This is a genomic window from Flavobacterium beibuense (genome assembly GCF_004151245.1).
In the GTDB taxonomy this organism is placed as follows: Bacteria; Bacteroidota; Bacteroidia; order Flavobacteriales; family Flavobacteriaceae; genus Flavobacterium; species Flavobacterium beibuense_A.
Map to the genome: position 1 here is coordinate 1 of NZ_JUIW01000002.1, position 57,671 is coordinate 57,671.

The window sequence follows — 57,671 nt, forward strand, 5'->3', positions numbered from 1 at the left end:
CACTTGCCGTACCGTTAGTTCCACCGTAACAGCTCACGTCTGTTTTTGATATTGTAGCCGTTAGTGCACTTGTAGGTTGTGTAATTGTAGCGCTGGCTGTAGCTGTACAACCGTTACCATCTGTAATTGTAACACTATATGTACCTGCAATAAGGCTATTTATAGTATTAGTGGCAGAAGATGTATTAGTTGTTGTTGAACCATTGCTCCATGCATAAGTATAATTAGGGGTTCCTCCTGAAGCAGTCACAGAAAGGCTGCCATTTGAACCACCATTACAAGCAATATTAGTTTGTGAGCTTATTGATGCGCTTAGAGCACAGGAAGGAGCAGCCTGCCATGTCATGGCATCTAAAGCTACATATGCTATATCACCTGTAGTAGTAATGGTAAATTTATCAATTAATATTGAGGAATTATTTGAACCTCCAAAATTAGCTATGTTAATAAAGGTAAAACCATTTGAAACTCCCAATGAAGTATTAAAACCTGAGCTGCTCGTGGCAGAAAATTGTGTTGAACCACCTAAAGACCCGGTAACTGTTACTGATCCCGAAACAGTTGTTATATTAGCTGCATTATCAGCCAGATATAGCCACATACTTTTTAAATAAAAGGATGTGCCTCCTGCAGCGGATATTGTAAACTCAACAGGAATTCCGGCATCTGCATTGCCATCATTATCTATGTATCTGTTGTCAATACTTGTTCCGTTCCAGCCTGTATCCGGATATCCGGTTTGTATATCAAAGGGACCTTGTGTTTGTGAAGTGATGTTAAAAACCTGGCCATTATCTGTAAAAGATGTCGAGCCAGAGGTTTCCGTTTCAAAAGTTTCTGTTGTTTGTGCCCGCATAAGCATACACAAAAACAAGAAAAATAAAAGATAAAGTTTTTTCATGGGCCAAAAAATTAGTTAGTCATTTTTTTAGTTTTTGCATCGCCTTAAATGCCGGGCAAAACCTACTTTTATAAGAAAGTGTCTAAATCAGTTAAATCAGACAACTAAAAAATTGCCTGATTTAAATATTTTTTAAGGTTGTTTAAAAGATTAGCTCCTTGAAGGGTATAGTCCATTTACACAAATAATATAATTAATGGCCTGATAAGGCTGCATATTATTTAAAGGGATTCCTGAACCTGTATTACCACAGATAGCTGTTTTACCATTTAATGGAGTATTAGGGTCTGCGTTAATATAACCGTAAGTAGGTGATGATCCTCTGCCGCTGGGCGTGCCCGGAGCAGCAATTGTAGAGCCAATAACGGGAGTTGATACATTTGCAGCGGTATTATTTACAGCTACCTGTACAGTATGGTTATGAGGAGGCATGTTGCTTGTTAATATTGTATTGGTTTCTGATCCTGCCGCTTGCCCTAAAACATAACTCGCGTGTCCTGGTTTTGCTCCTGCGCCAATAGGCACTGTTCCTCTTAAATCAGGTAAAGCAAAAGTAGTTCTGCCATCACCTCCGTAATATGAGCCTATTATTGAAAATAGAGCCTGATTTTCGGATATAGGCAGTAAATCGCCGTTACAATATTTAAAATTTGCAGGTAGGAAATTGCCTGCAAAAAGCAATATAGTTCCTAAATATTGATCTTCCATAATAATTTGTTTTTTGTGGTTAGTAATTGTTTTTTATGTATTGTAAAATTCTATATTAAAACCCGGTTGTTTGAGGTAGCAATTACCTGTTCTTTAGAACAGGTAATTTTACATACCTCTTAACTAAAAACTAAGTCTTACTGGTCTTTGTTTATATTACCCTGTATAGACCAGGCAAAATCTACCTGAGTTTCACCTCTAAAGATTGAAAGGTCGTTCATGCTTATGTACTGATCTGCAGTATAGCCTACATTACCCGAAACTGTAGCCAGCGCATGGCAACTCATACAGTTGGTTTGAACTCCGTATTCAAAGCCAAGTTTGTTAGGGTAAGTACCGTTCTTGTTTTGAAAAGTTGAAGGGTCAAAACCTGCTTCCAGATATGGGTTAAAGGCAATAATAGCTTCTACATTTGTATTAGTACCTCCGTTAATAGGCTGGTTAGGCCATACCATAGCATAAGCGGTAGCAACGGCATAATGTGCAGCAGCACCTTTTATTTGAGAAGGCCTTAAGTTAGCTTCGGCAGTAGAACTTGGTGCAAAAGGTGTATCGGGCTGGTAGCTCCAAAAGAAGGTTTGCCATGTCCAGTTACTTATTTCTTTAGTACCTACGTGCATTGCAACCAATAAGATAAGATCACCTTCCTTAAATACCTGAGGGTTATCTATATCTTCATTTTTGTTAAGAAAATCAGCGGCTTCTTTGTCAAGCTTATAGTTTATAAAGTCGCTAACATTACAGGTGGCATTTTTAATTTGTTCCGGCGACGGGTTTTCTGTAGTTACTGGAACCAGTTTTTTGTTTGCCGGCTGGCTGTTGGTTATATCTGCATATACATAGGTATTCCAAACAGTATCTTTAAATGCTTTTGGCGGAGTAGGAGTGCCAGGCCACGTAGGTATTCTTATTAATCCGTTTTTATCAGGGACACCTGTAAAATAGGTAGGTTTAAGCGTTATGGCATTGCTTGGGAAAGGTTTTATCCTGCCAATACCTGTTAGTGTATCTTTTGGCTTATAGCTGTTAAGTACAGAAAAGTTAAAGATTTTATTGTCTATAGCATATTGTGCCGCTCCCGGACTATATGATACAGTTTCAAACAACTGAAAGTTGGTTTGAACTACCTCTTTATTGGCTAAAAGTTGAGCATGGGTAAACTGTCTTGGTACACTAAGCTGTGTTCTAGCTGTTTTTACCTGTTTAATTTCCTGCCCTTTTAGAGCAACTGTACGGCAATGTGCGGCAACTTCTTTTACACCCATCCAGGTTTCAAATACACGAAGTGTATCTCCCTTATAGGTTTCGTTTGTTTTTTGAGTAAGTCCTGCCCAAATACCCCAGGCGTGTTTAGTGATATTATCAGTATCACGATTGTTAAGCCAGTTGTAGACAGCTGTTGAATCTTCAGGGAAATTAAATCCTGATATTCCAAGGTCTTGCGGGAACTCCTGAGGAACTATTTGTGCAATGTCCCCGTTTTCCGGTTTTGTTTCTTTAGTTTCCTTTTTACAGGATACTGTAGTAATAAGTAGTGAAGAAAACAGCAATAATCCGACCGTAGTCTTTTTATTTGTTTTCTTAACCGCGTTAGATAAAGAATACATAATGTAAAGTATTAATTGGTTAGCTTGTTTTTAACATCGCTAAAGTACTTTACATGTATATTTTACATAAGGAGGGTATTACCTGTTTTAAAGGGTAGGTATTTTTACCTATAACAAAGGTTTACAAATTAAGGTCGTGTATATTGATTATGTTGTGCTGTACCGCATAAATAACCAGACCTGCAATGTTTTTTGCTCCCGTTTTTGCAAACAGGTTGTTTTTGTGTCCTTCTACTGTTCTTGTAGTGATAAAAAGGGTCTCACCAATTTCTTTGGCTGTTTTTTGCATACAGATGAGCTTTAGTACATCTATTTCACGTTCAGACAGGTCATTTTCATCATTTAAGTCAGGTTTAGGTGATTTAGACGAAATCTGTTCGCGCATACTGTCTATTTGGTCTTCCATAAAATAAATACCTGTTTGATGGACTCTTGTAATTATCTCTTTAAGCAATACAGGAGATATACCTTTAGGCACAAAAGCCGAAGCTCCGGTTTTAAAAAGGAAGCCTAAAAAAGTGTTTTGGTAATGCGACGATATTACTATTATTTTTATTTCAGGATGGTTTGCTTTTATATATTGTGTAGTTTCCACACCATCCATACCTTCCATCTTAAGGTCTAATAGTAATATATCGGGTAATGCGGTGGCGGTTTTAAGTTTTTCAATTAAATCCAGCCCGTTATTAGCAGTAAATAAGACTTTAAAATTAGGACAAGTACTAAGATAGCTTTCCAGTAACTGTGCTATAAGGCTGTCATCATCGGTTATGGCAATCAGGATATCTTTCATTCAGATTCAATTTTTGAGTGATTTAAGGCTAAAATGGCAGTAGTCCCTTTGTTTCCTGTTTTTATTTTATGTTGGCCTTTTATAAAGAGCATTCGCAACTCAATGTTTTTTAAACCAATTCCTTTTTTTGCTTTTTCTACATCAAACCCTTTTCCATTATCTTTTATGGTTATAGAGAGCAGGGTAGGGCTCATTCTTAAATGTACAAAAACATTTGTAGCCTCAGCATGCTTATGTATATTTATTATAATCTCCTGTATAACCCTTACAATTTGTATTTTAAGATCGTTAGGAATATTTTTTTCACTGAAAATACTTTTCCTAAAAGTTAAACTAAATTGTTTTTTCCAGGGGGCAAGTATATTCTCAATTAGTTCATCAAGAGTAATGAATTTAGGCATTGGCGGTGTAAGATCGTGTGATATTCTTCGGGCCTCTGCTATACTTTCCCCTAATAAAGAGTCTATTTCTTCTGTGTTTTGTGCTGTTTGGTTTTTAAGCCTTAAAACAGTTAATTTTCCAATAAGGGAGTCGTGTAAGTCTGCCGCAATTCTGGTTCTTTCCTGTTCCTGTGCAATTATACCGGTTTCAAGGAGCTGCTTTTGGTGTTCTATTTGTGTACGCGACTCTTTAAGCCTCTCTTCTACGATACGCCTAAAGTTGATTCTTACCAGTCTTATAAATGAAAAAGCAAGAAGCGATATAATAAGCAGTACAATTACAATCCAGAGCGCAATTGTTTTTGGGTCGAGCCATTTTTCCATATTTCCTTTATTAAAAATGCGTAAAATATAAATGTTAGCAAAAGATTAGCAGTCCAGAAATAAAATTTAATTACAGAAGGAACATTAATAAGAAAATTAATTGGAAGGAAAAATATTAAGTGTAGCGAGTAAAAAATAATTATTGCTGAATTGAGCATTATAACACGGTTGTTTTTTTCCTTATGCTCTATTTTTTCAAGTAAATAATTAATGGCCATAAATATAATAAGGAAAGAACTCAGTGTTTTAGAATAGGTTTGAAACTCTGCCGGGGGTATGTTCCATAATGAAAATATTTCCCAAATAATATATATACCAAAAATGATGCTTCCAATTATTACAGGCCACACCTTTCTTTTAAAAAAACATATTTGATAGAAGACTGTAAAGAAAAAAAGTTCAAAAAAACTGAAGAAAACAATTAAAATAAGATTGTTTTTAGTTATTTCTCCTACAATACGGGTAGTAGCATCTGTTAACAAACAAATTACCAGGTAAAAAAAAATATATTTATATTCTTTCTTTAAATTTTTATAGTAATATAAACCTATACCTACTCCTGTAATAAGAAGTACAGGAGAGATAAAGGTCATATGCTTTAAAAATTCAGCTATAGTCATATTTAGCTATACTGTTGCTAACGACAATAAATAAAAAGAACTTTGCGGCAAGGCTGTATATGGAGGCATTGGAACCACAGTATCGTAGAAACTGGAGCTGCTGGCCGGATCGTTTGTCACTAAATCGGCATCAAAGCCGGTTGTTGCTTTTGGACTTGTTTTTAAAGCAAAAAATGTAACATACTCATGGTTTGGCTTCATGTATGTACTAGGCATATTGAAAACCTGAAAAATACCATCTGTTACAGCGGCTCTGCTTATTTGACTGTTTGCCCACTGCGAATAGTTCTTGCTCCATGCATTAATTCTATTTAGAGCCTCTGGTTCCGGGATAGTATGAGGGTCGCCTAAAACACGGCTAACCTGGCAAATTGTTATGGCATTAAATAAATCGGCCTCACTTTGATTAGTATCCTGATTTGCCGGAATAAGGAACATGTAAAACTCGTTACCATTACATACTCCAGGATAGGCATGTAAGTCAGAAGTAGTAGATTTAAGAGTGTAGGAAAACGCATTTCCTAAATTAAGGTAATTAACAACTTCAGTACCGTTGTTTCTAATATTATTCCATTGTTTAATGCAGGAAATAACATCGGATAAGCTTCGAAAAGTCATAATCTGGGTGGTTTTTTGTTAGACTCAAAAATAACTTTTTGTTACAAAAAAAACAAACTATATGTTAAAGAGTTTGTTTTCTTTATCAACAATTGCGGGAAAACCTGAATTTGGATTTCTGTAGTTTTTAAATTTTTGATTGTGAAATACTTAGTTATTGTTTGTTTTATTTACGGATGATTATAACGATTACTTTATCAGCAATTTTTACTTTTGCAGCCTAATCAAATAAGTTAAAATGAAAGCAGAAGATATAATAAAGCAGCGAAGCGGAAATAAATGTGAGTTAAGCGGAGAAGCAGATAACCTGAAAATTTATGAAGTTCCTTCTATAAGTAGGAATGGAGCAGATGCAGCTATACTGATTAACGAAAAATTTATTAATCAAATTGAAAAAAAGGAGGAGTTAGACAGTAAGTTATGGGAAAATATACTGTTAACTTCTATGTGGAGTGAGGTACCCGCTGTACAGGTTGTATCTTGGAGAATGCTTAACCGATTTAGAAACGAGAGCTGGGCTGCAGATGCTTTGGATATGATTTATCTTGAAGAAGATAATTTAGAGTGGGCTAAAGAAACAGGAGATCATTTAAGTGATGTTAATGCTTCTTTACATAAGGACAGTAACGGAAATATACTTCAAAACGGTGATACCGTTACATTGATTAAAGATCTGGATGTTAAAGGTTCTTCACTTAATGCAAAAATAGGTACGGCTGTAAGAAACATAAGGCTGGTGCATGATAACCCTGAACAAATTGAAGGTAAAATAGAAGGACAAATGATTGTGATACTAACTAAATATGTAAAAAAACAATAGTTATATAATAATAACAAAAAAGGGGAAGCTAATCAGCTTCCCCTTTTTTGTTATTATTATATAACGGATAAAGATAAATGTGAAATATTAAGAAATGACTATTTTAAGGTTTCAAACTAAAATTTCTTAACCATAAATTAACTATATTGCGCAGCCAGTTACTACAAATACCACATTTTATACCACATAAAAATGACTAATGTAAAATCGTTATTTACATTTCTGACTTTTATATTTCCGTGTTTTATTTTCTCGCAAAATATAAGCCCCAGGCATACGTCATATTTACCCCAAAATCGGTAATATAGCTTTGCTGTTCAATAAACAATGGAGTTGAGGGAGGGATATCTGAAGGTGATTTAACCGGATTGGCAGTTATTAAGGCGCAGTATTTAACTACATCAAGTTTTTCAAGTTTATTACCCAGTTCCAATAGTCGTTCATCTGAGATAGGTGCTTTAACCTCATAAGTATAAATCAGGTTTTTTACCGAATTGTCATTGCCTGTATTTTTAATAGCCAGCTGTGATAATTCTTCTGCTTTTTCAGGAAGCAAAGGATATGCTTTTTTTAAACGGGCAGTATATTCATCTAAAAGGTTTGTTATTTCTTCCGGATGACTGTTCTCGCCGGCAAAAGTTACATAAAGTCTGTGTGAGGAATTGTTAGGCACAAGTTTTAAATTTCCTTTGCGTGACTGGGCATTAGTTGGGATACCTGCCAATGCTGAAAGAAGAAGTAGAGGTAAGTACTTCTTTAACGGGGTTAAAGTAATGCGTTTCAATTGTATAAGTTTTAGTTAGTTTGTGCAATTTTAGCTATTTAACCTGAATGTAATTATATAGTACATTGGTAAAAAAGGCGACAAACAGATTTTTTTGTTCATATTTTGCTGTTTGAATCATAAAACTCCATTCCTTTTAAGAAACGGAGTTTTGTTTTACAAAAAGTTTATTAAATTTACCACATGCAACGCATCAGGCAAATATTAACTTCATTTCTTTCGGTATATCTTTTTGTACTGATGGTTTTGCCATGTACAGATGCTCATGCAAGTGTAAACAATAATAAGGCCGCACAAATTACTCAGGCTGATGAGGATGACCATCATCATACTGATATTGAAATATGCACACCTTTTTGTGTATGTGGCAGCTGTGTGGCAGCTGTAGTTTTACAACAGCTAACCGAGTTTACTTTTTTTATACCTAAACCTAAAAACAGGTTAATTTCTAACTTCTATCAATCGTTAAACCACGAGTTTTATGGCTCCATCTGGCAGCCACCCCAATTAGTATAATGATTTGCCGGTTAATAGCCGGCTGTAAATTCACGGCCTTATCCCAACCTTTAAGGCTGTTTAATAATCATTATAGTAATAAAACAAACAGATGTTAGATAAGATTATTCATTTTAGCATTAACAACAAATTTATTGTTGGACTTTTTACACTGGCGTTGATAGTTACAGGTATTTTTTCCCTAAAAAATCTTTCTATTGATGCTTTACCTGATATAACTAACAATCAGGTACAGGTAATAACAACTTCACCATCGCTGGCTACTCAGGATGTAGAACAGTTTATTACCTATCCTATAGAAATTTCTCTAAAATCAATCCCGAATGTGGTTGAGTTACGTTCCATAAGCCGTTTTGGGCTTAGTGTAGTAACCGTAGTGTTTGAAGAGGATGTAGACATATATTGGGCAAGGGCACAAATCTCGGAAAGAATCCGTGAAGCAGAAGATGTTATTCCTAAAAGTTTAGGTACGCCGGGAATGGCACCTATAAGTACGGGTTTAGGAGAAATATACCAATATGTTGTATTCCCCCAAAAAGGATATGAAGACAAGTATGATGCTACACAACTTCGCACCATACAGGACTGGATTATAAAACCGCAGTTAACCGGTACTCCCGGAGTGGCAGAGGTAAATACCCTAGGAGGTTTTTTAAAGCAGTATGAGATAGCCGTACAACCGGACAGGCTTAAGAGCATGGATGTTACCATTTCGGAAATATTTGATGCTCTTGAATCAAACAATGAAAATACAGGAGGCGCCTATATAGACAAGAAACCCTATGCTTATTTTATTAGAGGTATAGGTATGATTAACGGTATTGAGGACATTAAAAAAATCGTTATCAAGAATAAAAAGGGTATTCCGATATTAGTTCGTGATGTAGCCGAAGTTAATATAGGCAGCAGTATTAGATACGGAGCCGTAACAAAAGATGGTAATGGCGAAGAGGTAAGCGGAATGGTAATGATGCTTAAAGGTGAAAACAGCGGCGAGGTGGTAGACCGTGTTAAAGTCAAAATGGAACAGATAAGAAAGTCATTACCCGAAGGAGTCTCCATAGAACCTTTCATGGACAGGACCAAACTGGTAGATAAGGCTATAGGTACTGTGCGTACTAACCTTATTGAAGGAGCTTTAATTGTAATTTTTGTATTGGTCTTGCTGTTAGGAAACTGGCGTGCCGGTTTAGTTGTAGCTTCTGTAATACCATTAGCGCTGCTTTTTGCAATAACCATGATGCGAATTTTTGGGGTAAGCGGTAACCTGATGAGTCTTGGTGCTATTGATTTTGGTATTATAGTAGATGGTGCAGTAATTATAGTTGAGGCGATAATTCACAGGCTCGAGTCTGTCAAAAAGAGGGAACTTACTTCAGCTGAAATGAATGAAGAAGTTTACCAAGCCTCTTCTAAAATAAGAAGTAGTGCTGCATTTGGAGAGATTATAATACTAATAGTATACCTGCCTATATTGGCTCTTGTGGGTACAGAAGGTAAGATGTTCGGACCAATGGCTCAAACAGTATCCTTTGCCATATTAGGAGCCTTTCTGTTATCACTTACTTATGTCCCTATGATGAGTTCCCTTGTGCTTAAAAAGGTAACCGGACATACACCTAATTTTAGTGATAAGATAATTAACGCAATCTATAATTTTTATCGCCCGCTACTTAATAAGGCATTACAGATTAAAAAGATTATAATAGGTATGGCGGTTGCCCTGTTTATACTGACCCTATTTGTTTTTAAATCGCTTGGAGGGGAGTTTATCCCTACTTTAGACGAAGGCGATATAGCAACCCATCTTATTATAGCATCCGGAAGTTCTCTGTCGCAGGAGGTTGAGGCAACTACAAAAGCAGAGAAACTACTTAAAGCTAAATTTCCTGAAATTGATATGATCGTTACTAAAATAGGTAGTGCAGAAATTCCAACCGATCCAATGCCTATTGAGGCAGGGGATATGATTATAATTCTTAAGGATAAGAATGAATGGACTTCTGCCAAAACCAAAGAGGAACTTATGGAGAAAATGGAAGAGGCACTGGAAGAGATACCCGGGGCGATTACCGAGTTTTCACAACCTGTACAAATGCGTATGAATGAGCTTATGACAGGGGTGAGAAGCGATGTTGCCATTAAGATATTTGGTGAAGATATAGATATGCTGGTAAGCAAAGGTGATGAAGTACTGCAGTTGATAGAGGGTATTGATGGTGTTACCGATGCCAGGGCAGAAAGAGTAGCCGGATTACCTCAAATCACAGTAAGGTATAATAAAGACAGGCTTGCCCTTTACGGGTTGAATACCGGAGATTTAAACAGGGCTATCCGTATGGGGTTTGCAGGAGAATCGGCAGGGACTGTGTATGAAGGGGAGAAACGTTTTGATCTTGTGGTTCGCCTTTCAGAAGAAAGCCGTCAGGACATTACTAACATCAAGTCATTATATATTCCGTTGCCCTCAGGAAATCAAATTCCGTTAGAGCAGGTAGCTGAGATTAAATATGAAGACGGACCAATGCAGATAAGCCGTGAAGACGGTAGAAGGCGAATAGTAGTAGGGTTTAATGTGCGTGGTGCCGATGTGGAAACTGTAGTTAACCGAATTAAGGAAAAACTGGATGCCAACTTTAAACTTCCGGCAGGTTATTATCTTACTTATGGAGGTCAGTTTGAAAATCTGGTAGAGGCCAATAAACGCCTTATGGTTGCTGTGCCTGTGGCATTAGGCTTAATATTCATCCTACTGTTTTTTACTTTTAAGTCGGTTAAGCAGTCTGTATTAATTTTTACAGCTATTCCTTTATCCGCCATAGGAGGGGTGTTTGCACTTTGGCTGCGTGGTATGCCTTTCAGTATTTCGGCAGGAGTAGGATTTATAGCTTTATTTGGTGTGGCGGTGCTTAACGGTATTGTTTTGATAGCTTATTTTAATCAGTTAAAAGAACAGGGTATGGACGATATCTATGAACGAATAAAAGAAGGAACTAAAGTGAGGCTGCGCCCTGTAATATTAACGGCATCGGTGGCATCATTAGGATTTTTGCCTATGGCATTAAGTACTGGAGCAGGGGCAGAGGTACAAAAACCTTTAGCGACTGTAGTTATTGGAGGACTTATAACTGCTACTTTGCTTACGCTTGTGGTACTGCCTATTTTGTATTATTATTTTGAAAAAGGATTTACTGCCAGACCTAAAACAAAGGTTTTGACACTTCTTTTCATATTAATTTCGGTTACAGGAGCGAATGCACAGGAGCAGCCTATAGATTTAAATAAGGCTATTGGCATAGCTCTGGAAAGCAATAAGGGAATACAGGCTTCTGCAATGGATAGTGAAAGGCAGAAACAATTGAGAGGAACAGCATTCGATTTACCAAAAACAGAAATCACAGGGACTTTTGGTCAGGTGAATACGGCAGAAAAGGATAAGTATTTCAGTATTTCTCAAACCTTTAACCCCTTTCAGTATGAAGCAAAAAGAAAACTGCTAAACGAGAATGCAACTGCAGGAGAATTAAAGCTGGGAGTAACTAAGCAGGAAATCGTTTATAATATTCGTCAGTCCTGGAATGCCATGCTGTATTACAGCGAACTGAATAAAGTATTGCAAGACCATAATAAATACATGAAAAGGTTTGTAAAGGCATCCGATCTAAAATTCAGGGTTGGGGAAACAGGTTCTCTGGAAAGTACTACCGCACTGGCAAAGCAACAGGAACTGGAGCAACAGATAATGCAATATGAAGCATTAATTAAAGTAGAGAAGTCAAAACTTAAAGTACTGCTTGATCTTAAGGAAGGTTTTATGGTTTCTGATACTGTTTTTACTGCTTTACCCTCACTACAGGTAGCAGACTCTTCCTATGTTAAGGACAATGCCAATATAAAACTGGCTATGCAGAATGTAGAAATTGCCGAAGCCAATGTGAGAGTTGAGAAATCTGTATTATGGCCCGATATTACAGCGGGGTATTTTATACAGTCTATGCGTGGCATGCAGGATGTAAACGGTGTTACTGTTAATTACGATGGGGCCTTAAGGTTTCAGGGATTCTCTGTGGGAATAGGGATACCAATTTTTGCAGGAAATAATATTGCTAAAATAAAGGCTGCTAAAACCAATGCTCAAATACAGCAAATGAATGCAGACTACCTGAAAGAACAACTAAGCAGTCAGTATACGCAGCAATTAGATCAGTTAACCACATTCCAGTCGTTGGTTAATTACTATGTAACTACGGCATTGCCTAATGCCGAGGTTATATCAAACAACTCATCTAAGGCTTATCTAAACGGTGATATTTCTTATGTTGAGTATGTGCAGGGGCTTGAAACGGCACTTACTATCAGGATCAACTATATTAATGCCATAAATAACCACAATCAGGCCGTAATTAACCTTCAATACCTTTTAAACCAGTAAACAATGAAAAAGATAAAACTAAATATATCTCTTTATATTCTTACGGCGGCTTTTCTATTTGCAGGCTGTGATAAGAAAACTAATGACAGTAAAGAAGCTAACAATAAAGCGCAAGCCGAAGAGGCACATAATCATGAAGAAGAAGGTTCCGCTAATAAGGAAGTAGAGTTAAATGAAGCGCAGTTTAAAGCATCATCTATAGAGTTAGGTACCTATTCAATGAAGAACCTGAGTGAAGTTATAAACGCAAACGGATATACAAAACTACCTCCTCAAAATCAGGCAGATGTATCGGTACACATGACCGGTATAGTAACTTCCATTAAAATAGTTGAAGGACAGGAAGTGAAAAAGGGACAGGTATTGGCTACTTTGGAGAGTCCTGAGTTTGCACAGCTTCAGGAGGCCTACCTGACATCTAAGAACAATCTTGAGTTTCTTGAACTTGAATATGATAGACAAAAGATATTGAGTGAGGAGAATGTAAATTCTAAAAAGGTTTTTCAGCGTACAAAATCAGACTATGAGATTGAGAAGGCCAGATTTAATTCGTTAGATAAACAGCTTTCCATGCTACATTTAAGTAAGACTTCGGTTAATTCTGTTATGGCAATTACAGCGCCTATTTCAGGCCATGTTACCGAAATAAACATTACTCTTGGTGCTAATGCAGAAGTTGGTAAGCCATTACTTACTATTGTAGATAATTCAAAATTGCACGTAGATCTTTTAATTTATGAGAAAGACCTGTATAAGGTTAAGCCGGGGCAAACAGTTCGCTTTATACTTACTAATCAGGATAATACAGAGATTACGGGTAAGATATTCAATATCAGTAAGTCATTTGAGAACGATACCAAATCGGTAGCGGTTCATGCTGATATAGTTAATTCCGGTCAGTCATTAATTCCGGGCATGTATGTTAATGCACTTATAGATGTAGGTAAAAGAGAAGTACAGTCATTACCTAATGATGCTATAGTAAGGGCAGATGGCAGGGAATATATCTTTATACTTGAAGAAGAACACGAGCATGATAAAAAAGAAAGCCATTCTCATGATCACGATCATGACCATGATGCTACAGAGGGACACTCACACGACGACGGGCATGCTCATGAACATGATGAGGAAGAAGGTATGTACCATTTTCAGCGTATAGAGGTAAAAACAGGTACCTCACAATTGGGTTATACACAGGTTGCAGTACTTCAAAAAATAGATGATGATGCCAAAATAGTGCTTAAAGGGGCATATTACATTCAGAGCCATCTTATAAAAAATGAAGGTGGCGGAGAACACCATCATTAATAAAAAAGCTATTCATTTCTGAATAGCTTTTTTATTTGCCATAAATCTTATAGTATCTTTATCATCAAATAATAAACACCTCATGATTTATATTATACTGCTGGCAGTAATTCTTGTAGCCATTGGTTTTGTTTTAGTTAAAAAACCTAAACAGGCTGTAGTAAAAGCTTTTCCTGCCGAATGGCATACTTTGTTGTTAGAAAACGTACTGTTTTACAGAAATCTTTCAGCAGGAAAACAGGTAGAATTTCAAAAGCGTATTATGCTGTTTCTTAGCGAAGTGTATATAGAGGGGGTACAACTTGAAATTACTGATCTTGACAAACTGTTAGTGGCAAGTAGTGCTGTTATTCCTGTTTTTGGTTTCAACGAATGGCATTATTACAATCTTAGTGGTGTTTTACTCTACCCCGATTATTTTAATGAAGATATGGAGTTTGCCGATACTGCAAGTTCACGAAATATAGGTGGCTTGGTGGGTACAGGTAGGTTTGAAAACCAGATGATATTATCTCAAAAGGCTTTATATCATGGCTTTTCCAATACAACAGATAAAGGCAATACGGGTATTCATGAGTTTGTTCATCTTATTGATAAGATGGACGGTTTGGTAGACGGTATTCCTGAAAAATTACTGGGGCATAAGTATGCTATTCCATGGTTGGATTTGATACACAAGAAGATGGAAGCGATAAATGATGATAAGTCGGATATACGCAAATATGGCGGAACCAATCAGGCTGAATTTTTTGCCGTTGCTGCCGAATATTTTTTTGAACGCCCTGACCTGTTAAAACGTAAGCATCCGGAGTTGTATAAAATGATGGAGGTTTGTTTTAATACAAAGAAGAGTAAATAATTTACCTCTACATAATATGAAAAAAGCTCATGTTATCTAAGGGTATTTTAAAACCGTATACCTTTAGTAAATATTGGTTTATTTCTCAAATTATTCCCTCTGTTTTTCCTTTATTTATTAGTGATTACTTAAGAGTAAGTAAGAAATAAATTACTACCTTAGTAAGTAAGTTGCTTTAAATTTAAGTATGGTAAAATTAAATCTCTATCAGAAGTTTATCAGGTATATAGCGATTATACTTTGGGCTATCTCTCTATTCGCAATGTTAGGATGGCTCTTTCATATAGAGATTTTCACACAGGTTTATCTCGGGTTGCCTACCATGAAGTTTAATACTGCATTTTGCTTTTTTCTATTGGCATGCGTTATTTTCTGCACACAAGGGAGGCATTGTTTTAAGATTTCGGAAGTTTTAAATATTTTGCTTTTAATCCTTGCTACTGTAACCCTTGTACAATACATAGGGCATTTTGATTTAGGAATAGATCAGCTTGTTGTGCAGGACGAAAGAGGTATAGCCACAGGAAATCCTACTCCGGGGAGGATGTCTATGGCCACTTCGTTGTGTTTTATATTTATGAGCATTTCGCTTGTTTTGATAAGATCTAATAGTGATAAGGCAAAAAAGGTAGCAGCCTATTTTTCGGTATCTGTAATTCTCCTATCATTTTTTGCCATTACTGCTTTTATATATAATATTCCCACTTTTGATAAAATAAGGTTTATATCATCTATGGCAATTCACACAGCCATAAGCTTTTTTATGGCAGGGTTGGCAGTATCTCTAATTATTCCAAGATTTGGCATGACCGAACTTTTTACCAGCAAGAGAATAGGAAGTTTTATGATACGAAGATTATTTTTTCAGTTGCTGGTAGCAACTTTACTGTTATCATACATCATCCTTTATTGCTTTAGAAAAGGTTATTTTGCTGCCGATTTCTCAATTGCTATGGTAGCAGTTGTCTTAATTTTCGCAACCCTTATATTACTTCTTATAGTATCCCGCGGAATTAATCGTATTGATACGGAAAAAAGGGCTGCAGAGGAGGAATTACATGTAATCCACATGTATTTAAATGCAACCCCCAATCCTCTAATTGTAGTCAATAAGCAGGGTATTATAGAATTGTCTAATAGCCTGATGGTCGATATTTTCGGCTATAGCGAAGAAGAACTTAAAGGACGGGCAATTACATCTCTTATCCCCGAACGTTTTCATTCTGTTCACAAGCAACATTTGGAGCGTTATTTTGAACATATAAATTCAATAGAACAACAGGAAAAAAATACCAGGGTTCTTCGGTAATAGAAATCTATGTTAATAAAAATGATGGGGAGGAATTTCCTGTAGAGATGACCTTAAACTCAACATGGTCTCCCAAAGGTTTTATTACTGTGGCTGCCTTTAGGGATATTACCAGAAGGGTAAATGCAGAAAGCAGGCTTCAGGCAGCATTTGAAGCTTCTATTATAGGGATTTGGGATTATGATATCCTCCATAATAAAATTTACTGGGATGAAACAATGTATAAATTATACGGAAGTGATTCTAAGAATAATGAATCGCATTATGATTTATGGATAAGTAGGGTTCACCCGGAAGATGTAAACAAAATAGAATCGTTATTACAGGATTCCATTGCAGGGCATTCTGTTTATGATACTGATTTCAGAATAATATTACCGGGAGGTTCTTTACGTTATATAAGGGCTAAAGGCACGGTTTACAGGGACGAAAATAATAATCCTGTACGTATGCTGGGAACCAATTGGGATATTACGGGGCAAAAAACTTTGGAGGCATCCTTAACAGAGGCCAAACACAAAGCAGAGGCGGCAAGTAAGTCAAAATCTGAATTTCTGGCCAATATGAGCCATGAGATACGTACACCTCTTAACGGTATTATTGGTTTTACAGACCTGCTTATTAAAACTCCGCTTTCGGAAAGTCAGGCAGAATATCTTAAGAATGTCAACAACTCAGCCAATCTGTTATTAGATGTAATTAATGATATACTCGACTTTTCTAAAATTGAAGCAGGAAAACTGGAACTGCATTCTGAAGAGATAGATGTTTATGAGTTATGTGAACAGACTATTGATGTTATACGCCATCTGGCAGAACAAAAAAAGCTGGAAGTATTATTAAATATAGCTCCGGATATTCAGCGATATGTATATGCCGATCCGGTAAGGCTAAGACAGGTGTTGACTAATTTGTTGTCTAATGCAATTAAGTTTACATCTGAAGGAGAAGTAGAGTTACAGCTGAAATCCATGAAATCTGACGAAGAACAGAATGAAACAACCTTTGAGTTTTCAGTAAGGGATACCGGGGTAGGTATAGCTCCTGATAAGTTGCAGAAAATATTTGGTGCTTTTGATCAGGAAGACAGTTCTACAACACGAAAATATGGAGGTACAGGATTAGGTCTTACCATAAGCAACAAGCTGTTAGCCTTAATGAACAGTAAGTTGGATGTAAAGAGCGAATTAAATGTAGGTAGTGAGTTTTATTTTACAGTTAAATTTGTTGTTCCTGAACAAAAGCCTATATCAAAGAAAACCTCACCACGTAATATAAAGAAAATACTCATAGTAGACGATAATGACAGCAACAGGCGTATTTTAGAAGCCATGCTGGCAGGAATGAATATTCACACTGTTATGGCTACTAATGGTATAGAAGCTATGGAGCTGCTGGAAAAACATAAGGACTTTGATCTGGCTATAGTAGACTATAATATGCCTTATATGTCGGGAGTTGATCTTATAGCCCATATAAGGAATACCATGAAATTGTCTTCGGAAGAATTTCCTGTTATGCTTCTACATAGTTCTGCCAATGATGAACTTATTTTTAATGCTGCAAAAGAGCTGGAAATAAACTTTAATTACACAAAACCAATTCATTCGGGTAAATTAAAAGCTGTTTTAGATCAGTTAACTAATGATGACTCGTTATTTAAAGAAACTAAAAAAGAAGCTTTGCCTACTGCTAATGATACCTTATTCACAGGGAAGGACATTACCATTATGGTTGCAGAAGATAACCCTGTAAATCAATTGCTTGCAAGAGAGATTTTAATGAAAGTTGTTCCCGATGCCAAATTAGTAATAGTTGAAAACGGTAAAGAGGCAGTAGAAAAATACCAGACTGAAAATCCGAACCTTATATTTATGGATATTCAGATGCCGGAAATGAGTGGCTTGGATGCGACTAAAAAAATAAGGGAAATTGAAAAGTTAAATGGAGCTCATATACCTATTATTGCTTTAACAGCAAGAGTTTTAAACGGGGAGCGTGAAACCTGTCTTGAGCAGGGAATGGACGATTACCTTTCTAAACCCGTTGTGTTGGATAAAGTAAAGGGTATAGTAGATTCTTATCTTTTTTTTAATCAGGAAAATAAAAACGATGAAAAGTAAATAATCGTAATTTGTTTTTTGCTTTCTTCTAAAATGGTTTTTATTCCTTTTTTTCCGTTAGAGTAACTATCTTTAGGGCAATGGATAACAGCAGTTTCATATAATAATTTACAACCTTATGGAAAATAACGACCAGCCTTACCCTGATCCGCAATTTAACCCTTTTCAAAACATAGCCCTCGCTTTTTCAGGGGGAGGCTACAGAGCTGCGGCTTTTTCTTTGGGAGTACTTAGTTATTTAGAACATCTTGAACTTAACGGCTTACCACTTACTAAACATATAAGTTATGTAAGTTCTGCTTCCGGAGGTACAATTACCAATCTTTTATATACATCGGCCATACATAAAGGAATTCCTTTTAATGAGTTCTACGAACAAACCAAAACCAAACTTAACGGAGAGGATCTTTTGGAGAATGTTCTTACGGTACTTAATGATGATAAATGCTGGGAAAAGTATGGTGATGAAAAACGCAGAAACCTGATAAATGCCTTTGCCAAGGTTTATGATGAGATGTTATTTATGGGAGATACTATGGAAGTGTATTCCAATAAAAAGCATGTTAGTAAGTTTGAGGTATGCTGTAATTCCACTGAATTTTACAGAGGGCTTACATTTAGGTTTAAGGCAGACGGGACAAAGAAATGGTATCAAAGCATAGGTAACCGATACCTTAAGTTTGATAATGCCGGAATAGAAACATTTCAAAAGCTTAAACTGGCCGATGTACTGGCAGCTTCTTCCTGTTTTCCTATGGGGTTTGAACCGATAGTATATCCGGAAGACTTTACATATGATGATGGCGACAAAGGAAGGCTAACATCGCAGGAACTTCGGCAGGCAATTGTATATGAAGATTATAATGAGGAAAAGCGACATCTTTCCGATGCTTCTGTGACTAATGAGGAGGTGCATACCAGGCAGCCATTACAAATAAGGTCATTCGGACTGATGGATGGTGGCATAACCGATAATCAGGCATTAAAAAGTTTAATGCTGGCAGATGAAAACAGACGAAATAAAAAGAAGCCCAATCCTTTTGACCTGATGATTATTACCGATGTAAGCAGTTACTTTATGGATTATTATGAGGTGCCAAAGCAGTTTGAACCTAAAGGATGGAGAGGTAATAACATAGACCATTATGTAAAGGTTTTGCAAAAAGTAGTAAAATACCCGAAAAGAATCCAGTATTTCTCATTGATAATTGGTATTGTTTGTCTTTCAGGTGGTATTGTGTCGGAGAATTTATATGTTCGTATTCCCGGCCTGATAATCAGTGGAATTGCCATAGCATTCTTCACTATTATGCTGATTATAAGAAAATGGCCTGTTACCCGGGAAATTCTGCGTCAGCCACAATCTTTCGACCCGTTAAAGATAATACGTGAGGCATTGCCTGTAGAATCCTTTTCAGACCGTATAATAAATAAAATCATCAATTATCTCAAACTTACCAAACTTAATGTGTTGGAACAGATGCTAAAGGCACGCATAACATCGGTAATGAGTATGGTGATGGATGTTAACCTTAAGCAGGTTAGACGACTGATATATGAAATGTTTTTTGATGATAAACGTTGGGACAATAGGAGGCTGCCGAATTTTATTTATGAACTGAGTACCTATAATCATAAAAGCCGATATAATCGCTTGCATGATAAGGACCGTTTAGGATGGAAATTAACTCACGAGGACAAAAGATTACTTTGCGATGATTTAAATAAAATAGAAGTAATTGCCGAAAAAGCAAGAACTATGGGAACAACTTTATGGTTTGATAAAGAAGACCAGAAAAATGATCAGCTGGCTAATATTATCAAGACTGGGCAGTTTACTACCTGTATGAATCTTTTGGAATATGTTATAGCATTGGAAAGAAAAGAAGTAGATTTAAATGGGCAGAAAGATAACGTACAAAAGATTAAGGAACTTTTAATTAGTGATATTACTAATTTTAAGAAAGATCCCGGCTACCTATATAATTGATTTTTAAAAGTTATTGTTTTTTAACCTTTCGGTTAATTCCCTTTTATATGTTATTCCAATAGGAATAAGGGTCTGTTTTATAACTACATAATCCTTATTCATCTCATCCACTTTTTTAATAGCGATTATATATGATTTATGGGCTCTGATAAATAACTCCGAAGGCAAGTTTTTTTCCAGATCAGCAGTAGTTATGGTGGCTATATAGTTTCTCTTTTGGGTTACTATTTTTACATAGTTGCCATAGCTTTGTGTATATAGAATGGTGTCAATAGGTATGTCTATAGTATCACTGTCTACCTTAACGCTTATGTTATCCTGTAACACCTCGGTAGTTTGTTTTTGTTGTGATTCTCCTGTTTCAAAAAAGCGGTTTACGGCTTTTACAAAACGCGGATAGTATACAGGTTTTAGCAGGTAATCTAAAACGCCGTATTCATAACTTTCAAGCGCAAATTCGCTGTAAGCGGTGGTAAGTATTGTTTTTGGCGGATGTTGTAGTTTTTGCAGGAGTTCAATTCCGGTGATATCGGGCATGTCAATATCCAGAAACATCAAATCGGCATCATTTTCTTTGAGGTATTCCAGTGTGTCTTCACCATTATAAGCTTCAAACACCAGTTCCAGCAAAGGATTTTGTTTTATATAATTGCTAAGCACATAATGTGCAGCAGGCTCGTCGTCTACAATTATACATCTTACGGCCTTTGTCATAATCTTTTCAGTTTTACTTTAAGGGTAACCGTATAAGTACGGTTTTCTTCAATAGTAAGGTCATGGTCAGTACCGTAAAGCAGTTTAAGACGTTCCTTAGTATTTTTAAGTCCTATTTTGGTAGAAACAATATTCTTTTTCTTTTTAGGAATAGAGTTCTTAACCATAAACTCAAGTCTGTCGTCATTTACATTTATATCGATATCCACAAAACAGTTTTCAGATGTACAGGTTCCGTGCTTAAACGCATTCTCAATAAAGCATATAAGTAACATTGGCGGAATCTTATACGTGTTCTCCAAATCGATGGAGGTGTTAAGCGTAATGTTGCAACGATAACCCAAACGCTCTTTTTCAAGCTCTACATAACTGCTCACAAAGTTTATCTCATCTTCAAGTGGTACACATTGTGTTTCATGGCTTTCCAACTGGTAACGCATTAGCTGTGAAACGTGCATGATAAGGTCTGGTGTACGTTCAGGATACTGAAGGCTTATACCATATAGTGTATTAAAAGTATTGAAAAGGAAATGGGGGTTAAGCTGCTCTTTAAGTGAGTTAAGCTGAGCCCTGTTGTAAAGCAGTTTTTCGCTGTCCAGTTTCTTACTTTCACGGTAAAATTTAAGTATAAGTGTTACCGAGAGTATACAAATTAAGGTGGCTACCAGTGTAGCTGCCTGAAAGATATAGCTTTTCTGTTCGGAAGATTTATACAGGAAACAGTTTTTATAAATCCATAAAGTAGCAACCTCATATAAAAACAATGAGAATACTGATAGCAATGCCAGACTGGAAAGTATGTATAGCAAAGGCTTATGCTTTTTTAAAAGTATAGGAAGCAGGAAAAACCTGTTTAACTGTGCGTGAGAATATAATAACAGAAAATAAGCACAGCCCGACCATACACCACGCCATGACTTAATTAATATCCAGTCGTTAAGGGTAAAAAGCACAAAGGAGAAAACCAGAATAAACAGTTCCTGCCACCATTTTTTCTCCAAAATGCTTTTTATATACTTGTTCATCAATCTACATTTTACTGCAAAGTAAGCACTTATACTTTAATATATGCTTAAACGCATGACGAATTCAATTCGTCATTTAAAAAGGCAAATGCCCAAATTGGCATCATACATTTGTGCTGCATTAATCAAATGCATTTTAATAATCCTTACTAACTATTATTCTAAATGTACTTCAGGAAAATTATCTTGTTATTGCTTTTTTATTCCGTATGGGGGAATTCGCAAACCCTCACACTTAAGGATGCAATAGAGACAGGGATGTCTAACTATGGTATTATTCATGCCAAACAAAACTACAGCGATGCCGCACAGGAGTCGGTAAAGCAGGCCAAAAGAGATTATTTACCCAATCTTACCCTTGCTGCCCAGCAGGATTATGGTACGGTAAACGGTCAAAATGGTCCTTTATATGGTTTTGGAGGGCTTGGGGTCGCCTCATCGGGGCTTCCGCTTGCCGAACAGAACTGGAATGCTGCTTTTGGCGCGTTGTACCTTGTGAATGTTAATTGGGACTTTTTCACTTTCGGAAGGGCAAAACAACGCATCAAAATTGCCAAGGCTGATGCTGAACGATACCAGCAGGACTATGAACAGGAAAAGTTTAAGCATAAGGTTAAAATAGCCGCTGCTTACCTAAACCTACTGGCAAGCCACAGGCTTATGATTTCGCAGCAAAAAAACCTTGAGCGTGCCGAGGTTGTACATCATAATGCTGCGGTGCGTGTTAAAAACGGACTTTTGCCCGGTGTAGATTCAACCCTTGCGGCAGCCGAGGTTTCAAGGGCAAAAATTGCCTTAAACCAGATTAAGCAACAACTTAAGATTCAAAACAATGAGCTGGCAAATTATATGGGTATCGAAGCAAGGGATTTTGATATTGATACTTCTTTTGTTACTAAAGTACCGGCAGCTGTTTTAACTGCAGAGGTACAAAACGACAGCCTTAACCCAATACTGAAATTTTACAGGAGCAGGATTGAGATAAGCAAAAGTCAGCTGAGTTTATATAAAAAAGAATACTATCCTACTTTTTCATTATTTGGTGTTTTTCAGTCACGAGGTTCGGGCTTTAATGCTGACTATGCCACAAACCAAAACTCTTATACGCGTAATTATTTTGACGGAGTAGATCCGGTTAGGAGTAACTATCTGCTTGGAGTTGGGGTTACATGGAATATCACCACTATAGCCCGTTCTTCTAAAAAAGTAGCTGCCCAAAAGCTGATTGCTCAGGGCTTGCAGGAAGAATATAATGCCATAAGCAATGAACTTAAAACCCAGATTGATGCTGCCAATACACGTATGGATTATGCCTTACAGAATTATAATGAGGCTCCGCATCAGGTGGATGCGGCCCAACAGGCTTATAAACAACGTACAGCACTGTACAACAACGGTCTTACTAATCTTGTAGATGTTACTCAGGCATTATATACGCTAAACAGGGCTGAGACCGACAGGGATGTTATTTACACGAATGTATGGCAGGCCCTGCTGATGAAAGCAGCTGCTACGGGAGACTTTAACCTTTTTATTAACGAATTCTAACAGCATCAGATAATGAATTTAATCCGATTTGCACTTCGCAAACCCATATCCATACTCGTACTCGTTGCCGGATTGTTCTTTTTCGGTATTGGGGCAGTGAGGACGGTTAAGGTGGATATCCTGCCAAAAATGAATATGCCGGTACTTTACCTGGCACACCCGTTTGCAGGTTATACACCAGACCAGATGGAATCTTACTTTGCAAAAAACTATATAAACATAATGTTGTTTGCCAATGGCGTAAAATCCATTGAGACCAAAAACCTTCAGGGGCTTACATTAATGAAAGTAAGCTATTATGAAGATACTAATATGGCACAGGCTGCGGCCGAATTGAGTGCATTGGCAAACAGGATACAGGCTATTTTCCCTCCGGGATCTCAACCGCCGTTTGTTATCCGTTTCGACTCGTCTACACTTCCTATAGGGCAGTTGGTTTTGAGTAGTAAGGAACGTAGCAATAATGAACTTCAGGATTTGGCAAACGTATATGTACGTTCGTCGTTTACCTCCATTCCGGGACTATTATCTCCGGCACCCTTTGGAGGTAGCCCAAGAACTATAGAAATCAATGTTGATCCGGCACAGCTTCGAGCTCACAACCTAACGCCCGACCAGATTGTGGAAGCCATAAGGCTTAACAACCAAACGGCGCCTCCGGGTAATGTAAGGGTAGGCGATATAAATTATCTGACCCCAACCAACAATACTATAAAAGAAATTAAGGATTTTGAAAAAATACCTTTGTTTAAAGGTGCAGTTCAAAACCTGTATCTTGGAGATGTGGCTACCGTAAAAGACGGTGCCGATGTTACTACAGGTTATGCACTGGTAAACGGTAAAAGATCGGTTTACATAAATATTGCTAAAGCCGGTGATGCCTCTACATGGGAGGTGGTTAAAAATCTTAAAAAAGCTTTACCTAAAATACAAAGTACACTACCGGAAGATGTAAAGGTTAGTTATGAGTTTGACCAGTCGGTATATGTTATCAACTCCGTTAAGAGCCTTATTACAGAAGGGGTTATAGGTGCAGTACTTACCGGATTGATGGTTATACTCTTCCTTGGTGACAGGCGTGGGGCACTTATTGTAATTTTAACCATACCAATATCGGTTATATCGGGTGTATTCTTCCTGAAATTGTTTGGGCAAACCATTAATCTTATGTCCCTTAGCGGACTGGCACTTGCCATAGGTATTCTGGTAGATGAGAGTACCGTAACCATAGAGAATATTCACCAGCATCTCGATATGGGTAAACCAAAAGCCCTTGCTATTTGGGATGCGTGTAAAGAAATAGCCCTGCCAAAGTTATTGATATTACTTTGTATACTATCGGTATTTGCTCCTGCATTTACCATGATGGGTATACCGGGAGCTTTATTCTTACCATTGGCACTTGCAATTGGGTTCTCCATGATTACTTCGTTCCTTTTATCACAAACCTTTGTTCCTGTTATGGCAAACTGGTTAATGAAAGAGGGAGGACATGCAAAACATGACCATGCACATTCGCATAATGAGAAGGAAGCGGCTGCCGAAAAACAGGCTTACTCTGAACGTGAAGATTATGATAATAACGGAAAAATAAGCCGTTTTGAAAAGTTCAGGATGGGCTTTATGAGGCTTATTGACAGGCTTATGCCTAAAAGAAAAGTTATCGGAATCGGCTATCTGGTAGGGGTAACGGCTGTAGCAATTATGGTATTAGGCCTGATAGGACAGGATGTTTTTCCTAAAGTAAACTCAACACAGTTCCAGTTAAGGCTTCGCGCTCCGGATGGTACCCGTTTAGAACGTACCGAAGAAAAAGCCGTTACGGTATTACATGAGGTTGAAAATATGGTAGGAGAGGAGCATATAGGTATCTCATCTATGTATGTGGGTACACACCCTTCCTTATTCTCGGTAAACCCTATCTATCTTTTTATGGCGGGGCCACACGAGGCGGTACTACAGGTATCACTTAAAGATTATCATGCCGATATGGATGACTTTAAGGATGAACTAAGGGCAAGAATTAAAAAAGCGGTACCCGATATGAAAGTCTCTTTTGAGCCTATAGAACTTACCGATAAGGTATTGAGTCAGGGATCGCCTACGCCAATAGAAATAAGACTCGCAGGTAAAGACAAAAAACGCAATGAAGAGTATGCTGAAAAGATAATGACAAAAATGCGTGATGTGGACTATTTCAGGGATGTACAGATAGCACAGTCGATACACTATCCGGCACTGGATATTAATATAGACAGAGTTAAGGCGGCACAGCTTGGGGTAGATATGACCGATATTTCACGTTCTCTTATAGCCTCTACATCTTCATCACGTTATACCGAAAAGAATACCTGGATTGATGAAAAAGCAGGGCTTGCATACAGTGTGCAGGTACAGGTTCCGTTAGATAAGATGAACACAAAGCAGGATATATCGGAAATTCCAGTGTTGCGAAATTCGGCAAGGCCGGTACTTAGTGATGTGGCTACCATTACCGAAAGTGAAACACATGGAGAGAACGATAACGTGGGGGCTATGCCTTACATCTCTATTACTGCCAATATAGACCATACCAATTTAGGTACGGCATCTAATGAAGTGAACAATATTATCGCTTCTCTGGGCGAATTGCCAAGAGGACTCTTTATAGAACCGATAGGACTTAGTAAAGTATTAAGTGAAACCATGGATAGCCTTAGGGTAGGATTATTGGTAGCCATTGTGGTTATCTTTCTTATGCTTTCGGCAAACTTCCAGTCATTTAAAGTTTCGCTTGTAATACTTACAACAGTACCTGCGGTAGTGCTGGGAGCATTATTACTGCTATTGGCAACAGGATCTACTCTTAATCTTCAATCATACATGGGTATAATTATGTCGGTAGGTGTGTCTATTGCCAATGCAGTACTCCTGGTAACTAATGCCGAACAGCTGCGTAAGGTAAGTGGTAATGCACTACAGGCAGCAAGAGAGGCAGCATCCATACGTTTAAGGCCTATTATTATGACCAGTGTGGCTATGATAGCCGGTATGTTACCAATGGCCATAGGACACGGAGAAAGTGGTGAGCAGGTTTCACCATTGGGCAGGGCCGTAATTGGCGGACTAATGTTCTCTACATTTACGGTATTAGTAATCCTTCCGTTGATATTTGCCTGGGCACAAGGTAAAGCAAGTACTCAATCGGTATCATTAGATCCGGAGGATGAAGAAAGTAAGTTTTATGTATCACCATCAGAAAGATAATATGAAAAGATATTCAGTAAAAAACATCATACTATTAACGGGTTTGCTATTATTGATGGCAGGCTGCGGAAAAACAGATAAGGAAGCAACTACTGAAGCCAAAGCTCCGGTTTTAGAAACATTCAGCCTACAGAAGGAAATACTTTCTTCCAGTGTTTCCATTCCGGCAGAGCTAACGGGTTTCCAGTATGTAGACCTTTATGCTAAAGTAAGCAGTTATGTAAAAGAGCTTAAAGTAGATATAGGCAGCAAAGTGAAAAAAGGACAGCTTCTTATATTGCTGGAGGCACCTGAGATAAGCTCGCAACTTGCAGCAGCAGAATCACAACTACACAGTCAGGAAGCAGTATATACGGCAAGTAATAGTACTTATAATCGTTTTTTAGAGACCAGCAAAGTAGAAGGTACTATTTCTAAAAATGACCTTGAAGTAGCTCTGTCACGTAAAAACTCTGACTATGCCAAACTTCAGGCAGCAAAAGCGGCATATAAAGAAGTACAGATAATACAAAGCTATTTACAAATAAGAGCTCCTTTTGATGGTGTGGTGACCGCTCGTAACATTAATACGGGCGCCTATGTAGGTCCGGCCGGTAAAGGATCGGAACTACCATTACTAACTGTTCAGGATGATAAAAAACTACGTCTTTCGGTATCTGTCCCTGAGACTTATGCAGCCTACCTTAAGCACGGCGATAGTATAAGCTTTACAGTCAGGTCGCTGCCTAATCAAACCTTTAAGGCAAAGATTGCAAGAATGTCAGGAGCGCTTGATGCAAGGTTACGTTCTGAAAAGGTAGAGATGGACATTGAGAACAATACATTATTAATGCCGGGTATGGTTGCTGAGGTTACATTACCATTAAAATCTACAAACAGTACGTTTGTGGTTTCTAAGTCTGCTGTGGTAACCTATAGCGAAGGTACTTTTGTGGTAAAGTCGGTTAACGGAAAAGCACATAGAGTTGCTGTAAAAAAGGGTAGGACAGAAGGTGATAAAGTTGAGATTTACAGTGATAGCCTTAGTACAGATGATAAACTGGTTAAACTGGCCAGTGAAGAAATAAGAGAAGGAACAGCCTTAAATTAATTAGGCATCTTGGTTAATTGTTTTGGAAAAAAGGGAGCTTAGGCTCCCTTTTTTATATAGTTTTTATTTCTGTTTAAGTATTAATGGGTAATTTAAAGTAGATTCTTCCGCAATTTTTTCCTTTATTTTAAGTAGAAATTGATCAAAAAGGTTATGGTATACATTTTTTGTATCACTTTCTTTAAGCATCGTTATAACCTTATGCATTGCTTCCTGTATAAATTGATCATTCTGACCATACTTCCATATCGGTAGGATGCATTCCTGAAAAATTTCTTTAAAATCGGAAGAAGGGCAATATATACGGAGGGTGTTGTGATTATCTTTATATATTTCAGGTTGCTTACAATACAAACGGTTTGCTAAAACATTTGTTAGGGAATTGAGACTCAAAACAGCTGTTGCAGGGTCATTTATGCCGGGACTCAATGCTTTAATAGCTATCTCTGTAAGTTGTAAACAGCCATAGTCTGCGTTTTGCTCTATAGGTTGTCCGTTATATAAATCAACAGCGTTTATCACCTTACTGATCGTTTCCTTAGTCATGGGGTTTTTGGTGAAGACCTCTAATAATATAGTATCCCTTAACACAAAAGTACTCCGTTTATAGCGGAAGTGTACTACCAGATCGTTCTCGGTAGCTGTTTTAAGAAGGCTGTCTTTGTTGAATCCCTGAAAATAACCCGAATCAGGAACAGTTATTGGAATACCTTCGGAGTTTGGTCTATTATATTCTGCTTCTTCTGTTTCAAATGTCTCGTATATAGTGGTAAGTGTTTTTTTTTCTACTCTATCAATAACTGTCTCATATTTTACAGTTTTTGTGACATAGTCTAAAAAGTAAATAAACATGAAAATAGCTATTACTGTAAGAATAATAAGTAGATATATACTTAGTGATGGAATGGAAGTGTTGTTGCTTGTGTCGCGTATGGTGCTTAAAAGGGAGAGTGCATATACAATGGTGCCGATGTAACATCCAAGAACAATTTGCTGAAAACGGTTTTGAATCATACTGGTTAATACCCTATTACTCATTTGCGATGCGGCCTGATTAAGTACTATCATAACCATAGAAAAGCTAAATACTGTAAGGGAAAGAAGTGCAGCAGCTATTGTTGAAATTATTGACCGTGCCGTACTGGCATCTTTTAAGCGTAACCAATCTGTATTTGTCTTTAGGTTTGTACCTATGGAAGAGAAATCGATTTCAAGCATTATAATTGACAGTATTAAAAAACACAGAGCAATTACGCCAGGTAAAAAAGCAATACTACCAACTATCCTTTTATAGAGGATACGAAATTGATTTTTGATCTTCATAAGCTTAAAAAATCTGTTTAATTCCTAAAATTATTTAGACAGAATACTACAAGTTACAATAAATCCTATAAGAATACTACCTTTAATTTGTATTTAAGGATTAAATTAACTACAAAGGAATAACCGACAACGAACACAGATAACTTAACTTTTGAATTATATAGTACCTAATGTGACCAAATAAAGATAAGTGGCTAAAAATGAAAAACCAGCTAATTGCTTTTGTATAACAATTTAACTGGTTTTTTTGTGTTGCCTTGTGATATTTTGTTCCTGCTATTTATTGTGAGGAAGAAATTCTGTTTTCCGGCTTTAGCGTTAATTTTATTCGGTTATGTGTGCCTCACGTTCCCAGACACGGTGTTGCCCTAAAAGAGTTATAAACTCATCTGTAAATTGTTTTGATGTATTGTTATTGATTAGTACTCCGGGTATATCATTACTTTTCATATCCCGTTTTGTATTGATAGCGGTCTTTTTAATAAGGCTTTCCAAATCGCTATCAAAACCTATAACCTTACAGTGCCTGTAGGCATTATTTATAAACTCTATTATATTGTTATTTTCTGCTAATGCAGTATTGTTTTTTGAAGAGGGAACATATACAGCATCAAACAACACCGAAGAGGAAGAGAAGAAAGCAAAATCGGCCTTAATTTCTTTTCCGGTATCTGTTTTGACATTCCCGGCATTAGGCGCCACTATTTTTGCCGAGGCACCTTTTGATTCCAGTGCTTTTTTTAGTGCTGTAAGCGATTTCTCGTTTACACCATCTCCGCATAAAAAGGCTACCTGTCTGGTCTCAATTGTGTTGGTAACAGTAGGATTTTTTATCATGCTTAGTGCATCACTGGGTTCATAACTTTTATCCAGAGGTTTCGGCTCATGCTTTTTTTGGTCGGCATCCGCACCAACACCTTTATTCATTGGTTTTTCAGGGTTAGCAGGAACAGTTAGTCCTAATCCGTCTGCTACTTTTTTTGCCAAAGTCTTATCAACCTGGCTTAATAACCCAACCATACGTTCGCGTACGGCAACCGTTTCTACTTTGCTCAGCTCAAAACGCAGGGCATTGATGATATGGTTTTGCTCCACTGGTGTCTGGCTATTAAAGAAAAGTGCAGCCTGACTAAAATGATCGGAAAAACTTTCACTTCTTTCACGCACTTTATGTGCCTCAATACGCTCATAATAACTTACAAACCCTCCTTCTGATTCTTTAGCCTGTATAGGGTAGTTATCATTTAAGGAATTAGGACTATAATGAGTTTTGCCAACATTTATTTCCTGACGCATATGTCCGTCACGCTGATTATTATGCATAGGTGCAATGGGGCGGTTTATAGGTAATTCATGAAAGTTAGGACTACCTAGTCTTGACAACTGTGTGTCGGTATACGAAAAGAGTCTGCCCTGTAATAAGGGATCATTTGTAAAATCAATTCCGGGTACCACATGGCCGGGGTGAAAAGCGACCTGTTCGGTTTCGGCGAAGAAGTTATCAGGATTTCGGTTAAGTACCATCCTGCCTATAGGTGTTACGGGTACCATTTCTTCAGGAATAATCTTTGTGGGATCAAGCAGGTCAAAATTAAATTTATACTCATCCTCTTCCGGTACTAGTTGTACACCAAATTCCCACTCAGGGAAATTACCCATTTCTATATTTTCATATAGGTCGCGTCTGTGAAAATCAGGGTCATTACCTGATATTTTAAGGGCTTCATCCCAAACTACCGCGTGGGTGCCCAACTTTGGTTTCAGATGAAATTTTACAAAAGTGGATTTTCCTTCTTTGTTTATAAATCGGAATGTATGTATACCAAAGCCTTCCATCATTCTTAAGCTGCGGGGTATGGCACGATCGCTCATAGCCCACATAATCATGTGCATGGATTCTGGCATCAGTGATATAAAGTCCCAAAAGGTATCATGGGCAGATTGTGCCTGCGGTATCTCATTATGAGGTTCAGGTTTTACAGCATGAATAAGATCGGGGAATTTCATAGCATCCTGAATAAAGAATACAGGCATATTGTTACCTACCATATCAAAATTACCTTCCTGAGTGTAGAATTTAATTGCAAAACCCCGAACATCACGGGCAAGATCGGTTGAGCCCCTAAAACCCGCTACAGTAGAAAAGCGCACAAAAACAGGAGTCTTTTCAGTCGTATTAAGAAAGGCAGCTTTAGTATATTCGCTTACATTTCCGTAAGCCTCAAAGTAGCCATGAGCCCCTGAACCGCGAGCATGTACAATACGTTCTGGTATGCGTTCATGATCGAAATGAGTGATTTTTTCACGCATTATAAAATCTTCTAGCAGGGAAGGCCCTCTTTCTCCTGCCTTAACGGTATTATGATCATTATTTATCTTAACACCCTGATCAGTAGTAATAAACTGTCCTTCGCTATATTCTCTGTTGCGTTCAAGATCTTGTGATTTGGCATCCTTTTCAGGGTTAGTTTTTGAATTTTTAGTATTATCTTTTTTCATAGTTGGTTATTTATTTCTTTAGTTTATTTTAAAATTTCGGATTGTTTGGCAATGGCCAATAATTTTTCTGCCACACTGTGATTACCTTGCTGCAGGGCCAAATCAAGAGCGGTAAGTCCACGTATATCCTTAAGAGTATAGTCTGCTCCCTGTTCTAAGAGTAAATCTGCTATAATGTTACGGCCAAACATAACGGCAAACATTAAAGCTGTTCCACCATTACCGTGTTGTGCATCCAGGTTAGCTCCATTAGCTATTAGTATTTTAGCTACTTCTAAATACCCTTTAAAGCAGGCTCCCATTAATGCTGTATTTCCTCCATCATCGGTTGTGTCAGGGTCAGCACCATCTTTCAGGAGAAGGGCTACAGCTTCAGGTTGGTTATTATAAGCGGCAATAATGAGTGGTGTGAAACCACGGTCATCCCTGGTGTTCAAATTCACATTATGAGTAAAAATTTCCTGTAGTACAGGAAGATTTCCCTTTCTGGCAGCTGCAAAAAGCGCTTGGGTAACAGTATTCATAGTATCATATTTTTTAGTACAGCAAATTACAAAATGCTGATACAGAGTATCCTTAATACTATCTTTAAGTTATGCTAAATGTTTCCCAATGATAGGTGAAGCTTTTTGAGAAAAAACTAAAAAACTTAGTAAAAGCAGCTGAAAATAAAAAACCAGTTAAATTGTTCTTTATAACAATTTAACTGGTTTTGTTTGTATGGTCTTGTTTAAGAGCTACTGTTTCTTTATTATTTTATAGCTTGTTGTTAAACCTTCACTTTCTATTTTTATAAAATACATTGCAGGTGATAAGTTACTGATGTCAATAATGGTGCTATTGCTATCTGGTTTAATATATTTAACAATACGTCCATTAATATCTACAAGCGATATACTATCAATATAATTGCTTCCTGATACATTTATATAATAATCTGACGGGTTAGGGTAAACAGCAAATTTTAGCTGTACTGTTTCGGGGATTTCCAGTGAGGCATCTCCAAACTTAAGTATTACAAAGTCATCATTATAATTAGTTCCATAGCTTGAGTTTCCTAATACATATAGGTTACCCGGGGAGTCAGTAAGTAATTTGATCCCCATATCTCCTGTAGTGGAATAATCACCATAATTGAAATTATACAAACTAAGAAGCTCACCATTGTCAGAATATTTAAGTGTAACCATATCATAGCCAGCTCCCATTGGAGTATTATCTCTACTCACTCCTGTTATATAAATATTACTGTCATTATCAACAATCATGTCTTCCTGATGATTGGCCGACCCCATATCGTTACGGTTATAATTTGCCTGCCATAATAAAGTTCCGTTATTGGCAGAGAGGCATTGAAGTACAATTCCGTTTTCATTAGAAGTTGCAAAAGCAATACGATTATTAGGTAGTATTTTTATTGGCTGATCCCAATTATATCCTGAGCTTGATCCCTGGTATTGATAAGTCCAGGCAACATTACCTTCATGAGTTAGTTTTTGTATATAAACCCTACGCTGATTTATACCTAAAACTCTTAACTGTGAGGAAATATAAGAGTTTCCTTCCGAATCAATATCAACATTAATACCGTGGTCAACATTATTTGAAGTCCCGTTTAACCTATGTTCCCATACTAATATACCTTCTGCATCATACTTTACAATATTGGCATCGTAATCGGAATAGATACCTCCTTCCATCATGTAGCCACGACTGCGGCCTATAGCCCATACTTCTCCGTTATCAGCCACTTTAATTTGCCTGAAAACATCATCACTGTTATACTGACTGTTAAAAACCAACTTAGATATTAATTCACCACTGTTACCATTTATTTTTACAATAAGTCCGTCTAAGTTTGCAGATGGCTCAACATCGGTTGATATACCTGTAAAATACAGAATTCCGTTTTTATAAATAGCTGAGCGATGATTTATTTCTTCAATCGGGCCATTTTGTTGCTCTGTATAGTATTGAGACCATAATTGGGTTCCATCCGGAGAGAATTTAGCTACAACAATTCTGTTATTGGTCATTTCTGTGTATTTATAACTTTCATTATAAACCACAAAAACGTTTCCGTCCTCATCACCTACAACACTTCTTGCAAACAGTTGCCAGTCTGTTGTTACCGGATATAATATGTTTCGCCATACTTCTTCTCCTGTATTATCAGTTTTAACAAACATAACGGCATTAGGATGGCTACTACCTGCTACCTGCCCAATATTTCCTAAAGTATAACTATCTCCTAATGGGTTTACCCAAAAGTCTATGGCATAATCACCGTTTGTTTCATCAGCCATATAATTCCAGGCGGGCTCCATTGTATTTTGTGCTGTAAGTTTTACATGTATTAAAAATATTGCTAAAAAAAGCAGTTTTAGAGCGTTTTTCATTGATTCTTTTTGATTGATTTTTAATAACTGTTCGTTTGATGATTAATTTTTTTCGAAAGTAAGGTAGTCAGTCCCACCATTACCGCCACTTACATCTATAAGCTGAATTTTATTTGCAGAATAAGAAATAATATCCCAGTCGTCTGTTAACTCAGCAAAATTTGCAGGTGAAGAGAAACTGATATTAAAATCAAGATCATTGCTGTCGTCATGGTGCCCGCTGTCATCATCGCTACCTGAATGGTCGTTGGTAACCGACCAGGATCCTGTATAAGTGTTGGTTCCATTAGTGGCCGTTATAACATTATTTGCACTAAAAGTAAAAGTGTAACCATTAAAATGAGCGGTTTCATCGGTATCGTCAAAGTAATAGGTTACTACCCATTCTCCGGAAGTAGCTGTATTAATAACCGGTTGAGGATTTGCTGAAACTGTTGACGGACTATCGTCTGATGTACAGGAATTTAACGATAATAAAAATCCTGCCGTTAGTAAATAAAATGATAACTTTTTCATGATAAAAAATATTTAGTTAATAATAATTTGATTTAAATTAGGCATGAAAGCCCCCTGTACAATACTTTACTGTATTGCATAGTGTTTTTGTAATATGTCTTTTTAGATTAGTTCTTCGTAAAGTGCAGTTTTCTTATATCATCTCCGCCACCGCTTATATGTTCCATTTTCACGACATTTTGGGTGACTTCGGTTATTGTCCAGTCTTCCTGTAACTCTTCAAGATTAGAGCTGCTGAAGACAAATATTACTTTTAATTCTGAATCGTCGTTAAAGCTAACCCATGTCCCGCCGATAGGAGAGGATTCACCAGTAACGGACACTGTTCCGCCACCATCAAAAACAAAATCATATATTTCATAATCATCTGTTTGATCTGTATCCCTAAAGAAATAAGATACATACCAGCTTCCCTGTGTTATAATATCATTAAAATCAGGGTCTGGATCGACAACTGTATTACAGTCTGAGATGAAATTATTAATGGTAGTATCAAGTTCCTGATTATTAGTAAGGGTAACAGTAGCGTTGTTAGGAGTTGTAAATAATAAAGGATAATTAAAGGTTACGGCATCATAGTTATCTAACTCCTTTAATAGTTCAAATAAACCCTTTTTGCTTGCTATGCTGAATGTTTCGCCCAAAAGATTTTGACTGTCATAAGTTTTTATTCCTAAAGGATAATTAAACTGCATACACGCCAATTCCTGAGAAGAAACACAACCTGCAATAGCTGTGTTTAATTCCTGAATATTAGCAAAGGTTTGTACCGAATAATCATAATAAGTAACTGTAATTGGAAAACTAAAGCTTACAATATCACTGTCACTATCATCTTCATCAATAATGTTTTTAACTGTTTGATAATCGCTTTCATCCTGAAGCGTTAAAGTTTGATTATTTACTGTTATGGTGTAAGGGAAATTTACAGCAAAGCAGTTAGTATTATCTATAATATTATCTACAGATGTTTCATATTGTGTTATTCGTGATAATTTATTTCTTAAGGTCAAATTAGTTACAAGATTGTCTTCGGGAGGAGTTGAAACGGTCAACTCTTCCTTCTCGCAACTAAAGCTTATTAAACTTAATATCACAACAATCAATAAATTCTTCATGTTTTTGAGTGTTTTCATAGATAAGACAAAATTTTTTAACTTCACCCTACCATCAATGACAAATTTTATTAATTTCACCCCAAAATTAATTTTATTTTTTTATGAAAGAGCCTGAAAAACAAGGTATTTGCGATAAAATTTTTTTTACAGGTTTTTTCAAAACCCATGCCCGATCCTTAAGAAACTTTTTATATTATAAGTTTGGAGACGAAGATTTGGCTGATGATATTACTCAGGAGGCCTTTATAAAACTATGGCAAAACTGCGCAGATGTCCGTCATCCAAAATCATTTATTTACACGGTAGCAAAGAACAGTGCGCTAAATCATACGGCAAATAAGAAAGTGATAATGACTTATACTAAAAATAACCCTGCTAAAGAAACAGATTATCAGTCACCGGACTATATAATGGAGGAGGAAGAATTCAGGAAAAAATTTGAAAAGGCACTTTCTGAACTTACTGAAGCACAACGAACAGCACTACTGTTACACAGGGTAGAAGGTAAAAAATACAGAGAGATAGCTGAGATGCTTGAAATTAGTGTTAAGGCTGTAGAAAAAAGAATACACGGTGCCTTAGTGTCACTAAGTGAAAAAATAGAAAATTTCAGGTAGGGTTTTTATAATCACTTTTGTCTCAATTTATATAAAGCATATTTTATGAAAGAAGATACCCGATTGGCAAAATGGCTGTCAGGCGAACTTAATACAGAGGAACTGGAAGAACTTAAAAAGTTACCCAACTATATTACGCTGCTTCGCATCAAAGAAAATCTTGACAGCCTGCAGTCTCCTTATTTTAATGAAGAAGGAATACTGACTGAGGTTTTAAGCCAGCCAAAAACAATAACTAAAACAATACCATTATATAGAAGATACTGGTTTACTGCTGCTGCAGTTATATTAATTATGTTAGGAATAGGTTTTGTATTCACTGTTCAGGATACACATGAAGAAGCCTTTAGCGGTCAAACCTTTGCTTTAAACTTACCGGATGCTTCTGAGGTTATTTTAAATTCAGGTTCAGCCTTGAGCTATAATAAATGGTCATGGGATAATAACAGAAAAGTTGAACTAAATGGTGAAGCCTATTTTAAGGTAGCTAAAGGAGAAAAGTTTTCTGTAATTACCTCATTAGGTACAGTACAGGTACTTGGTACACAATTTAATGTTAAGGCAAGAGCGAACAGGCTTGAAGTTACTTGTTTTGAAGGGAGTGTAAAGGTTATTAAAGACGGGAAAGAGGTAGTTTTAAAACCTTCTCAGGGACTTTATTATGAAGATGATGTTTATAGCGGAGTACTTCGTATGGAAAAAACAGATCCGGCATGGCTACATGATGAGCTTATCTTTAATAAGGAGAGCTTAGGAGCAGTTATTGCCGAAATAGAAAGGCATTACAATATATCCATAGAGAACAAAGCAAATTCATCTCAGTTATTTTCGGGTACTTTACCGGGAGATGATATTGAGACTGTTATTAAGATATTAGAACTTAATTATCACCTTAAAGCAGAGAAAAAAGACAATGTTATTATCTTAAAGCCATAAATTTTGTTTAATAATCGGTTTCTGTTTTTCATTCTTTTTCTTTTTCCTATCCTATGTCTAGCACAGGATGACAGGAAGAAACCGCTTAGTGAAATACTGGATGCTATAGCTAGAGAATATAATATCAATTTTAACAAGATAGATGAGGAGCTTATAGTATATACAATTATTCCGCCAGAGAATAAATTATCTTTAAATGAAAAATTAAAATATATTGAAAAAAATACCCGACTCAGAATAGAAGCAATAAACGATAAATATTATTCTGTTTTTAATGATGTTGGGATGGACAAACCTTTATGTGGTTATTTATTGGATAGAGAAACAGGGCAGGGAATTGAAAATGCTCAAATAAGTATAGAAGGAAGTACAACTTCTTTAGCCTCAGGGATAAATGGCTTTTTTTCTATTCCGGAACTTACTCCTAATTTAATAAGTATTAACCATTTGGGATATGAGCCTAAAATAATTAATCCGCAAGATCTTTATGTTTCCGATTGTCCGAAAATATTTTTAACCCCGGTTATCTTACAACTCGATGAGGTTATTGCAGAGAGATATCTTACACTGGGTATTACTAAACAAGAATTTGGAGAGCTTGTTGTAAAACCCCGTAAATTCGGTTTGTTACCAGGCCTTACCGAGCCCGATGTGCTTCAAACTATGTTACAAATACCGGGAATAGCCAGTATTGATGAAACAGTTTCTAACATAAGCGTTAGAGGAGGGACACATGATCAAAATCTTTTTTTATGGAATGGTATAAGAATATACCAGACAGGACATTTTTTCGGTCTCATATCTCCTTTTAATGCTTTACCGTCAACAAGTATAACCATATATAAAAATGGTACTTCAGCTTTTTATGGTGAAAGTGTTTCCTCAACGGTTGATATAACTTCGTCCACACCTTTTGTTTCAGGTTTTTATACTGCGTTTAATGCCGATATGATAAGTGCTTCATTTTTTACAAAAGTGAATATTGATACAAAAAGTGATATACAGGTTTCAGGAAGAAGATCATATACTGATGTTTTAGAGACACCTACTTATAAAAGTTACAGGGAAAGAGTATTTCAAAATACAACAGTTACAGACGTAGCACAAAACTCTGACCTACCGGTTAAAAGCGATGATAATTTTTATTTTTATGACTTTTCGTTGCAATACAACAGACAAATAGATAGTCTTCATACACTAACAGTTAATGGAATAGGGATTCATAATTTTTTAGAAATCAATCAGAAAACAGCTATAGCAGAAAGGGAAGTACATTTAATACAACAAAACTTCGGAGCTTCTATTGCTTTTAATTCTGATTGGAGTTTAAAACATAAGAGTTTTGTAAAAGGAAATTTTTCATGGTATGATGTTGAGGCCGAAAATGAAGCTATAGAAAATTATCAGGAAACTTTTCAGCAAAACAGGATTTTTACAAAAGACCTTAGCGTGGGCTATACATTTTCGGGTTCACGACAATTAGGTGTAGCAATAGGTTATGAGCTAAACGAAACCAGTATACTAAATCTTGACAGGATAAATGATCCCGAGTTTTCAAAAAGAAGCAAAGAGGTTAATGTTACTAATAGTGGTATTGCAGAGGTACAACTTAAAAGTAAGGATAGTGATATTTATACAAAACTCGGTGTAAGGGTTAACAGCTATTCCAAAACAGGAAAAATAATTATTGAGCCAAGATTGTCTTTTGGGAAATTACTTAATGAAAAGTTCAGGATTGAAGTACTTGGCGAGCGCAAGAGCCAGTCAATGTCACAAATAATAGATCTACAACAGGACTTTTTAGGTATAGAAAAGCGTCGTTGGGTGTTGGCAAATAATGCAGACACTCCATTGCAAATAAGTTGGCAGAGTTCTGTTGCACTAACATATAATTATAAAGATTTACTTATAACTTTAGAGCCTTTTTATAAAAAGACAGAAGGTATCAGTAGTAATAGTCAGGGATTTCAAAACCAGTTTGAGTTCTTAGATACTACAGGGAGCTATACTGTTTTTGGGGGAGAACTTTTATTTCAAAAAAAGATTTGGCGTTTTTATAACTGGCTTTCTTATACTTACAACAATAATGAATATAATTTTATAGGATATATACCTCCTCAGTTCAGAAATAACTATTCTATCAGTAATGCTATATCTGCTGCTACAGTGTATGAATGGAGCAACTATAAAATTGGCCTAGGCTGTAAATGGCATACAGGTAAGGTAGTAACGGAGCCAGATGGTTATAGTATAGATACTGAAAATCCTGCTAATTCGTTTATAGAATATAAACAACCAAACAGTACCGAGCTTAATGATTATTTTCAGGTTAATTTATCATTCTCTAAAAACTGGAAAATAGGTAAATCTGATCTTTCTCTAAACGGTGCAATTACCAATTTATTTAACAGGCAAAATATCTTAAACAGGTATTATAGGATAAACAAACAAAATAATAATATAGAAAGTGTAAATATTTACTCTATCGGATTTACACCTAATGTAGGGGTAAAGCTAATATTGTGATAAGACTCTTTGATACTTCAAAAATAAGATGAATTTTGTAAATAACTGTATCAATTAAGATAGCGATATCGTGTTGGTTGTGATTTTTTTATTCCATAGGAGTATGCAATTTCTTGTATGAATTCCATTTAAGGCCTTTATAACTTAATAGAATATTTTTGCTAAACTTCTAGCATAGGTAGAGCTTAGTGTACATCTATATATAATAGCCTCTCTTGCTAACGCTCAAAATCCTGTACATATCTTTTACAAATTCAAATCCAGCCTTCTTTGCTTCCGATAAAAATATTTAACTAAAATATTAAAAAATGTGAAATTGTAATTAGTAGTATTGTATGTTATTAAAAATACTATATTTGTTTTAACAAAAAAAGTGATGAAAACACAAAACAACATTATCATTTCAATTATTAGCATTATTGTCATTCACAATAGTGCAGGAATGGTATTGTAGTAAAATATAAAGTTAAACTATGAAGCCGTTCCTGAAAAAGGAGCGGCTTTTGTTTTTTAGGTTATGCAGTACATAGTAGTCATTATCATTATTATTATCATTATTCCCTTACGCTTGTGAGAAGGAAGGCATAACCTGTACAATAAACCTTTCAGCCCTTCTCACAAAATGAGAAGGGCTTTTTTTTGCTCATTTTAAAACCATAATATGTACTACGACAATAACACAGTTATTTACTTTAACGGAAACTTCGTGAAAGCTACGGAAGCAAGAATCGATTTGTACGGACAGTCCTTACACTATGGATATGCTGTTTTTGAGGGTATTAAATCGTACAAAACCGAAAACGGTATCCAAATTTTTAAAGTTAAAGAGCATTATGACCGCCTGCGAAAATCGGCACAGGTAATGCACATGCCTTTTGATTACACTACTGAACAGTTAACGGAGCTCACTTATAAAGTGTTAGAGCTAAACGGGCTAAGTGATGCTTATATACGTCCGTTGCTTATCTGCTCTCCCAATATGGGACTTTCCAAAGGACAAAAAAGTTACCTTACCATTGAAGCCTGGGAATGGAATAATGGTTATCTGGCAAACAAGATGCGTATAAAAACATCACCTTACCAAAGGCCAAACCCAAGAGCTTTTCACGTTGAGGCAAAAGTAAGCGGACATTATGTAAACTCTATACTTGCCTGTCAGGATGCAAAAGATTCAGGGTATGATGAAGCTCTTGTACTCGATGCAAAAGGGTATGTGGCCGAAAGTTCGGGTGCCAATGTTTTCTATGAAAAAGAGGGTGTATTGTACACACCGGAAAAAGGAAGCATACTTCCGGGAATTACACGTGCCACGGTTTTTGAAATATGCAGGGAGCTTGGTATTCCGTATAAGGAAAAACTTTTCACACCAGATGAAATGCGCGGTGCCGACGCAGGTTTTTTTTGCGGCACAGCAGCCGAGATCGTAGCCTTAGAGTCTTTAGACGATGTACCGTTTGCAAAAAACTGGGAAGATACACTAAGCGCTAAAGTGCAAAAAGCCTATCGAAATCTTGTAGTAGGTAAGGAGCTGGAAGAATTTAAACTGCAGTTAAAATAACTCAAATGGATATAAATAAGTTTTCGAGGATTTTTACTCAGGACGATACACAACCGGCAGCAAAAGCAATGCTGTATGGCATAGGCTTTACCGATGACGACATGAACAAAGCTCAGGTGGGGATTGCGAGTATGGGCTATGATGGCAATACCTGTAATATGCATCTTAACGAGCTGGCACAGGCTGTGAAAAAAGGAACTTGGCAAGAAGGACTTGCAGGATTGGTTTTCAATACTATAGGAGTTAGTGACGGAATGAGTAATGGCACCGATGGCATGCGGTATTCACTGGTAAGCCGTGATGTTATTGCTGATAGTATTGAGGCCATCTGCGGAGCTCAGTATTATGACGGACTGATAACTATTCCAGGCTGTGATAAAAACATGCCCGGAAGTATAATTGCAATGGGCAGGCTTAACCGCCCGTCTTTAATGGTGTATGGCGGTACTATCGCTCCGGGGTGTTATAAAGGGGAAGACCTCAATATTGTTTCGGCTTTTGAGGCATTGGGTCAAAAAATAGCAGGTAATATGCCTGAAGAAGATTATCAGGGCATAATACGTAATGCCTGCCCCGGAGCAGGTGCCTGTGGAGGTATGTATACTGCAAATACAATGGCTTCGGCTATAGAGGCGCTTGGTATGAGTCTGCCTTATTCTTCATCCAACCCGGCTTTGAGTCCTCAAAAAAAACAGGAATGTCTTGAAGCAGGTAAATATCTCAAACTACTACTGGAAAAAGATATCAAACCAAGCGATATAATGACCCGTAAAGCTTTTGAAAATGCTATACGTATTGTAGTCGTTTTGGGAGGCAGCACAAATGCGGTATTGCATTTTATTGCTATGGCAAAAAGTGTAGGCGTACATTTAACTCAGGATGATTTCCAGAAAATGAGTGATAAGACACCTATGCTGGCTGACTTTAAACCAAGCGGTAAGTACCTTATGCAGGATCTTCATAATCATGGCGGTATCCCAGCCGTAATGAAATACCTTCTTCAGGAAGGGCTTCTTCACGGTGACTGCCTTACTGTAACAGGTAAAACCGTAGCACAAAACCTTGAAAATGTAAAAGGACTTGATTTTGAAAAACAAAAAATCATAAGGCCTTTATCTAATCCCATAAAACAAATCGGACACTTAAGAATCCTTTATGGTAACCTTGCCAGCAAAGGCAGTGTGGCAAAAATAACAGGAAAGGAAGGTGAACGCTTTACCGGTCCTGCCCGTGTTTTTGATGGTGAAAAGAAACTTATTGAAGGCATAGCAAACGGAAAAGTTAAAGCTGGAGATGTAATAGTTATCCGAAATGAAGGACCTAAAGGAGCTCCCGGCATGCCGGAGATGTTAAAGCCTACCAGTGCACTTATAGGCGCCGGATTGGGTAATAGTGTTGCCCTGATAACGGATGGTCGCTTTAGCGGAGGGACACATGGTTTTGTAGTAGGACATATTACACCTGAAGCCTTTGAGGGCGGACTAATAGCTCTTGTTCAAGACGATGATATAATTGAAATAGATGCCGTAAACAATACCATTAACCTTAAAGTGAGTGAGAAGGTTATTGATGAGAGAAAAAAGGTCTGGATAAAGCCAGAATTTAAGGTTAAAAAAGGATTACTGTATAAATATGCCTTAACGGTATCATCGGCGGCTGAGGGCTGTGTTACAGATGAGGCTTAAAATAAATGTTATGGAACGAACCTTTGAGGAAAATAAGCAAAAAGCTTCAGATAAAACACAATTGGTACAACAGCTTAGCGGTAGCCAGATTGTACTGGAAGCATTTTTACACGAAGGAGTAAAAACCATTTTTGGTTATCCGGGTGGTGCCATTATGCCTATCTATGATGCTCTTTATGATTATACCGACAGGCTGGAGCATATACTTGTACGTCATGAACAGGGTGCCATACATGCAGCACAGGGATATGCAAGGGTATCGGGTAAAACAGGTATTGTGTTTGCAACCAGCGGGCCGGGAGCGACTAATTTGGTTACAGGTCTTGCCGATGCCTTAATAGACAGCACTCCGCTGGTGTGTATTACAGGGCAGGTATTTGCCCATTTGCTGGGTACAGATGCTTTTCAGGAAACTGATGTTATTAATATTACCACTCCGGTTACCAAATGGAATTATCAGGTTACTGATGCGGATGAGCTTCCATCAGTACTGGCAAAAGCTTTTCATATAGCTGGTTCAGGGCGTCCTGGTCCTGTGCTTATAGATATTACAAAAAATGCCCAACTCCAAAAAACGGATTATCGTGGTTATACTCCGTGTAATTATATAAGAAGTTACAGACCGAAGCCAATCCCAAGAGCAGAATATATTGAGGCAGCGGCAGTACTTATCAATTCGGCTAAGAAACCTTTGGTAGTGTTTGGGCAGGGAGTATTACTGGGCAATGCAGAAAAAGAATTTACAGCTTTTATAGAGAAAGCAGGTATCCCTTCGGCATGGACAATACTGGGCATGAGCGCTATACCTACCAGTCATCCTTTAGGAGTGGGGATGGTAGGTATGCACGGTAACTATGGTCCTAATTTGCTCACAAACGAATGTGATTTACTTATAGCTATTGGGATGCGTTTTGACGACCGGGTAACCGGCAGGCTGGATATGTATGCTAAACAGGCAAAAATTATTCATATGGATATTGATCCGGCAGAGATAGATAAAAATGTAAAAACCGATGTTCCTGTATGGGGTGATTGTAAGGAGACGTTGCCGGCACTTACTGCTCTAATCAATAAAAAAGAGCATAAGGAATGGCTTCAAAAGTTTAAGGATTGTGCTGAAAAGGAAAATCTAAAAGTAATACAGGGTGAGATGTTTCCTGTAGAAGAAGTTCTCACAATGGCAGAGGTAATTAATCACCTTAATGAGCTTACAAATGGTGAGGCTATTATAGTGACTGATGTTGGTCAGCATCAAATGGTTGCGTGTCGTTATGCAAAATATCAACATTCTAAAAGCAATATAACAAGTGGGGGGCTTGGCACCATGGGGTTTGCCCTTCCCGCAGCAATTGGTGCTGCCTATGGCGACACTTCGCGTACTGTTGTTGCTGTAATAGGTGATGGCGGTGTGCAAATGACCATACAGGAGCTGGGTACCATTATGCAATTTAAGCCTAATGTAAAAATACTGATACTAAACAATTGCTTTTTAGGGATGGTACGCCAATGGCAGCAGTTATTTCATGAAAAGCGATACTCTTTTGTTGACATCCAGAGTCCTGATTTTGTACAGGTTGCAAAAGGCTATGGTATACCGGGGCAATCGGTTAATAAGCGAAGCAATTTGAATGGTGCCCTGAAAACAATGCTGGAGCATGAAGGAAGTTATCTGCTGGAAGTAATGGTGGGTAAGGAGAATAATGTATTTCCAATGGTACCTCAGGGTAAGAGTGTGTCAGATATTGTATTGAGTCGTGATGAAATGTAATTAATAATAAAATTATGAAACAGGAATTTACAATAACGGTTTATACCGAGGACCATATAGGACTCATAAACCGTATTGCCATAATTTTTTCAAGACGAAAAATAAACATCGGGAGTATTAACGCCGGACCTACTGAGGTAGAAACTATTCACAGGTTTACCATAGTTATTACTGAAACTGAAGAGGTAGTGCAAAAAATTACCAAACAGATAGAAAAGCAGGTTGATGTGCTCAAGGCTTTTTATAATACTGACGATGAACTGGTTTGGCAGGAAATGGCTATGTATAAAGTGCCTACCAAAATAATAGCAGAGCAGGTTAAGGTAGAAAGGCTGTTACGTCAGTATGGTGCTAATACGGTAGTAATACGTAACGATTATACGGTATTTGAAACCACAGGACAACGGGAAGAGATAAATGCTCTTGCACAGGCTCTTGAACCCTGGGGGCTTATTGAGTTTGTACGCAGTGCGCGTATAGCAATCATTAAAAGCAGTCACGGGCTGCACAAGGCACTATTGGAATTTGAAGCGGCAGAACCGTCTGAACCGGTAGTGGAAAATGAATTTTTAGATCAACGTGATGGCGTGTTTACGCTTTAAAATAATAACCAAACTAAAATAAAACAAAATAAATATGGCAAAATTAAATTTTGGAGGAGTAGAAGAGAATGTAGTAACAAGACAGGAATTCTCATTATCAAAAGCTCAGGAAGTATTAAAAGACGAAGTAATAGCAGTTATTGGCTATGGGGTACAGGGACCGGGGCAGGCTCTCAATCAAAAAGATAATGGTATTAATGTGATTGTAGGACAGCGTAAAAACTCCAAATCATGGGACAAGGCAGTAGCTGATGGCTTTGTACCGGGTGAAACCCTTTTTGAAATAGAAGAGGCTCTTAAAAGGGGAACAATAATATGTTATTTATTAAGCGATGCGGCCCAGATAGAGTACTGGCCTAAAGTAAAGGAACACTTAACACCGGGTAAAGCGCTTTATTTTTCCCATGGTTTTGGTATTACGTTTAACGACCGTACCGGTATTGTACCCCCTCCGGATGTGGATGTGTTTTTAGTAGCTCCAAAAGGATCGGGAACCTCATTACGACGTATGTTTTTACAGGATCGGGGATTAAACAGCAGTTTTGCCATTTATCAGGATGCAACCGGTAGGGCATGGGACAGGGTGGTAGCTCTTGGTATTGCCATAGGTAGCGGTTATCTTTTTGAAACCGACTTTAAAAAAGAGGTATACAGTGACCTTGCCGGAGAGAGAGGTACGCTTATGGGAGCCATACAGGGTATTTTTGCTGCACAGTATGACGTATTGCGCAAAAAAGGACACAGTCCGTCAGAAGCATTTAATGAAACGGTAGAAGAACTAACACAGTCGCTAATGCCTCTGGTTGCCGAAAACGGTATGGATTGGATGTATGCCAACTGTAGTACTACTGCACAGCGAGGTGCACTGGATTGGTGGAAACGTTTTCGCGATGTAACTTCTCCTTTGTTTGAAGAATTGTACAATAGTGTAGCAGCAGGTAACGAAGCTCAACTTTCCATAGACAGTAACAGTAAGCCTGATTACAGGGTAAAACTTGAAGAGGAGTTGCAGGAATTGCGTGAAAGTGAAATGTGGCAGGCAGGTAAAACGGTACGTAGCCTAAGACCTGAAAATAACTAATGCCAATATGAAGACCAAAACCTATTTACCCACACTGGAGAGTATTAAAGAAGCTGCTCAAAGATTAAGTAATGTTGTGACTAAAACACCATTACAGCACAACAGAACCACATCTTCACAGTATAATGCCAATATCAGTTTTAAGCGTGAAGACTTGCAGCAGGTTCGGTCGTATAAGATAAGGGGAGCCTATAATAAAATGGCTACCCTTACCAAAAGCGAACTTGAGAAAGGAGTGGTTTGCGCCAGTGCGGGTAACCATGCTCAGGGAGTAGCTCTCGCCTGCAATAAGATGAAAGTTTCAGGTACTATTTTTATGCCTGTGCCTACACCGGGTCAAAAACTGGAACAGGTTAAAATGTTTGGAGGCGAGTATATCAACGTTGTATTGTTTGGAGATACCTTTGATGATGCCAAGGAAGCTGCCCTGAGCTTTTGTAATGAAAAGGGAGCGGTGTTTATCCATCCGTTTGATGATTTTTCAATTATTGAAGGACAGGCTACAGTTGCACTTGAGATATTAGAACAAGCCACACAGCCAATAGACTATTTGTTTGTACCTGTGGGAGGAGGCGGCTTGGCAGCGGGTGTTTGTATGGTATTTCAGGTACTTTCTCCCAAAACAAAGATTATTGGTGTAGAACCTGTCGGGGCTGCCAGTATGAAGCAGGCAATGGCAAATAACAAGCCTGTACATCTTGATAAGATAAGTCGTTTTGTAGATGGTGCTGCTGTACAAAAAGTGGGTAACCTTACTTTTGATATCTGTCATGATGCCCTTTATGATATTGCTACAGTAGATGAGGGCAGAATATGTGAAGTGATATTATCACTTTATAATAAAGATGCTATCGTTGCCGAACCTGCAGGAGCCCTATCTGTATCGGCTTTAGCAACATATATGGAAGAGATTAAGGATAAAAACGTAGTATGTGTTATCAGCGGCAGTAATAACGATATTACCCGTATGGAGGAGATTAAGGAAAAAGCTCTTCTATATGCAGGGTTAAAACATTATTATCTGGTAAAATTTCCCCAAAGGCCGGGAGCCTTAAAGGAATTCGTTATAAATGTTCTGGGTCCTGAAGATGATATTACCTATTTTGAATACCTAAAGAAAAATTCTAAAGAAAAAGGCACTGCGGTAGTTGGTATCGAACTGAAGAGTAGGAATGACTTTGAAATACTTAATGCTAATATGAGGCAAAAAGGTTTTTTGGTTGAATATCTTAATGATCAGCCAATTCTTCTTAATCTGTTAATATAATAAACTCATTAAGATTCAATGGTATTCGGGGATAACCTTTACTTTTTCATATGTTACAAAAAAATGAATAATAGTTTTTTGAATTTTACTTAACGTCTTAAAGTCAACGGTTTAATGTTGATTAATTTTATTCAGAAAAATACGTTATTTTCCGATGCAGAAATTAGCAAGTCTTTATGTTGCTAAATTTCAGGGTGGTGAGGTACAATACGGATACAGTTTTTATCCAAATATCGACAAATATCACAAACAAACCATTTGTTTGACTTTCAAAGACATACCAGCGAAGGGCTGCTGGTTAGAACACAAATGTAAATATTTTTGATTGAAAAAGAGCTAATTTGCTAATTTTTGGCAGGTCTTAAAATCAATTAATTTTGTGAGGTACAAATTAATTACCTTATGGAAAACAAAATTAGTCATAGACTATGGATGATTTTAATTTTGATGACGTGGCACAGTTGGCAATCAAAACAGCCAGCCTATAGAATCTGTTTTTGGATTCTTTTGTCAATAAGTTCAGTTGATTCCTTTGAAACACCTGCATCTTTGGCAAAAAATTTCCATTGCGATACAGCATCAGCTACCTGCTCCACAATTGGTGCTGCGTTTCTCATGCCGAACTCGGAGGCCAATTCCCTTAAGTGCCTTCTTGTTGGATTGGCACTCTCATTGGCTATAGCGGTACTGTGCATGCCGTGGGAGGAATTGGAGTAGGTTAGGTCATAAGCCGGTGCAAGCTGCCAGTTCCCTTTGGAATCCATCAGATAGGAGATGTTCTTGCTATGGTCATCACGGTTATGTGAAAACACGTTAAATGCTGCTATACGCAGCACCTTTTCAAGTCCGGATACATTGCGTTCCAACCTGAATGCGGCATCCATAAGATTGCCGTAATCCATGTTGCTGTACCTGAAGTTGTCGTTGAGCATGGCGGCAGCGGAATGCAGATGAAATCTTCCGTCGCCCTCGCGGTCAAATCTTTTCGTGCCGAAAAACTTATGGTCTGATGCGGAGCTGAATAGCCTGCAGTCGGCCATCGAAATTCCGGCAGCCACTGCCATTTTATGGTAGGCATATTCTATTTGCGCAATATCCTGCCGGTCATTCGAGGAAGGAAACTTTATGAGCCAATGCTCGTAGGATTCTGGCAAAGAGTCCACGCCGTGGATCAAATGGTCTGTTTTGGGATTGTATCCGACAAGTATTTTAGGACGTGCACCTCCCGATGATCCTCCCATTTCGTACAGTTCGTCAATAATCGATGAGCTTGATCCCTGCAATACAGCATTCATCTCTTTGGATATGGCATCCAGTTCGACCTGCATTATTTCCTGTGCTGAAGTTTCGATCTGGGGGCGGTAGGTCAATGCGCCCATGCCTTTCAAGCCCACGTAAGCCAGGCGTTGTAATGCGGTTACATCCTGTAGGAGCATGCCTTTCGCTGTCAGGGTCCTGTCCAAAAGCAAACGCCCCCAGCCATCAGGCAGGGAGTCATAAAAAACGCCGAATAGGCCTTCAAAGGGCTGTGCGGGAGCTTCGAAAATTTTATCACCCAATGGCAGGTGGAAAGGCGATATTTCAATACCGGACTGTATAAAACCGGTATAGTATTTAAAGAAAATGCTCCTTCCTTGTTGTATCAGTTCACCTACCTGAAGCTCTTCATTCCCAAAATCGATGGAAACGGTAATCTTTTGGATCGGTACCATTTTTTATCGTGTCTTATTGCTGAATAATTTTTCCACTCTTTCCAGGCTTTCGTCAATCTGAAATACCGGGGTAAAATCCTCAAGGCGATTAAAAAAATAAGCTAATTTCAAAAGCGACTCCAGCGAGATTTGCCCTGATGTTTCAAAACGTTTCAGGCTACCGAAAGACACGCCCGAACGTTTCGATAGTTCAAGTTGTGAAATACCGTTTTTTTTACGTAATTGTTGTGCCTTTGCAGCAAGTTCCTTCATTACGGTCGCAGGTGTTTTTGTAACGCTGTATTTTGACATAAATGGATAATATATTATACAAATATAGTGAAAATATGTAATAATAGATAATATATTATATATAATCAAGTTTTGTGATAGGATTATAATAACAATCAGTTTGAATTTAACACGACCGTAGCGATAAGCGAAAAAGACCGGAAGTTTCGGACTTCAGATACGTGTACTATCACTTAACCAGCCGGTGTCACCTGTTGCTTACTGGTGATGATATAGTAAAGAAGTTTATAACCGGATTCGAGAGGCTTCCCTGAGGCCACTGTCGCTAATTCCTTTCTTTTCTTCCAAAATTCAAAATTTCAATATTCACCAAGTATTAAAAGAATTATTTATTTCGGACATCCCATTCAGAACAAATAAATACTGATTCAGAACATTTTTAATTCAGAGACTCGGTAGAGGTCCTATATTTGAATCTAAGAAACCATATTAACTTAGCTAAATCATAATATGGGTTTTTATTTTATTTTTGTTAAATGGTAAGAGTTTATTTCAGTTTTTTTTTAATTCTTCTGACTTTTTTTTGTTCTGGTCAAAGCTCTTTTAAACTTTTGAAGGAAGACCTTGAACAGAAGATAATATATTCTGATTTCAAAAAAGCTTTGACTATCATTAATGAAAACAGGGAAAATTATTTTGGCGTAGAAAGAAACGATTTAGACATCATGAAAACAAAGATTCTAACAGAATTTGGTCTTTATGATGAAGCTTTTAAACTTTCTCAGAATCTCATTACTAATCCTAAAATTACAGAGGAACAAAAACTAAAAATACACGTAGAAAGAGCCCTTATTTTTGAAATTAATGACAATAGTGAATCCTGTTTACTGGAGTTAGGCAAAGCTGAAACGATATTTTTTAAGCATCCCGAATTCAAGTTTAAAAACTACACCAATTTTCTTATCAGGAAATCGTCGTATTACAGAGTGAATGGTTTTTCAAAAAAAGCATATGCAGTAGCACTTCAGGCAAAAAAATATGCCGACTCTGTAAACGATAAAGTAAATATGCCGGTTGTTGAGCTTATCTTAGGGCTAGGTAATCGAAAAAGAGATTCAGATTCAGAACTAAGACACTATAATCGAGCACTTTATTTATACAAAAAATTAAATCACTATGAGGCAATTAGTTCAATGTATAACAATTTGAGTTATTATTATTTTTCAAGAGATGAGTATAAAATTGCTGATGTTTATATTGATTCTGCTATCGTAATTTCATCAAAATCAAATGTATTGAATTATAAAGCTGATGTTTTTAAGATGAAAAGCAAGATTTTAGAAAAACAAAACAAGCCGGATTCAGCATTGTTCTACTATAAAATTGCATCAGATTTGTATAAAAAATACAATAGCGAACAACGGGACCTTAAAGTCAGGGAGATTGAGATAGAATATGACTTTGAAAAAGAGAAATCTGAAAAACAGTTGCTTGAGAAAGATATCAGAACTACAAAAATACTGAATACAACACTTTTTATTTTGATTCTTGTTTTAGGTTTTTTTACCTGGCAGATTAAGAAAAATAAAAAAAAAATTGAGCGTCAAAAGAAAAAAATTTTACAAAATAATATTACCCTAAAAGCTAACGTGGAAGAGAAACAGTTTTTGGTCCAGGAATTGAATCACCGCGTTAAAAATAATCTGGCAGTGATTTTAAGCCTGATCGATTTTCAAAAATATCAGGCAAAAAATAAAAATTACAAAACTGTATTTGATGATCTGCATCAACGTATTAAGACAATAACTATAGCCCATGAGTTTTATTCGTATAGTGTGAATCATAACGACAATGATTTGATAGATGTTCAGAATTATATCAATAAAATCATAGAATCTCATCAAAAGAGTTCTTTAAGGACATTTGAATATATAAATGATAGTGAACTGATTTATTTAAATGTTGACAAAATACTATCTCTTGGATTACTTATTAATGAGCTGGTCACAAATTCTATAAAACATGCCAAACCATGTAATAATTTACTTGTTTTACAAATAGAACTCAGAAAAACGGACAACAGTAAAATTGAATTAAATTATCGTGATAATGGAACGGTTTTCAATATTGAGAAGAAGAATAACTCTCTGGGCCTTTTAATAATTGAGGGAATGGTTAAACAATTAAAAGGGGAGCGTACAAGAGAAAAATCAAACTATAAAATAGTATTTCCAAATGTTAGAGCATAATAGCAGGATATTAATTGTAGAGGATGAAGTTTTAATTGCATTTTCATTAAAAAAAATGCTGGATACCGTTTTCCTATCCGAGATTGCCCATGATTATGAAGAAGCAAAACTTCTTTTGTCTCATAAGTCATTCGATCTTGTTCTTATCGATATTTCCCTCTCCGGAGATAAAACAGGCCTAGATTTAGCAAATTTTATCAATACTAATATCTCTATCCCATTTATTTTTACAACTGCACTTACTGATAAAGCTACTCTTGAAAAAATTACAAATTTGAGACCATCTGCTTATCTCTCCAAACCTGTAGACAGCGTAAACCTGATTACCGCAATAAAACTTGCTTTGGCTAATGAGGATGCCATTTTTAAAATTGAAATTGGTAAGCAGATTTATTATTTTCAGGCAAAAGATTTTCTCTTTGCTGAAGCTGATCATGTTTATGTGGAAATACATCTAAAGTCGGGCAAAAATCAGATTCTGAGAACAACAATGACCTATTTACAAGAAGTGTTTCCATCCAAATATTTCAAGAGGATTAACCGTAGTGTGGCAATAAACCCTTATCATATATCAAAAATTGTTAACGATAAGTTATACCTGGAAGATAAGGTTTTTAAAATCTCAAAAAAAATTTGATCCTGTTTAGAACAAAAAATTAGTGTTTCAGAACATTTTTTTAAAGTTTGGATTGTAAAGTTATAGTTTTAAACCTACAAATAAAACTAGCCTTACGATATGAATGACTTTTCAAAAAAATGGATGAGCTATCTTGAAGATAGCAAAAAACTTACAGAACTTACCATTCCCGGAACGCATGATAGTGGAACTTATCTTTTAGACTTTAGCGGTCTTTCTAGATGTCAGGACAAAAGTATTGAAGATCAATTGAATCAAGGTGTTCGATTTTTAGATATTAGACTAAAACCGGGAATAGATAATGATAATGCCCTTTATATTGCACATGGGCTAGTAGAATCAGGATTTAGTTTTGCAGGTGATGTCATGCCAATTATTCAAAGGTTTTTGAATTCAAACCCTTCTGAAACGATTATCATGTGTATAAAAGATGATTCTAAAATGTATAAGAATCATAATCATAAAAAATATTTTTACAATGCTGTTTGGTCTACCATACAAGAGTATCATTTTTACACAAATGGTCAAATTCCTTCCTTAGATAAAGTAAGAGGAAAAGTAGTACTATTTAGACGTTTTTGGGCTCCTGGAGATTTATCTTTTCCTGTTGGGGTAAATTTATATGGAGACGATGATAACATATGGCCAAAAGATAGAATGAATGGTTTCGAAAATGACGGTATAAATTTTTATGTTCAGGACAGATATGACGATTGGAAAGGAAGAGAAGATATAGAAAATAAATTTAAAGAAGCTGTAAAACCAACATTAGAAAAGGCATCTTCATCTTTACCTAATACACTCTTTATAAATTTTACAAGCGGAACAAGCGGAAATATATTCTATGAGGATCCAAAAGAAATTGCAGAAATAGTAAATCCTTTGTTTTTTGAATATCTCTACAACAAACAAAAAACACGTTTTGGTATTATCCCAATGGATTTCCCCGAATCTCCATTAATCAATCGTCTTTATTCCTGTAATCCTTTCAATTTTATTTCCATGGAGTCGATAATGCCTGGGAATGTATATGAAATTAGACCAAGATTGGATTTAAACAAATGTCTGGATGTGAAAGGAAATATTCAGGCAGATGGAACACAAGTAATTATTCATACATCTAATAATCAATTAAATCAACGTTGGAAATTAGCCGATGCAGGGGATGGATATTTCTACTTACATACCCTAATTCAAACTGCAACCAATTCCGTCCTGGATGTAGCAGGAAACATACAGGCCAATGGAACAAATGTTATCATACAAAGGCAAAACAATGGTAATAATCAAAAATGGAAAATAACTAAACTGGAAAATGGATATTTCATTTTAGAACCTAAAAGTGCCCCTAACTCATTACTTGACTTATTTGAGGCAAACACAGAAGACGGTTCTCCTGTAAAAATTTTCGAAAAATCCAATAACGATTGGGCAGAACAATGGGCTTTACTACCTGTTAAATAAATTTAGTACTATGAAAAAACACTACTCTTATATTTTAATAACTTTATTTTTTACCCTTTTTACGGGGCAATTATGTGCTCAGCCTTATTATGCCCTCCCACAATGGGGGGCTTCAGGAACTTATCCTGTAGGGGATGTTAACGTTAGTTTTAATTATTCAGGAACTGCTGGGTTAGGAGGTTGCTGGGGAGTAAACTGGACAGAAAAAAATAATGGATATTTTACCTTTAATTTTGATGTCCCTATTGCAGGTGTTCGTATTTATGGTGTGGATTGGGATCAATATCCGTCAGCTACGCAAAATATAGCAGTGTCTATCAATGGCAATCCTTACAATTTACAAACTGCTAACCTGTCTCCATACAGTTACGGCAATTCTTGTAGTGCAGGTAGCAGATCCACGCAAGGCACAATATCAGGAGGGAACTTTATAAATGGTTGTGGTACTTTAACGATTACGCAGCCTGGCATTACTTCTTTAAAGGTACAAAACTCAGGAAATGGCTATTGGGGTTTTAGTGTGGAAATATTGCCCCTACTTACTACAACTAATACGCCTTGCGCCGGAAGTGAATTAAATCTTACGTCAAATTTTGGAGGACTTACAAGTGGGGTAACCTACAGTTGGACAGGCCCGAATGGTTTTACTTCCTCTCAACAAAATCCAACTATAAGTAACGCTACCGCGGCTAATGCCGGTATTTATACGGTTACGGCCAGTAATGGAACCGTTACGGCTTCTCAGACACGGAATGTTTATGTAAATCCGATTCCTGTCGTTAATAATGTAAACAATCAAACGCTTTGTAACGGTTCTTCGGTAAATACAATTAACTTTAGCAGCAATACTACAGGAGTGCTATGCGGAAGCGTGAACGAAGGGGGCACATTAAGCCTTAGTGCACCTGCAGGTTCTGTTTTCACCAATGTACAGTTTGCCAGTTATGGAAATGCTACAGGTAGTTGTGGTAATTTTACTTTAGGCTCTTGTCATTCAACTAATAGCGTTAGTTTGGTATCGGCTGCAGCTGTAGGCCAAAACTCTTTCAGCCTTGCTGCTACCAACGCCAATTTTGGAGATCCATGTACAGGCACGGCAAAAGATCTAAAAGTGCAGTTAAGCTATGGTATACCAATTACGTACTTATGGACAAATAACTTGCCATCCATTGGGCTGGCTGCTTCGGGTACGGGTAATATTCCGGCATTTGTGGCAACTAACGTAACAAATGCACCTGTTACAGCTACAATTACTGTTACACCTAGATATATAAACGGTGGCAGTTCCTGTTTTGGAACACCAATAACATTTACAATTACTGTAAACCCTTCACCAAAGATTACGGTTCAACCCATATCACAAACAACTTGCAATGGCAGCAATACCACTTTTTCCGCTACTGTAAGCAATGCAACTGATTACCAATGGCAGGTGGATCCAGGTTCAGGTTTTATCAATATGTCAGATACTGCACCTTACTCAGGAACAACGACTACCTCTTTAGCTATTACAGGAGTAACATCATCAATGAATGGGTACAAATATCGATTAATCGCTACAGGAAGTTGTACTCCTACAGTAACCAGTACTGATGCAATATTAACAGTTCCTTCAATAACGGGTACTACGATAGTAGCTAATGTCTTGTGTAATGGAAGTTCAAATGGCAGCATTAATCTTACACCATCGGGAGGTACCGGCCCATATACTTTTAACTGGGGTGGCGGTATAACTACCGAAGACAGAACAGGCCTTGCCGCAGGAAATTATTCAGTAACTATAACCGATGCCAACGGATGTACGGGGACGGTAAATGCAACAGTAAGCCAACCTTCAGTACTTACTGCCTCGACAAATGTAGTCAGTAATGTTTCGGTAATCGGCGGCACTGATGGTTCGGCAACGGTAAGTGCCTTCGGAGGACTGGCGCCATACACTTATCTATGGAGTAATTCGGCGACTACAGCATCAATAACGAGTATTGCCGCAGGTACTTATACTGTGATTGTGACCGATGCTATTGGCTGTACGGCCACATCAGGTGTTACAATTACAGAGCCGGTATGTGTCATGTCGGCTTCCATAACCTCACAGACTAACGTTACTTGTAACGGTGAGTCTACAGGTTCACTTACGGTACAACAAAGCGGTGGGGATGCTCCGTTCAGCTATTCATGGAGTAACGGTATATCATTGCTTAACAGCCCGTCTTCTACCAATACCCAGAATGATTTGGCAGCCGGTAGCTATACGGTTATTATAACCGATGCCAATGGCTGTACTGCCACTGCAACCGCCACAATTACCCAGCCTTCTGCTTTAAGCTTAAGCCAGCAGGTAACCGTAAACATTCTATGTCATGGTACAGCTACGGGTTCGGCAAGTGTAAAGGCAGCTACAGGAGGTGCCGGCGGTTATACCTATAACTGGACGCCGGGTAACCCCACAGGTGATGGTACAACAACTGTAACCGGCCTTACAGCCGGTACGTGGACCTGTACTGTAACCGATGCTAACGGATGTACAAAATCGGTAAACTTTACTCTTAACCAGCCATCGGCAATAAGTCTTACGCCAGCATCACAAACCAATATTGCCTGTCATGGCACAGCTACAGGTTCAGCAAGTGTAAGCACTGCTACCGGAGGTGCCGGCGGTTATACCTATAACTGGACGCCGGGTAACCCAACAGGCGATGGTACAACTACTGTAACCGGCCTTACAGCCGGTACATGGACCTGTACTGTAATGGATATGTTCGGGTGTACGAAATCGGTAAACTTTACCATTACACAACCGGCGTCTACAGTCTCAGGGGATACGGTAGTAACTAATGTTTTGTGTAATGGAGATTCTAATGGCAGCATTAACCTTACACCGTTGGGTGGTACCGAGCCATATACCTTTAACTGGGGTGACGGTATAACTACCGAAGACAGGACAGGTCTTCCTGTAGGAAATTATTCGGTAATGATAACCGATGCCAACGGATGTACGGGAACGGTAAACGCAACCGTAACCCAGCCTTCAGTCCTTACGGCCAGTGGTGTAGTTACGAATGTAGGCTGTAACGGAGGAAGCAACGGTACGGTAGACCTAACAGTTAATGGTGGTACCGCTCCTTATACCTTTGCGTGGAGCAACTCGGCTACTACCGAAGACATGACTGGCCTTATGGCAGGAACGTATGATGTTACGGTAACCGATGCTCATGGATGTACTGCTACCACTTCTGTAACAATAACCGAGCCTGCTTTATTGGTTGCCGGCACAGTAGTTGATACTAATGTGAGCTGTAACGGAGGTTCTACAGGTACGGCGACGATTAACCTGACAGGAGGTACAGCACCATTTGAGTATACTATAAACGGAACAACCTACAGCGGTGTTCCGGATGCAACACTAACCGTTCCCGGCCTTGCTGCAGGAACATATCCTGTAAACGTAACCGATGCTAACGGATGTACTGCCACTGCCTCTATAACTATTACGGAACCTGCGGTACTTGCTGCCAGTGGTGTGGCTACTAATGTAAGCTGTAACGGAGGCAGCAATGGTACGGTTGATTTAACTGTAACCGGAGGTACTGCACCTTACACCTACGTATGGAGCAACACTGCTGTAACAGAAGATTTGACAGGGCTTTCAGCCGGAACCTATGATGTAACAGTAACCGATGCTCTTGGATGTACCGCTACCGCTTC

At 37.4% G+C, this 57,671-nt stretch carries 41 protein-coding genes (1 of these 41 running past the window's edge); 24 read left to right on the plus strand and 17 right to left on the minus strand.

The features are described 5' to 3' along the window. The 6 genes from NU09_RS02155 to NU09_RS02180 form a co-directional block, all read right to left on the minus strand. Positions 1–901: SprB repeat-containing protein (locus NU09_RS02155; RefSeq protein WP_129749614.1), on the minus strand; the 901-nt coding region annotated here is incomplete at its 3' end. A 150-nt stretch (positions 902–1,051) separates the two neighbouring features. Continuing rightward, on the minus strand, positions 1,052–1,609 hold the full coding sequence (locus NU09_RS02160; protein WP_129749615.1) for a phage tail protein: 558 nt from the start codon (positions 1,607–1,609) through the stop codon (positions 1,052–1,054). Positions 1,610–1,746: 137 nt separating this feature from the next. Further along, positions 1,747–3,216: a hypothetical protein gene (locus NU09_RS02165; protein WP_129749616.1), complete on the minus strand. Its 1,470-nt coding sequence runs from the start codon at positions 3,214–3,216 to the stop codon at positions 1,747–1,749. 121 nt (positions 3,217–3,337) lie between these two features. Further along, positions 3,338–4,009: a response regulator transcription factor gene (locus NU09_RS02170; RefSeq protein WP_129749617.1), complete on the minus strand. Its 672-nt coding sequence runs from the start codon at positions 4,007–4,009 to the stop codon at positions 3,338–3,340. Beyond that, positions 4,006–4,773: a sensor histidine kinase gene (locus NU09_RS02175; protein ID WP_129749618.1), complete on the minus strand. Its 768-nt coding sequence runs from the start codon at positions 4,771–4,773 to the stop codon at positions 4,006–4,008. The genes NU09_RS02170 and NU09_RS02175 overlap by 4 nt, the downstream gene beginning before the upstream one ends. Positions 4,774–5,399: 626 nt before the next feature. After that, positions 5,400–6,011, minus strand: a complete 612-nt coding sequence (locus NU09_RS02180; RefSeq protein WP_129749619.1) for a hypothetical protein — start codon at positions 6,009–6,011, stop codon at positions 5,400–5,402. A gap of 238 nt (positions 6,012–6,249) precedes the next feature. Between NU09_RS02180 and NU09_RS02185 the strand changes: the two genes are divergently transcribed. Then, positions 6,250–6,831 carry a PhnA domain-containing protein gene (locus NU09_RS02185; protein ID WP_129749620.1) on the plus strand — a complete coding sequence of 194 codons (582 nt, stop codon included), beginning with the start codon at positions 6,250–6,252 and terminating at the stop codon, positions 6,829–6,831. A 244-nt stretch (positions 6,832–7,075) separates the two neighbouring features. Here the strand turns inward: NU09_RS02185 and NU09_RS02190 are convergent, their stop codons facing one another. Next, positions 7,076–7,615, minus strand: coding sequence for a hypothetical protein (locus NU09_RS02190; protein WP_129749621.1), 540 nt, complete (start codon positions 7,613–7,615; stop codon positions 7,076–7,078). A gap of 183 nt (positions 7,616–7,798) precedes the next feature. Between NU09_RS02190 and NU09_RS02195 the strand changes: the two genes are divergently transcribed. The 7 genes from NU09_RS02195 to NU09_RS02225 all read left to right on the plus strand — a co-directional run bounded on the left by NU09_RS02195 (position 7,799) and on the right by NU09_RS02225 (position 20,155). Then, entirely contained in the window at positions 7,799–8,131 is a 333-nt protein-coding gene (locus NU09_RS02195) for a DUF6660 family protein (RefSeq protein ID WP_129749622.1), read from the plus strand. 91 nt (positions 8,132–8,222) lie between these two features. Further along, positions 8,223–12,563, plus strand: a complete 4,341-nt coding sequence (locus NU09_RS02200) for a CusA/CzcA family heavy metal efflux RND transporter (RefSeq protein ID WP_129749623.1) — start codon at positions 8,223–8,225, stop codon at positions 12,561–12,563. A gap of 3 nt (positions 12,564–12,566) precedes the next feature. Then, positions 12,567–13,874: an efflux RND transporter periplasmic adaptor subunit gene (locus NU09_RS02205; RefSeq protein ID WP_129749624.1), complete on the plus strand. Its 1,308-nt coding sequence runs from the start codon at positions 12,567–12,569 to the stop codon at positions 13,872–13,874. A gap of 82 nt (positions 13,875–13,956) precedes the next feature. Beyond that, positions 13,957–14,733: a zinc-dependent peptidase gene (locus NU09_RS02210; protein WP_129749625.1), complete on the plus strand. Its 777-nt coding sequence runs from the start codon at positions 13,957–13,959 to the stop codon at positions 14,731–14,733. Between the two features lie 421 nt (positions 14,734–15,154). Next, on the plus strand, positions 15,155–16,042 hold the full coding sequence (locus tag NU09_RS02215; protein WP_165357644.1) for a PAS domain-containing protein: 888 nt from the start codon (positions 15,155–15,157) through the stop codon (positions 16,040–16,042). A 47-nt stretch (positions 16,043–16,089) separates the two neighbouring features. Beyond that, positions 16,090–18,165, plus strand: a complete 2,076-nt coding sequence (locus NU09_RS02220; RefSeq protein WP_129749627.1) for a response regulator — start codon at positions 16,090–16,092, stop codon at positions 18,163–18,165. Between the two features lie 118 nt (positions 18,166–18,283). Beyond that, positions 18,284–20,155, plus strand: a complete 1,872-nt coding sequence (locus tag NU09_RS02225; protein ID WP_129749628.1) for a patatin-like phospholipase family protein — start codon at positions 18,284–18,286, stop codon at positions 20,153–20,155. Positions 20,156–20,158: 3 nt separating this feature from the next. On the opposite strand, the gene NU09_RS02230 is transcribed toward NU09_RS02225, so the two are convergent. Together NU09_RS02230 and NU09_RS02235 are read right to left on the minus strand one after the other, a co-directional pair. Continuing rightward, positions 20,159–20,869, minus strand: a complete 711-nt coding sequence (locus NU09_RS02230) for a LytR/AlgR family response regulator transcription factor (protein ID WP_129749629.1) — start codon at positions 20,867–20,869, stop codon at positions 20,159–20,161. Next, a complete protein-coding gene (locus NU09_RS02235) occupies positions 20,866–21,894 on the minus strand; it encodes a sensor histidine kinase (protein WP_129749630.1) in 1,029 nt (342 codons plus the stop codon). Before NU09_RS02235 ends, NU09_RS02230 begins: the two co-directional genes overlap by 4 nt. A 165-nt stretch (positions 21,895–22,059) precedes the next feature. On the opposite strand from NU09_RS02235, the gene NU09_RS02240 reads away from it, so the two are divergent. From NU09_RS02240 to NU09_RS02250, 3 genes are read left to right on the plus strand one after another with little or no spacing between them, the layout of a single operon-like run. Beyond that, positions 22,060–23,442 (plus strand): TolC family protein, encoded by a 1,383-nt coding sequence (locus NU09_RS02240; protein ID WP_129749631.1) that lies wholly within the window; start codon positions 22,060–22,062, stop codon positions 23,440–23,442. A gap of 12 nt (positions 23,443–23,454) precedes the next feature. Beyond that, complete coding sequence (locus tag NU09_RS02245) at positions 23,455–26,688, plus strand: efflux RND transporter permease subunit (RefSeq protein ID WP_129749632.1); 3,234 nt, start codon at positions 23,455–23,457, stop codon at positions 26,686–26,688. A 1-nt stretch (position 26,689) separates the two neighbouring features. Next, entirely contained in the window at positions 26,690–27,778 is a 1,089-nt protein-coding gene (locus NU09_RS02250; protein ID WP_129749633.1) for an efflux RND transporter periplasmic adaptor subunit, read from the plus strand. 63 nt (positions 27,779–27,841) lie between these two features. Here NU09_RS02250 and NU09_RS02255 read toward each other — a convergent pair whose 3' ends face one another. From NU09_RS02255 to NU09_RS02280, 6 genes are all read right to left on the minus strand, one after another. Beyond that, positions 27,842–29,101, minus strand: a complete 1,260-nt coding sequence (locus tag NU09_RS02255; RefSeq protein WP_129749634.1) for a DUF2254 domain-containing protein — start codon at positions 29,099–29,101, stop codon at positions 27,842–27,844. Positions 29,102–29,425: 324 nt separating this feature from the next. Next, positions 29,426–31,600 (minus strand): catalase, encoded by a 2,175-nt coding sequence (locus NU09_RS02260; protein WP_129749635.1) that lies wholly within the window; start codon positions 31,598–31,600, stop codon positions 29,426–29,428. A gap of 23 nt (positions 31,601–31,623) precedes the next feature. Continuing rightward, entirely contained in the window at positions 31,624–32,124 is a 501-nt protein-coding gene (locus NU09_RS02265) for an ankyrin repeat domain-containing protein (protein ID WP_129749636.1), read from the minus strand. Between the two features lie 213 nt (positions 32,125–32,337). Further along, positions 32,338–33,999: a T9SS type A sorting domain-containing protein gene (locus NU09_RS02270; protein ID WP_129749637.1), complete on the minus strand. Its 1,662-nt coding sequence runs from the start codon at positions 33,997–33,999 to the stop codon at positions 32,338–32,340. 42 nt (positions 34,000–34,041) lie between these two features. Then, positions 34,042–34,515 carry a hypothetical protein gene (locus tag NU09_RS02275; protein WP_129749638.1) on the minus strand — a complete coding sequence of 158 codons (474 nt, stop codon included), beginning with the start codon at positions 34,513–34,515 and terminating at the stop codon, positions 34,042–34,044. Positions 34,516–34,622: 107 nt separating this feature from the next. Beyond that, a complete protein-coding gene (locus NU09_RS02280; protein ID WP_129749639.1) occupies positions 34,623–35,651 on the minus strand; it encodes a hypothetical protein in 1,029 nt (342 codons plus the stop codon). Between the two features lie 83 nt (positions 35,652–35,734). Between NU09_RS02280 and NU09_RS02285 the strand changes: the two genes are divergently transcribed. The 9 genes from NU09_RS02285 (at position 35,735) to ilvA (ending at position 47,673) form a co-directional block, all read left to right on the plus strand. Then, positions 35,735–36,250 carry an RNA polymerase sigma factor gene (locus NU09_RS02285; RefSeq protein WP_129749640.1) on the plus strand — a complete coding sequence of 172 codons (516 nt, stop codon included), beginning with the start codon at positions 35,735–35,737 and terminating at the stop codon, positions 36,248–36,250. A gap of 45 nt (positions 36,251–36,295) precedes the next feature. Next, positions 36,296–37,186: a FecR family protein gene (locus tag NU09_RS02290; RefSeq protein ID WP_129749641.1), complete on the plus strand. Its 891-nt coding sequence runs from the start codon at positions 36,296–36,298 to the stop codon at positions 37,184–37,186. Between the two features lie 3 nt (positions 37,187–37,189). After that, on the plus strand, positions 37,190–39,712 hold the full coding sequence (locus NU09_RS02295; RefSeq protein ID WP_129749642.1) for a TonB-dependent receptor plug domain-containing protein: 2,523 nt from the start codon (positions 37,190–37,192) through the stop codon (positions 39,710–39,712). A 661-nt stretch (positions 39,713–40,373) separates the two neighbouring features. Further along, a complete protein-coding gene (locus tag NU09_RS02300; RefSeq protein ID WP_129749643.1) occupies positions 40,374–41,270 on the plus strand; it encodes a branched-chain amino acid transaminase in 897 nt (298 codons plus the stop codon). Positions 41,271–41,275: 5 nt separating this feature from the next. Then, positions 41,276–42,955 (plus strand): dihydroxy-acid dehydratase, encoded by a 1,680-nt coding sequence (gene ilvD / locus NU09_RS02305; protein WP_129749644.1) that lies wholly within the window; start codon positions 41,276–41,278, stop codon positions 42,953–42,955. Between the two features lie 10 nt (positions 42,956–42,965). Further along, entirely contained in the window at positions 42,966–44,723 is a 1,758-nt protein-coding gene (ilvB, locus tag NU09_RS02310) for a biosynthetic-type acetolactate synthase large subunit (protein ID WP_129749645.1), read from the plus strand. A 14-nt stretch (positions 44,724–44,737) separates the two neighbouring features. Continuing rightward, positions 44,738–45,325, plus strand: a complete 588-nt coding sequence (gene ilvN, locus NU09_RS02315; protein WP_207209745.1) for an acetolactate synthase small subunit — start codon at positions 44,738–44,740, stop codon at positions 45,323–45,325. Between the two features lie 34 nt (positions 45,326–45,359). Continuing rightward, a complete protein-coding gene (ilvC, locus tag NU09_RS02320; RefSeq protein WP_129749647.1) occupies positions 45,360–46,406 on the plus strand; it encodes a ketol-acid reductoisomerase in 1,047 nt (348 codons plus the stop codon). Between the two features lie 7 nt (positions 46,407–46,413). Continuing rightward, positions 46,414–47,673 carry a threonine ammonia-lyase IlvA gene (gene ilvA / locus NU09_RS02325; RefSeq protein WP_129749648.1) on the plus strand — a complete coding sequence of 420 codons (1,260 nt, stop codon included), beginning with the start codon at positions 46,414–46,416 and terminating at the stop codon, positions 47,671–47,673. A gap of 482 nt (positions 47,674–48,155) precedes the next feature. Here the strand turns inward: ilvA and NU09_RS02330 are convergent, their stop codons facing one another. Then, the gene (locus NU09_RS02330; RefSeq protein ID WP_129749649.1) at positions 48,156–49,385 is read right to left on the minus strand and encodes a type II toxin-antitoxin system HipA family toxin; all 1,230 of its coding nucleotides are present in this window, start codon (positions 49,383–49,385) and stop codon (positions 48,156–48,158) included. A gap of 3 nt (positions 49,386–49,388) precedes the next feature. Then, positions 49,389–49,676 carry a helix-turn-helix domain-containing protein gene (locus NU09_RS02335; RefSeq protein ID WP_129749650.1) on the minus strand — a complete coding sequence of 96 codons (288 nt, stop codon included), beginning with the start codon at positions 49,674–49,676 and terminating at the stop codon, positions 49,389–49,391. Between the two features lie 551 nt (positions 49,677–50,227). On the opposite strand from NU09_RS02335, the gene NU09_RS02340 reads away from it, so the two are divergent. From NU09_RS02340 to NU09_RS02355, 4 genes are all read left to right on the plus strand, one after another. Beyond that, positions 50,228–51,865 carry a sensor histidine kinase gene (locus NU09_RS02340; RefSeq protein ID WP_165357645.1) on the plus strand — a complete coding sequence of 546 codons (1,638 nt, stop codon included), beginning with the start codon at positions 50,228–50,230 and terminating at the stop codon, positions 51,863–51,865. Then, positions 51,852–52,502, plus strand: coding sequence for a response regulator transcription factor (locus tag NU09_RS02345; RefSeq protein WP_129749652.1), 651 nt, complete (start codon positions 51,852–51,854; stop codon positions 52,500–52,502). The genes NU09_RS02340 and NU09_RS02345 overlap by 14 nt, the downstream gene beginning before the upstream one ends. Before the next feature lie 99 nt (positions 52,503–52,601). Continuing rightward, positions 52,602–53,966, plus strand: a complete 1,365-nt coding sequence (locus tag NU09_RS02350) for a phosphatidylinositol-specific phospholipase C domain-containing protein (protein WP_129749653.1) — start codon at positions 52,602–52,604, stop codon at positions 53,964–53,966. 10 nt (positions 53,967–53,976) lie between these two features. Further along, positions 53,977–57,671: the 5' portion of a T9SS type A sorting domain-containing protein gene (locus tag NU09_RS02355; protein WP_129749654.1), read on the plus strand. 2,464 nt of this gene lie beyond the right edge of the window; 3,695 of the gene's 6,159 nt are visible here — the first part of the coding sequence; it begins with the start codon at positions 53,977–53,979; its stop codon lies beyond the right edge, outside the window.

Bases quoted from the DNA above. Each gene is read 5' to 3' on its own strand.
- NU09_RS02170 (WP_129749617.1), bottom strand. From the start codon at position 4,009: ATGAAAGATATCCTGATTGCCATAACCGATGATGACAGCCTTATAGCA.
- NU09_RS02180 (WP_129749619.1), bottom strand. From the start codon at position 6,011: ATGACTTTTCGAAGCTTATCCGATGTTATTTCCTGCATTAAACAATGG.
- NU09_RS02225 (WP_129749628.1), top strand. From the start codon at position 18,284: ATGGAAAATAACGACCAGCCTTACCCTGATCCGCAATTTAACCCTTTT.
- NU09_RS02270 (WP_129749637.1), bottom strand. From the start codon at position 33,999: ATGAAAAACGCTCTAAAACTGCTTTTTTTAGCAATATTTTTAATACAT.
- NU09_RS02210 (WP_129749625.1), top strand. From the start codon at position 13,957: ATGATTTATATTATACTGCTGGCAGTAATTCTTGTAGCCATTGGTTTT.
- NU09_RS02195 (WP_129749622.1), top strand. From the start codon at position 7,799: ATGCAACGCATCAGGCAAATATTAACTTCATTTCTTTCGGTATATCTT.
- NU09_RS02265 (WP_129749636.1), bottom strand. From the start codon at position 32,124: ATGAATACTGTTACCCAAGCGCTTTTTGCAGCTGCCAGAAAGGGAAAT.
- NU09_RS02175 (WP_129749618.1), bottom strand. From the start codon at position 4,773: ATGGAAAAATGGCTCGACCCAAAAACAATTGCGCTCTGGATTGTAATT.
- NU09_RS02275 (WP_129749638.1), bottom strand. From the start codon at position 34,515: ATGAAAAAGTTATCATTTTATTTACTAACGGCAGGATTTTTATTATCG.
- NU09_RS02200 (WP_129749623.1), top strand. From the start codon at position 8,223: ATGTTAGATAAGATTATTCATTTTAGCATTAACAACAAATTTATTGTT.
- NU09_RS02290 (WP_129749641.1), top strand. From the start codon at position 36,296: ATGAAAGAAGATACCCGATTGGCAAAATGGCTGTCAGGCGAACTTAAT.
- NU09_RS02350 (WP_129749653.1), top strand. From the start codon at position 52,602: ATGAATGACTTTTCAAAAAAATGGATGAGCTATCTTGAAGATAGCAAA.
- NU09_RS02235 (WP_129749630.1), bottom strand. From the start codon at position 21,894: ATGAACAAGTATATAAAAAGCATTTTGGAGAAAAAATGGTGGCAGGAA.
- NU09_RS02255 (WP_129749634.1), bottom strand. From the start codon at position 29,101: ATGAAGATCAAAAATCAATTTCGTATCCTCTATAAAAGGATAGTTGGT.
- NU09_RS02165 (WP_129749616.1), bottom strand. From the start codon at position 3,216: ATGTATTCTTTATCTAACGCGGTTAAGAAAACAAATAAAAAGACTACG.
- NU09_RS02345 (WP_129749652.1), top strand. From the start codon at position 51,852: ATGTTAGAGCATAATAGCAGGATATTAATTGTAGAGGATGAAGTTTTA.
- NU09_RS02250 (WP_129749633.1), top strand. From the start codon at position 26,690: ATGAAAAGATATTCAGTAAAAAACATCATACTATTAACGGGTTTGCTA.
- NU09_RS02185 (WP_129749620.1), top strand. From the start codon at position 6,250: ATGAAAGCAGAAGATATAATAAAGCAGCGAAGCGGAAATAAATGTGAG.
- ilvB (WP_129749645.1), top strand. From the start codon at position 42,966: ATGGAACGAACCTTTGAGGAAAATAAGCAAAAAGCTTCAGATAAAACA.
- NU09_RS02160 (WP_129749615.1), bottom strand. From the start codon at position 1,609: ATGGAAGATCAATATTTAGGAACTATATTGCTTTTTGCAGGCAATTTC.
- NU09_RS02330 (WP_129749649.1), bottom strand. From the start codon at position 49,385: ATGGTACCGATCCAAAAGATTACCGTTTCCATCGATTTTGGGAATGAA.
- NU09_RS02260 (WP_129749635.1), bottom strand. From the start codon at position 31,600: ATGAAAAAAGATAATACTAAAAATTCAAAAACTAACCCTGAAAAGGAT.
- ilvN (WP_207209745.1), top strand. From the start codon at position 44,738: ATGAAACAGGAATTTACAATAACGGTTTATACCGAGGACCATATAGGA.
- NU09_RS02300 (WP_129749643.1), top strand. From the start codon at position 40,374: ATGTACTACGACAATAACACAGTTATTTACTTTAACGGAAACTTCGTG.
- NU09_RS02280 (WP_129749639.1), bottom strand. From the start codon at position 35,651: ATGAAAACACTCAAAAACATGAAGAATTTATTGATTGTTGTGATATTA.
- NU09_RS02285 (WP_129749640.1), top strand. From the start codon at position 35,735: ATGAAAGAGCCTGAAAAACAAGGTATTTGCGATAAAATTTTTTTTACA.
- ilvA (WP_129749648.1), top strand. From the start codon at position 46,414: ATGAAGACCAAAACCTATTTACCCACACTGGAGAGTATTAAAGAAGCT.
- NU09_RS02205 (WP_129749624.1), top strand. From the start codon at position 12,567: ATGAAAAAGATAAAACTAAATATATCTCTTTATATTCTTACGGCGGCT.
- NU09_RS02245 (WP_129749632.1), top strand. From the start codon at position 23,455: ATGAATTTAATCCGATTTGCACTTCGCAAACCCATATCCATACTCGTA.
- NU09_RS02240 (WP_129749631.1), top strand. From the start codon at position 22,060: ATGTACTTCAGGAAAATTATCTTGTTATTGCTTTTTTATTCCGTATGG.
- NU09_RS02230 (WP_129749629.1), bottom strand. From the start codon at position 20,869: ATGACAAAGGCCGTAAGATGTATAATTGTAGACGACGAGCCTGCTGCA.
- ilvD (WP_129749644.1), top strand. From the start codon at position 41,276: ATGGATATAAATAAGTTTTCGAGGATTTTTACTCAGGACGATACACAA.
- NU09_RS02335 (WP_129749650.1), bottom strand. From the start codon at position 49,676: ATGTCAAAATACAGCGTTACAAAAACACCTGCGACCGTAATGAAGGAA.
- ilvC (WP_129749647.1), top strand. From the start codon at position 45,360: ATGGCAAAATTAAATTTTGGAGGAGTAGAAGAGAATGTAGTAACAAGA.
- NU09_RS02220 (WP_129749627.1), top strand. From the start codon at position 16,090: ATGACCTTAAACTCAACATGGTCTCCCAAAGGTTTTATTACTGTGGCT.